We start from the raw sequence: 57,671 nt of genomic DNA on the forward strand, positions 1-57,671 counted from the left end.
GCATGCATGAGCGCCGCCAGGCCGAGCAAGCCGCCATCTGGGCGATCGCAGAGCCGGGCGCCGACAGCCCCGCCGTCGGCCTGATCGGCTGGCGCGAGCTGGAGCTGGCGGGCGGCAGCGCCGAGATCGTCTACTGGCTGCTGCCCGAGGCCCGCGGCCGTGGTGTCGCGCTGGCGGCGGTTCGGCGGCTCAGCCAGTGGGCGCTGGACGAGCTCGGCCTGCACCGGCTGGAGCTCTGCCACTCGACGGCGAACCCGGCCTCCTGCCGGGTGGCGGCCAAGGCCGGCTACGCCCTCGAAGGCACCATGCGCAGCGCCCTGCTGCACGCGGACGGCTGGCACGACCAGCACCTGCACGCCCGCATCAAGGGCGACGCCTGACCGCCGCAGACCCCGCAGACCCCGCAGGGTGCAGCAGGTGCCAGCAGGGCCGCTACCCTTCGCCGACCGCCGCCTCCCACGCGGCAAGGGTCATGCTGAACTCCATGAGCGGCATGCCGTACCAGCGCTCGGTGACACCGCTGTCGGCCATACCGAGGCGGCGGCAGACGGCCGCCGAGCGCTGGTTGTCGGGCCGGACCACGGCGCGGATCTCCGCGAGGCCGTCGGCGAAGCCCTTGGCGAGGGCGCCACGGGCGGCCTCCGTCGCGAAGCCGTGACCCCAGGAGTCGGGGTGCAGATGCCAGCCGACCTCCACCACATCGGTCGGTCCGTCGGCGTCCGTCATCGGCAGCAGCAGCACCGTCCCGGCGACCGCACCGGTGTCCAGCCGCTCCAGCGCCCACGCCCCGAACCGGGGATCCTCGGCGCCGCGCAGTCGGCAGCGCTCGATGAACACGGCTGCCTCGTCGGGCTTTTCGTAGGCGCGCGGGGTGCTGCCGAGCCACTGGGCCACCTCCCAGCGGGAGTAGAGGTCGAACGCCCGGTCCTGGTCGGCGGGGCTCCACTGACGCACCGTCAGACGATCGGTGGTGTAGACGGTTTCGGGTTGCGGCATGCGGGAGCTCCTGGAGAAGAGGTTGTCGAGTAGGAGTGCCGCTCAGGCCAGCAGGAATCCCGCCGCCTGCTCGGCGGACATGTCGTCCGGAATCGCGGCGAGCCGGTCCGAGATGCCGCGCTTGCCGGTGAACCGGCCGAGGTCCTTGACGCAGGCCTTCGCCTCGGCGTCCGAGCCGAAGTCCCAGACCAGCAGCCGGTGCACCATGGCGACCGCCTCGACCGGGCCGAGCCCGGCGCTGTCGGGGGTACCGGTGAGGTGGCGGAACGTCGGCACCAGGCGGGCCAGCGCGCAGCGGGCCTCGCCGAGCAGCGGATGGCCGGCCGGCAGGCTCTGCTGGATCCACGGGACCAGCGACTGCAGTTGCTGGACGGCGGGGAACACCTCGCCGGCCCGCGCCAGATTGGCGGCCATCCGAACCTGCACCGTCAACACCCGGGCGTCCTGGGCGCCGTGCGCCATGGCGAGGGCCGGAACCAGCTCCTGGAAGCGCTGGACGGCAGTGCGCGGGTCGCCGTTGTTGCCGATCGCGGTTGCTAGTTCGAGATGGGTCACCAGGGTGTCGGAGTCGGTCGGGCCGAGGTGCTGGGTCATCTCGGTGACCACCTGGGCGAGCAGGTGGACGGCCGCGCCCGGGTTGCCGGCCGCGTCGTGCTGGCAGGCGCGCTCCCGCCAGGTGACCAGCGCGTCACGGTCGAACCGGCCGAGCACCGCCGTCATCTCACGGGCCACCAGCTCCAGCAGATAGCCGGTCGCCTCGTCCGAGGGGGCGTCGGCGGCGGCCGCCCGCAGCCGCAGCAGCAGCGCACGCACGCCGCCGTCCTCCGTGGCGTCGGCGTCGGCATCGGCTCCCGCAGGGGCGGCGTCCTCGTCCGTGACGGGAACGGCGTCGGCCGGTATCAGCCGGGCGGCCGCGGCGTGGGCTGGGCCGAACGCGCCGGACGGTTCTACGGGGACGGACACGGGTGACCTCATCGGGTGCTGGGTGGATCGGCAGGGGCACGCGGGACGTGCGGGAACATTCTGTCGTGCGCCGGGCGGGCGCGGCCACCCGTCCGGCGATCACGCCCCAGCGGCTCAGCGGCCCAGCGGCCTGGCGGCCCCAGCGGCCTGGCGGCCCGTCAGGCGCTCGGATCCCGCAGCCCCACGCAGTCGAAGGCCCAGAACGGCTCCGAGTACACCAAGGTCCCGGTCATCCACGGCTGGTAGGCGGTGAGCTTGGCCACCTGGAATGCGGCGTCGGGGATCCGCAGCGAGGGCGAGCGGAAGCCGAGCGGACTCGCCGGCTCGAAGCCCCGGGAGCCGTAGTAGCGGGGCGAGCCCTCCAGGAACACCAGCGGCGCGCCGGTCTGGTCGGCGGCCGCGAGCGCGTGCCGGATGAGCCGGGTGCCGATCCCGCGGCCCTGCGCCTCGGGCAGCACGGACAGCGGGCTGAAGGACAGCACGTCCACCAGCCGGCGTGGGGCGTCCAGGCGGACCGCGCTCAGCATGACGTGGCCGACGATCCGCTCGTCGGCCACGGCCACGAAGGAGAGCGGCGCGAGTGCGGCCGGTGCCGTGCGCAGGGCCGCGACCAGCCCGGGGACCCGCTCGGGACCGTCGAAGGCGCGGGCCAGCAGCTCCTGCACGGCGGGCTGGTCGGCGGCGGTCTCCGGGCGGATCGTGAGCGGGCCGAGCGGTGACGGGTCAGCTGAGGTCATGCAGGCGAGGGTAGGCGGGGGCCGGTCGTACGGCGAGGCGTTTTTCGCCGATCGCGCTCACCGCCCGGCGGCCTCGACTTCCCCCACCCCGATGACCTCACCCCACCGGCCCGGCCGCCTGCGCCAGCAGCGCCGTGAACTTGCCCCGCAGGCTCGCCTCGGCGGCCCGCAGCCGACCCTCGGCCGCCTCCCGCCAGTTCACGTCCTCGACCAGCGCGCTGCGGGCGGCGACCAGCATCCGGTGCACCTCGGCCGGCTGCGGACCGCCGAGGCCGCGGTACCGGGAGATCATCGCGGCCGGGTCCAGCGCATCCCGGAACTGCGGCTCGGTCAGCGGGAGTTCGGCCGCGGCCTCGGAGAAGCCGGCGGCGGTCTCCCGATACAGCCGCCGCACATCCGCGAAGTCCAGCTGGTCGATGGTCAGTTGCCTGCCGCGCCCGTGGGTGACCAGCGCCGAGGCGAACTTGTGGCCGATGTGGAACGGCACATCGGCCTTCTGCTGCAACGCATTGGCCAGCTCGGACGTGGTGGACCAGTCGCCGCGCACCTCGTCGAGGGCGGCCTGCTCGTCGAGGCGCAGCGCGGCGGCGATCGCGTCGACCTCGGCCAGCAGCGCCAGCGCGCGCTCCAGGGTGCGGGCCGCCTCGGCGCGCTTGTAGTCGGTCAGCCCGGAGGCGACGTTGTGCGCCGCCATCGCGGTCGACACACCGTCGCCGACCACCTCGCTGGCCAGCAGGCGGGCCCGGTTGAGCGCCACCGGGTTGCGCTTCTGCGGCATCAGGGTGCTGGGGGCCAGCAGGCCGGTGTCGTCCAACACGATCCACGGGCGGGCGTGGTGGTACTGCGCATGGATGTCCTGCACCAGGGTGCCGATCGACAGGGCCAGCGCCATCGCGACCGAGGCGACCTCGAACCCGACGTCCACGGGCGAGAGTTGGGCCGCGTCGAAGGAGTTGTGCACGGTGTCGTCGAAGCCCAGCAGCTCGGCCAGCCGGGTGCGGTTGACCGGGAAGCTGGAGGTCGCCAGCGCGGCCACGCCCAACGGCGAGGAGTTGACCCTGGGATAGGCTTCGGCCAGCCGGGCGGCGGAGCGGCGCAGCGTGGCCTCGTAGCCGAGCAGCAGATGCCCGAAGGTGACGGGCTGGGCCTGAACTCCGTTGGTGTAGGCGGGAACGATGGCGCGCTGGTACCGATCGGCGCTGGCCAGCAGCCGGCCGCGCAGCTCGCCGAGCGCCCGGTGGACCAGCAGCAGCCGGTCGCGCAGCAGCAGCCGGTGCACGGTGGCGAGCATGTCCTGGCGACTGCGCCCGGAGTGGATCCGGGAGGCGTCCGGACCGACCAACTGACGTACCAGCGGTTCGACTTGGAGGTAGTCGGTGGGCCGGTCCGCGCCGGGTTCGGCGGCGTCGGCGATCACCCGGGCGATCGCCGCGGCGGTGCGGGCGCCGATCTCTGCCGGCACGATGCCCTGTTCGACGGTCATCACCGTCGAGGCCTGGTCCAGGGTGCAGAGCCAGAAGAAGGTGTCGCGGCTGCTGAGCAGGGCTGACGGGTTCGGGTCGGTCATCTGGACTCCTCGACGTGGCGGCGCCGGTCGGCGGTGGTCGACCAGCTCAGGCGGGCGATGACGATGGCGAGACCGGTGACGGTCGCCAGCAGGGCGGCGCAGGCGGTCCAGCCGCCGGCGGCGTAGACGGGGGCCGGGGCGACGGCGCCGACGCTGCCCCGGCGTAGTAGCCGGCCAGGTAGAGCCCGACCGCGCCGGAGCGGGCGGCCCGGCCGGCCGTCGCGGCGTAGCCGATCGCGCAGGCCTGACCGGCGAAGACCCCGGTGCAGGAGGCCGCCAGGCCGGCGATCACGGTGGGCGTGGTGGGGATCAGGGTGAGGCCGAGGCCGGTCAGCGAGACCAGCCCGGCCAGGGCGAAGGCCCGCAGCCGACCGAACCGGGTGATCAGCCGCCCGGCGAGCGGAGTGGCGACCACCGCGATCAGGAAGACCGCGAACACCGCGCCGCTCTGCAGGGTGCTCAGCCGGAACGGCGCCCCCTCCAGGTGCAGGCCCGCATAGGTGAACGCGCCGACCTGCAGGAACAGCAGCGCGGCACCGACCAGGCAGGTGCCCAGCAACCGCGGGTTGGCCAGGTGCCCGCCGATGCCGTGCAGGCCGGCCAGCAGCGAGCGGGAGCGCTCGAAGTGGCGCTCGGCCGGCAGCCACCGCCAGGCCGCCAGCAGGGTGACCAGCAGCACGGCGGCCAGCGGCAGGAACGAGGTGCGCCAGCCGGCGTGCGCGGCGGCCACCCCGGACAGGAACCGGCCCAGGAAGCCGCCGAACGCCGTGCCGGAGACGTAGAGCGCGTTGGCGGCCTGAGCGCGTGCACCGTCGTACTCCTCGGCGAGGTAGGCGACCGCCACCGCGAAGACGAACGGAATGAGCAGGCCCTGCGCGAGCCGCAGCACCAGCAGGGCGGTGAAGCTCCAGGCGGTGGCCAGCGCCAGGGTGGTGGCCAGCGAGGCGCCGATCGCCGCCAGGATCACCCGCCGCCGCCCCAGCCGGTCGGAGACCGAGCCGGCCAGCGGGGCCATCACGGCGACGCCGAGGGTGGTCGCGCTGATCGTCCAGGTGCTCTGGCCCAGTGGCACGTGCAGCTCCCGGGAGAGCACCGGCAGCAGCGGCTGGGTGGAGTAGATGTTGAGCAGCGCGCACACCCCGAGCAGGAAGACGGCGCACTTGGCCCGTGCCGTCAGCACCCGCTCCACGGCCCGCGGCGTGGGTGCGATCGCCGGCCCGGCGGTGTCGGCGACGGACTGCACTACGACCGGTCCAGCAGCCAGGTCAGATGGCGCCGCACGGCCGGCCACTCGCTGTCGATGATGCTGTAGTAGCAGGTGTCGCGCACCGTGCCGTCCGCCAGGATCAGGTGGTTGCGCCGGATCCCCTCGAACCGGGCGCCGAGCCGCTCGATCGCCCGCCGGCTGGGCGCGTTGAAGAACGCGGTCCTGAATCCCACGGCGATGCAGTCGGCCTGCTCGAAGGCGTGGCCCAGCAGCAGGAGCTTGGCCTCGGTGTTCAGCCCGGTGCGCTGCACGCTCGCGCGGTACCAGGTGTAGCCGATCTCCAGGCGGCGGTTGGGGGCGTCCACGTTCATGTAGCTGGTCATGCCGGCGATCCGGCCTTGGGCGTCGAGCACGGTGAACGGCACCATGGTGCCGGCGGCGGCCAGCTCGAGGCGGCGCTCGATCTCCTCGCGCATGCGGTCGGGGGAGGGCACGGCGGCGAACCAGGTGTCCCAGACCCGGCCGTCCTGGACGGCCTCGACCAGCCCCTGCTCGTGCTCGAACTCCAGTGGGACCAGCGAGACATGGCGGCCGGTGACGGTGAACGGGTCGATCCAGCGCAGGCGCTGCGGGGCGACGGTCACGGTGCGACTCCTTGGACGGGGAGGGGTTGGTGCGGTGCGCGACGGTGTGGCGCAGGTGCTCGGCCATGGCCCGCACCGCCGCCTCGGCGTCGGCGGTGACCCGGGAGTCGACGCCCGGGGCGGGCAGCATGTTGGTGAAGTAGTGGGCGCCCTCGGTGGGATGGCCCAGGGCGCAGAAGTTCGGGGTGATCGTGCCGTCCGCCCGGACCAGCCGGCCGACCTGGTCGATGTCGAAGCCGCCGGGCTGGAACCAGCCGTTGGCGAACGGCCGGGCGTGGCCCCCGGCGAGCAGCGACCGGGTCAGCGGTGCGGTGTCCCGCTCGGGCAGGAACGGGTCCACGCTGGCGCCCACCAGCACGTCGCAGTGCACCGGCGGTGACGACTGGACCGCGCCGGTGATGGCGAACTCGGCTCGCTCGGAGTCGAGTCGGAGCGAACCGCCGGGGCCGGCGCCGAGTTGCAGCACACCGGCGGCGAACAGCGCCCGCCACTCGCGGGACCGGTGTGCCGGGGGACCGGCGGCGACGGCGTTCAGCAGCGGGGCGTACACCTGGCAGAACCGCTCGTGGGAGCGCGGGGTCAGGCCGCGGTGCTCCACCGCATGGCGCAGCTCGGTGCGCAGGTCGCGGATCGCGTCGGTGGCGGCCTTCAGCGGGCTGGTCAGATTGCCTGCGGCGGCCTGGCGTTCGTCCGCTGTCAGGAAGTCCACCAGGTCCTGCTGGTGGGCGGCCACGGTGCGGGGGAACCGGTGCTCCCGGGGGCGCAGCAGCGCCGCCACATCCGGGAGCGGTCCGCCGGTCGCCTCGGCGGCTTCTCGAAGGTCGGCCGCCAGCAGCGGTAACAGATGCTGCTCGAAGTCGAGTTGGCCGACTTCGGCGCGCAGGGCGTCGATCGCCTTCAGGGTCAGGTGGGCGGCCTGGTGGACGTCGGTCGGCCGCTTCTGGTTGACCGCCCGGGGTGCGAAGATCCGGCCGCTGCGCGAGTACACCCGCAGCCGTGGCTCGGCCCCGCTGGGGCGGTAGACCAACTCGCCGTCCGGGCCCGGGAGGAAGCGTCCGCCGCGTCCCGCGGTCAGGGCCGCCACCGTGTCGATGGCCGACAGACTCATGCCGCGCACCGCCACCCGGCTGCCGGGCTCGATGGTGTCGAGCTGGTGCAGTGGGTAACAGCTGCGCAGGTAGCGCAGATCGGGGTTGGACCGGCGGTGGTCGGCGACGAACCGCTGGATCCGCTGGTCCTCCTCGGTGGGTTGGTTGGTGCCGTGGCCGGTGGTCAGGAAGACGAAGTCCACGGCGAGCAGCGAGCCGTCCGACAGGTGCAGCACCCAGGAGCCGTCGCGCAGGGTGCGCGCCTGCTGGGCGCCGGCCCGGTGCTCCTGGATCCGCACGTTGGACGGGGCCTGGCGGCGCAACCGCCGGTAGGCGAAGGCCAGATAGCGTCCCAGGGTGCCGCGTGGCAGGTAGCTGTCACCGGCGGCGCCCGCCCAGTCGGCGAGGCTGGGGCCGGCGACGGGTCGTCCGGTCGCGGACCGGTCGCCGGTGCGGAACATCGTGACCTGTCCCGCGATGGTGTTCATGAGCAGGTAGTTCGGTTGGTCGGGGAGATGGACGCCCGCCCCGGGCGGGTGCGGGTCGATCAGATGGACCGTCAGGGAGTCCCAGTCGTTGTGTGGTTGGCTGCAGATCCGTTCCAGGATGCTGAGACCGCGCGGACCGCCGCCGACGACGGCTACCGAGACGTGCATGGAAGCCACGCTCCAGAGTGATGACGTGGTGCGAGTGGGGTCGTGAATGCGCGGCAACGCGCATGACGGGCCTGAGGAAGGCGATCAGGGGGTGGTGGGAGTGGTGGTCACCCAGCGCTGATCGGGGCCTCACCATAGGCAGGCGCACGGACGGCGGACCAGCTGGGTTCCGGCCAAGCGGCCCGCCCGCTTTCGGCCATCTCGCGGCAATTCACGAGCTCCGACGGCTGTTTCACGGGCGCGGTACAGACCACGGCGAAGGCGACGTTCAAGTGCGGGGCTGGGCCCGCTGAGGGCGGTGGGGAGCGTGGTGGTGGTGTGACGATACCGGCCGGAGCCGAAAGCCGAACGCCCGCGGGGGAGTTCCGCGGGCGTTCGGCTTTCGTCAGGAGGCTCTCAGCCGGCCAGCTGGGCTTGGAAGACGGCCGGGTTGAAGTAGGCCTTGAGTTCGCGGATCAGCCCGTCGTCGTCCAGTTCGTAGATGTTGATGCCGGACCAGTTGACCGGGCTCCCGTCCTTGGCGACGGCGGCGCCGCGCCAGGAGACGGCGGTGTGGCGGCCCACGGTGTGGGCGGTCAGCGGGGTCAGGCCGAGGAACGGGTCGAAGTTCGGCAGGATCGAGCGGATGAACTCCTCGATCGCGGGGCGCCCTTCGAACGGCGGTTGCCCGACCGGGTCGTGGAAGACGCCGTCCTCGGCGAAGGCGGCGGCCCAGGCCGCCGCATCGCCCGACTGGGACTCGCGGAAGAACCGCAGGACGGCGGGCGGCATGGCGGGGAAGGTCATCGGGGTCTCCTCTTGCTGGCGAAGGTGGTGGATCGGGTTGCTGGTGAAGGTCGAGGGCCAGGTTGCTGGTGGAGGTGGAGGGTCGGGTTGCTGGTGAAAGTGAAGGGTCAGGTGTGAACTCGGCCGGGCCGCAACCGGATCGGGCGGGCGAGCCAGGCGTGCGCGCCCAGCGCGACGGCGGCGGCCAGGGCGATCAGGGCGCAGACGCCGCCCCAGCCGAACGCCGCCTGGGCGCGCACGCCGAGCGCCGATCCGGCGCTGCCGCCCAGGAACGAGCAGGTCATGTAGGCGGTGTTGAGGCGGGATCGGGCCTCGGGGCGCAGCGCCAGGATGCGGGCCTGGTTGGCCACTTGGTTGCCCTGGACGGCGATGTCGAGCAGCACCAGCCCGGCGGTCAGCGCGGCCAGCCCGGCGATCCCCCGAGGCCGCCCAGGCCGAGCACGGCGGCCGCGAGGAGGGCGCCGAGGATGCAGCCGAGGTTGACCCGGTCGGAGCCGTGCCGGTCCGCGAGCCGCCCGGCGGCCGGTGCGGTGAGCATGCTGGCGGCGCCGATCAGCGCGAGCAGGCCCACGGCCTGCGCGCCGAGGTGGTAGGTGGGGCCGGTGACCAGCAGGGCCAGCGCCGTCCAGGCCGCGCTGAACCCGGCGAACAGGGTGGCCTGGTAGAGCGCGGAGCGGCGCAGCGCGGGCTCGCTCGCCAGCAGGCGCACGGTCTGGGCGAGCAGGGCGGGGTAGCGCTCGGTACCGGCAGGGCTGGGCCCGGGCGGCAGGGCCTTGGTGAGGACGACGGTCAGCAGGGCGGTGAGCGCGGCCGCGACCAGATAGGGGGCGCGCCAGCCGAGCGCGCCGCCAAGGGTCGCCCCGAAAGTGCGGGCGAGCAGGATGCCGCCGATCAGTCCGCCCTGCAGGGTGCCGATCACCGCGCCGCGCCGCTCCGGGGCGACCAGGCCGGCGGCCAGCGGGATGAGCAGCTGCGGCACGACGGTGGCGGCGCCGACCACCGCGCCGGCGGCGAGCAGGAAGCCCAGCGAGGGGGCCAGGCCGGCCGCGAGCAGGGCCGCGGTGGTGGCGGCGAGCAGGGTGCCGATCAGCGGCCGCCGGGGCAGCCGGTCGCCGAGCGGCACCAGCAGGAAGATCCCGGCGGCGTACCCCAGCTGGGCCACGGTGGCGACCGTCGCGGCGGTGGTGGGGGAGACGGCGAAGCCGTGGGCGATCAGCGGGGTCAGGGCCTGCGGGAAGTAGACGTTGGCCACGGCGACGCCGCAGGCCAGAGCCATGATCAGCGGAAGCCGGGGGTGCGGGGATGCGGGCATGGCAGGGCGGGCCCTCCATCGAGCGAACTGGTTGGTTCGGAATAACATGAGGCTCACACGGTGGCGGGGTGGCTGTCAAACGAACTGGTTCGTTCGAATGGCAAGGCAGGCTCTGGGCCTTAAACGAACCAGTTCGTTGCCTGCTCGGCTAGCATGCATCCGTGGCATACGACTCCCAGGCGACCAAGGCCCGCATCCTCACCGCAGCCGCGGCCGAGTTCGCCGAGCACGGTGTGGCGGGGGCCCGGGTGGATCGGATCGCCGCCGCCGCCCAGGCCAACAAGCGCGCCATCTACGACTACTTCGGCGACAAGGACCGGCTCTTCGCGGCCGTGCTCGAGCAACTGCTGACCGAGCTGGCCGAGGCCGTTCCGCCGACCGGCGAGGACCTCGGGGAGTACGCCGGCCGCCTCTTCGACTACCACCTCGCGCACCCCCAGGCACTGCGACTGCTGCTCTGGGAGGCGCTGGAGCTGGGCGATCGGCCGGTGCCCGACGAGCCGGGGCGCACCCGCCACTACCAGGACAAGATCCGAGCAGCCGAGGGCGGCGGTGAGGGCGATCCGCGCACCCTGCTGTTCTTCACGCTCGGCCTGGTCGGCTGGACGCTGGCCATGCCGCAGCTGCGCCGGATGATCCTCGATGCGGGCACGGACACCACAGCCGCAGCCAGTACGGACCTGGCCCGGCTGCGCCCGGCCGTGGTCGCGGCCGTCCGAGCGCTCGCCGAGGCGGGGCAGCCGTCGACCTGACGCGCAGTCAGTGATCCTTAACCGTTGGTTCGATCGACTGCCGCGTCGTTACGATCATCGGATGACCAGCGACTACCTTCTGCACGGCGACCGCGTCGCCATCCGATCCCTGCGGCGCGACGACCGGGACGAGTTCACCCGACTGGCTCAGGAGAACGCCGAACGCCACCACCCCTGGCTGGCCCCGCCGCGCACCGACGCCGAGTTCGACGCCTACATGACGCGGCTGGAGGAGCCCGTCCGCGAGGGCTTCGCGATCTGCCTGCCGGACACCGGTGCGATGGTCGGCTACGTGACCATCAACAACATCGTGCAGGGCGCATTCCGCTGCGGGGCGATGGGATACGGCGCGTTCGCGCACGGGCGCGGGCTGGTCACCGAAGGCGTCGGGCTGGCGGTGCGGCACGCCTTCGGCCCGCTCGGTCTGCACCGGCTGGAGATCAACGCCCAGCCGGCCAACACCAAGTCGATCACCGTGGCCAAGCGGCTCGGCTTCCGCCTGGAGGGCCTGTCGCCCGACTTCCTCTTCATCGACGGCGCCTGGCGCGACCACGAGCGCTGGGCGATCACCGCCGAGATGCTCGACGCCGCCTGACGCGGCGTCAACTCACCGCGCTGACCTGGTCGGGCTCGACCCGGTCAGCGCGGTGCGCCGAGCCCGGCACGGCCGGCCCGGGACGGCAGCGGAGTGTGCAGGTCATCGACGGCGGTCGGTGACGACCCCACGCCGAGGGCGGCCAGCGCGAAGGCTGCGGTGAGAGCCGGACCACCGACCGAGGCCACCCAGCAGGACCCAGGCGGCGCAGCGCCCTATAGGGCATCCCGGTCGGCGACACGCCGCATTCCGTGCCCGTGCACCCGGACGGCCCACGCCGCCCGCGGCTGTTTTCGCGATGCTGCCCTGCTCCTGGTGACCTGGAGGGCGGCAGGGCGCCGATGCTGACGGGTCGGCGGATTCGGCACCGCCGTCGTGGGAGGCGCGAGGTGGATGAGCTCGATGCGGATCGGGCCGAGACCGGTGGCGTGACCATCCCGGCAGCGCGAGCCGCCACCGACGCGGCGGCGCCCAGTGAGGTGCCCAGGCACGCCACCGGTTGGCGCGGCCGGCTGCGCAGGCCGAGCGCGGCGGATGCGGCGGTGACCGCCGAGGCGACCGGCGATGCCACCCCCTGGCGCGGCCGGCTGGGCGGGCCGAGCGCGGTGGATGCGGCGGCCGGGTTGATCACTGCGCTGTTCAGCGTGCCGGAGGGGATGGCGTACGCGGCGATGGCGGGCTTCGACCCGGCGGCGGGGCTGTACACGGGGGTCTGGCCGGCGGTGGTGGGCTCGCTGCTCGCGCAGACACCGCTCATGGTGACCACCCTGACCAGCGCCATCGCCCTGACCTCGGGCGGGGCGCTGCGGCAGGCCCGGCTGGATCCGACCGTGCCGGGCAACGTCGCGGCGCTGACGTTGCTGGTCGCGCTGGCCATGGCGCTGTTCGCCCTGCTGCGCCTGGGCTCGCTGCTGCGGCTGGTGCCGGCCGGGCTATGACCGGGTTCTCGGTGGGCATCGCGCTGCAGATCATCACCGGGGCGCTGCACGACGCGACCGGGTTCCGGGCGCACCAGCACAACCGGCTGCTCCGCGTGCTGGCATGGGCGGCGCACCCGGGCGCGTGGTCCACCACGGTGACCGCCGTGGCGGTGCTGACCGTGCTGGTGTGGGCGCTGGCCCACGCACTGCCGGGTGCGCGGCCGCTCGCGGTGCTGATCGCGCTGGTGGTCACCGCCGCGCTGGTGCACGCCGCCGGGATCGCGGTGCCGCTGGCCGGCTCGCTCGGCCGGATCCCGGACGGTGTGCCGCCGTTGACGGTGCCCGCCTGGCAGGCGATGCCGCGTCTGGTCGGTGGGGCCGGCGCGGTGGCGCTGGTGGCGCTCGCCCAGGCTGCCGGGATCGCCCCGGCACGTCCGTCTGCGGTGGGCGGCGGGCCTGCGGCGGGCCGGGCGCGGGACATGCTGGCCCAGGCGGCGGCGAACGCGGTCGGCGCGTTCTGCCATGCACTGCCGGCCGGCGGCTCGCTCTCCCGCACCGCGGTGTCCGCCTGCGCGGGCGCTCGCACCCGCTGGGCCGGGGTGGCGTCCGGCTGTGTGCTGGCGCTGCTGCTGTGCGGCCTGGGGGCGGGGGTCGGGCTGATCCCGCTGCCGGTGATCGGGGCGCTGCTGATCGTCATCGGGGTCAAGCTGATCACTGGGCGGGCAGCCGAGATCCGCGCGGCCTGGTGCGGTGGCCCGGGCGAGCGGGCGACGATGGTCGCCACCTTCCTGGCGTCCACCCAACTGCCGTTGCAGTACGCGCTGTTGCCGGGCCTGCTGCCATGCCTGGCCCGGCTCGCCGCAAGCCGCCGCCGCGCCGCGCCCCACTGCGGCGACCCCGAGTCGACGTCGGCGGCCGCACCAGCGAACGGCGGCCGCACCAGCAAACAGTGACCGCACCAGCGAACGGTGACCGCACCAGCGAACGGCGGCCGCATCAGCGAACGGTGACCGCATCAGCGAACGGCGGCCGCATCAGCGAACGGTGACCGCACCAGCGAACGGTGACCGCACCAGCGAACGATGACCGGCCGGGTCGGCGCGGGCCTACGCTCCAGGAAGGACCCGCTCGCCGCCATGAGCCGGGGAGCGGCTGCCGGGAGTGGCTGCGGCCGCCCCTTTAGCGACCCCCGTGCGGCCGCCGACATAGGGCCGTATGGCCGAGCCCGAGTGCGCGGCGCCGCCAGCGGGCGCAGGCTCGATCGGGATGCCAAGTGGAGGTGCCCGTGAGACTGCTCCTGGTCCATCCGAGTGCGTTGATGTACTCCGAGATCTTCTTGAGGCTTGAGCCACTCGGTCTGGAGCGCGTCGCCGCGGCGGCCCGCGACGCCGGCCACCAGGTCCGCCTCGTCGACCTGCAAGTGACCCGGCGGTCCCGGCTGGACGCGGTGATCGACGAATTCGCGCCGGAAGCGGTCGGCGTGTCGCTGAACTACCTGGCGAACATCCCCGAGGCGATCGAGATCGCGCAGCGGGTGAAGCAGGGCCTGCCGGACTGCTTCGTCTTCTTCGGCGGCCACAGCGTCTCCTTCGTCGCCGACCACGTCCTGGAGCAGGCCGCCGGCGCGGTCGACGCCGTGGTCCGCGGCGAGGGCGAGCCCGCGATGCAGCCCCTGCTCGAAGCCGTGCGCGACGGCGGCCTGACCAGCGTGCCCGGCGTCGTCACCCGCGACGGGCGCGGGCCGATGCCCAGGATGATGCACGGCCTGGACGAACCCCGGCCGGCCCGTGACCTCACCGCCCACCGCCGCCGCTACTTCATCGGCGAACTCGAACCCTGCGCCTCCATCGAGTTCACCCGCGGCTGCCCGTGGGACTGCTCGTTCTGCTCCGCGTGGACGTTCTACGGGCGCAGCTACCGCAAGGCCACCTCCGAGGCCGCCGCCGACGAACTCGCCGCCATCCGCGAGCCGAACGTGTTCATCGTCGACGACGTCGCGTTCATCCGGCCCGAGCACGGCGACGCCATCGCCGCCGAACTCGAACGCCGCCGCATCCGCAAGCAGTACTACCTGGAGACCCGCTCCGACGTCCTGCTGCGCAATCAGGAGGTCTTCGAGCGCTGGGCCCGCCTGGGCCTGCGCTACATGTTCCTCGGCATGGAGGCGCTCGATGCCGAAGGCCTGGAGCTGTACCGCAAGCGCATCGATCCGGACGAGAACGTGCGCGCCCTCAAGGTCGCCCGCAACCTCGGCATCAACGTGGCCATCAACCTCATCGTCGACCCGGCCTGGGACGCCGAACGCTTCCGCATGGTACGGGAGTTCGCCCTCTCAGTGCCGGAGATCGTCCACCTCACCGTGATGACCCCGTATCCCGGCACCGAGATCTGGCACACCGAGTCCCGGCGCCTGACCACCCTCGACTACCGGCTCTTCGACATCCAGCACGCCGTGGTCCCCACCGGCCTGCCGCTGGCGGAGTTCTACCGCGAACTGGTGCGCACCCAGGCGGTGATCAACCGCAAGCACCTCGGTGTCAGCACCGCCCTGGGCGCGGCCCGCATCCTTGCGGGCAACCTGGCACGCGGGCAGACCAACTTCGCCCGCATGCTGTTCAAGTTCAACAGCGTCTACAACCCGGACCGGCAAGTCGCCGACCACCAGCGGCCGGTGCGCTACGAGCTGCCCCTGCCCGTCCGTGCCGCGCCCGGCGACCGGCGCCAGCTCTACGTCCACGCCACGCCCACCGCCCACCGCCGCCCCACCGCGCCGCCGGTGCCCGACTGAGTTCCGCCGGCGCCAACCCCGCCTTCTGCTCGGATGATCCGCACCATGGGAGAACTCATGCCTGACAACTGGCCGGTGGACGCGGCGGTGCAGCCCGACGGCCACCACCGCCCCGGCAGTTCCGGGAGCTCCGCCGACCTCAGGCGCGTCGGCATCAACCCCGACTACTGGTACCCGGTGGCCACTTCCCGCAGGGTGCGGAAAGGCAGGACGTTCGCCACCGCGTTCGCCGGGGAGCGGATCGCCCTGTACCGCGGCGAGAGCGGGACCGTCCACGCCCTGGAGGACCGCTGCGCCCACCGCCAAGTCCCGCTGAGCATGGGCGTGGTGGAGGGCGACACGCTCCGCTGCTGCTACCACGCCTGGCAGTACCGGGGCGACGGCCGCCTCTCGCAGATCCCGTACCTCTCCAAGGAGACCGAGCGGCCGCCGAAAGGCGTTCGCGCCTACCCCGTCCGCGAGGCGCACGGCCTGGTGTTCGTCTTCCCGGGGGACCCGGAGAAGGCGGCCACCGTGCCGTTTCCCGCATTCCCCGAGCTCGATCCCGCCAAGCACCGGACCATGATGTTCTCGCGGCTGGTGCGCTGCCACTACTCGTTCATGCACGAGAACCTACTCGACATGAACCACCAGTTCCTGCACCGCGGCATCCTCGGCAAGATCCACCCGGAGCTGCTGGAACGCCGCAAGAGCGCGCGGTCGGTTCAGGCCCGGTACCTCTTCACCCATGCCGGCGGGAAGAAGGACCGCGGAGCCGGGTTCCTCGCCAGCGAGGGCATCGGCGGCAAGGACTCGGCGGACCTCATGACGATCCGAACCGAATACCCCTACCAGACCCTCGAACTCCTCCCGGAGAACGCCGAACTGCCCTCGTTCTCGCTCTGGGCGGCCTATGTGCCGAAGGACGCCGAACAGCGCACCAGCAACACCTTCGGCCTGCTCACGATCGCGAAGCCGTCGATCCCGGGGGCGCTCCACCTCGCCTGGCCGCTCATCCGGCGCTTCACCGAGCGGGTGTTCGCCCAGGACCGGACGGCGGTCGAGGCCGAACAGCGGGCCTGGGAGGAGCAGGGCGAGGACTGGAACCACGAGGTCTTCCCGCTGATCCTCGAAGTCCGGGATCTCCTGCGCGCCAACGGAGTTCCGCTTCGGCCGGTCGTGCGGTGCGGCGAGTCCGCGGTGCCGTGCGCCGTCGCCGCACCGCAGGCCGAGCGCCACCCGGACGGCCCGGCCCTGCCGTAGCCGCGCCCAACTAGCCGGAGATCTCAGGAGTTCCGGGTGTGGTGGTCCAGCAGGCGGGTGAGCAGCTGCACGAACTGGTCGCGTTCGGCCGGGCTCAGCGGCGCGAGCAGTTCGTCGTGCAGGTCGTCCAGGACCTTGTCGAGGCGGCGCAGCCGGCGGCGGCCCTCGGTGGAGATCGTGATGACGTTGCGGCGCCGGTCGTCGGGGTCGGGCGCCCGCTCGACGAGGTCACGCTCGGCCAGTTCGTTGAGCACACCGACCATGTCGCTGCGGTAGATGCCGGAGCGCCTGCTCAACTCCGCCTGGCTGCCCGGCCCGTACTCCTGCAGTGAGGTGAGCACGGCGTAGTGCCACTTGCGGCTGTCGGCCTCGGCCAGTCCGTCGGTGATCAACCGGTCCGACCGCACGGTCAGTTGGGACAGCAGTCGGCTCGCCCGCCGGCGCAGCCTCTCGGGTGTCCGGAGCGTGCCGTCGTCGGGCGGGTCCGGGGCTTCGCCTCTGCTCATGGCGCCCATCCTACCGATTGCGTTAGTCCCACTAACGATGTACCGTCACTTCCGCCAAAACGTTAGTGCCACTAACGTTGTTTGAGTGGACTCCACGGAAGGAAGATCTTGCCGATCAAGAACGTGCGGATTCCCACCACGGACGGCACGGCCGACGGCTTCGCCGCTTTCCCCGACGGTGGCGGGCGGCACCCGGGGGTGCTGCTGTACCCGGACGCCTTCGGCGTGCGGCCCGTGCTGGAGGAGATGGCCCGCGAGCTGGCCGGACACGGCTACTACGTGCTGGTCCCCAACCTCTACTACCGGCACGGCCCGGCACCGGTGATCGAACTCCCGGCGTACATCGGGGAAGAGGAGCGGCCTGCGGTCTTCGCCCAGCTGATGCCCTTGATCCAGGCTCACGCCACCGAACGTGTCCTGCGCGACGCCGACGCCTACCTCCGGTTCCTCACCGGCCAGCCCGAGGTCAGCGCCGGACCGGTCGCCGCGATCGGCTACTGCATGGGTGCCATGCTGGCGCTGCGCACCGCGGCCGCCCACCCGGACCAGGTTGCCGCCGTCGCCGGATTCCACCCCGCTTTCCTGGTCACCGACGCGCCCGACAGCCCGCACCGCGTCTTCCCCGAGCTCAGCGCCCAGGTCCATCTCGGCCTGGCCGAAGGCGACATGACGCCCGAGTCCACCAGCAAGCTCAACCAGGCCCTGGACGCCGCTGGTGTCGACCACAGCTGCGAGATCTACCCCGACACCATCCACGGCTTCACCATGTCCGACACCTCGGCCTTCAACCCCGCCGGACTGCAGCACCATTGGGACCGCCTGCTCCCGCTCCTCGGCCGCACCCTGGCCGACAGCTGACGCTCCGCGCTTCGAGGGAGGCGGAACTCCCTTGAGCGGAACTTGAGTGGAACTCCGTTGAAGCACGCGGTGATCAGAGGACCTTGGCGAGGAAGGCACGGGTGCGCTCATGCTCGGGGTGGTCCAGCACCGCGCCGGGCGGGCCCTGTTCGACCACCACGCCGCCGTCCATGAAGACCACGGTGTCCGCCACCTCGCGGGCGAACCCGATCTCATGGGTGACGACGATCATGGTGGTGCCGCTCCGGGCCAGGTCCCTGATCACGTCGAGCACCTCGCCGACCAGCTCGGGGTCGAGCGCCGAGGTGGGCTCGTCGAAGAGCAGCACCTTGGGCTTGAGTGCGAGCGCCCGGGCGATGGCCACGCGCTGCTGCTGGCCGCCGGACAGCTGCCGGGGGTACGCGTCGGCCTTGCCGGCCAGGCCGACCCGGTCAAGCAGATCGAGGGCGGCGGCGCGCGCCTCGGCCCTGGGACGCTTCAAGGCACTGACGGGTGCTTCGACGAGGTTCTCCAGGACGGTCAGGTGCGGGAACAGGTTGAAGTTCTGGAAGACGAACCCGATGTGGGTGCGCTGGCGCAGGACTTCACGCTCGGGGCGCTCGTGCAGTCGCCCGCCCGAGTACCGGTACCCGATGAGTTCGCCGTCGATGGAGACATGGCCCCGGTCGAGCTTCTCCAGGTGGTTGACCGCCCGGAGCAGGGTGGACTTGCCGGAACCGGACGGGCCCAGGACGACCGTGACCGAGCCGGCCGCGACCTGGAGGTCGACGCCGCGCAGCACCTCCAGCCGGCCGAAGCTCTTGTGGACGCCCCGGATGTCGACCATCACGTCACTGCTCATCACAGGCTCCTCGCAGTCGGGTTCGGGGGCGCGGCGGTCATGCCGGTCGTCCTCAGGGGTGCTCGGGTGGGCTGATCCGGGACTCCTCGATGGCGGAGCCGGTGACGGCCCACTTCCGCAGGATCCGGTCGTAGGTGCCGTCCTTGATCAGCTGGTTGACGGCGGCCTGGAAGGCGGGGGTGAGCGGCGAGCCCTTCTTGAAGGCGAAGCCGACGTCGAGCCGGTGGAACTCGCTCAGGAACCTGGTACCGGCGGCGGGTTGGGCGGCCTGGTAGCGCAGGCCGTTGATGGTCGACATGACGACGTCCACCCGGCCCTGCTGCAGGCTGCTGAGGATGGCGGCGGTGTCGGAGTAGACCTTCACCTCGAAGGGCTTCTTGCCGGCGCCCGTGCAGACGTCCTTCTTGGCGTTCAGGGTGCTCTCGAAGGTGGTGCCCGCACCGGTGCCGATGGTCAGCCCGCAGAGCTGGGTCAGGTCGGTGACGGGCTGGACGGCGGTGTTGTCCTTGCGCACCGCGAAGCCCTGGCCGTCGTCGATGTAGGTGACGAAGTCGATGCTCTTCAAACGGGCGCTGGTGACACCGAAGTTGCCGGTGCCGACGTCGAACTTGCCGCTGCCGAGCGCCGGCAGGATGCTCTCGAAGGCCGCCTCCTGGCGCTCGACGCGGATGCCGAGGACCTTGGCGACGGCATCGGTGATGTCGATGTCGACGCCGGCCGGCTGCTTCGTCGCCGGGTCCGAGTAGAACGCGGACGGCGGGTAGCCGAAGGAACTGCCGACCTTGACGCTCCCGGCCCCGCGCACCTGCGCGGGCAGCAGCGCCGCGATGGCGTCCACCTGCTGCTCACCCGTGACCACGTCCTGGCTCGAAGTGCCGGCCGGCGCAGTGGCGTTGGAGGCGCAGCCGGCCAGCAGCACGGCAGCGGCGGCCACCGCGGCGGCGGCGAGTACGGCTCTGGTCATGCCTGGAACGCGATCAGCTGGTGGCGGTCCTGCTCGGCGCGGGCCGCCTTCGCCGCGTCCCGCCTGGCGACCTCCTCGCGGACGATCGGGATGACGTACCGGCCGAAGTCGATCGCGTCGTTCAGCAGGTCGTAGCCGCGCGCGGAGAGGATGTCGACGCCCAAGTCGTAGTAGTCCAGCAGCGCCTGGGCGACCGTCTCGGGAGTGCCGACCAGGGCGTTGGAGTTGCCCGCACCCCCGGTGGCGGCCGCGGTCGGTGTCCACAGGGCGCGGTCGTAGCGCTCGCCCGCCTTCGCGATCTCCAACAGGCGCTGCGAGCCGGTGTTCTCCGGCCGGTAGCTGCCGTCGGCCGCAGGCTGGTACCGGCGGCGGACCAGCTGATCGCCGTTCGCCTTGCGGGCGTTGATGGCGTCGACGGTCCGGTAGGCCTTCTCCCACGCCAGCTCCTCGGTCGGCGCGATGATCGGGCGGAAGGCCACCTGGATGCGCGGAACGTCCGTCCGACCCGCCGCGCGCCCCGCCGCCTTCACGGCCTCGATCTGCTCGGCTGTGCGATCCAGCGGCTCCCCCCACAGGCAGTAGATGTCCGCCTCGGCGCCGCCGGCCGCATAGGCGGCGGGGGAGGAGCCGCCGAACGAGACGTTCGGCCGGGGCTGCTGGACCGGGAAGACGTCGGAGACGAAGTCCTGGAAGCGGTAGTACTCGCCATCGTGGTCGAACGGCTCCCTGCTGGTCCAGATCTTCTTGACGATCCGGATGTACTCGCGGGTCCGGTCGTAGCGCTGGTCCTTCGTCAGGAAGTCGCCCTCGCGCTGCTGCTCGTGGTCATTGCCGCCGGTGATGAAGTGCACGGTCAGGCGACCGCCGCTGATCTGGTCGAGAGTGGCGAAGGTCTTGGCGGCGAAGGTGGGGTAGGAGACGTTGGGCCGGTGCGCGAGCAGGATCTGCAGCCGCTCCAGCCTGCCGGCGAGGTACGCGGCCGCCGGGGCGGGGTCCGGAGAGCCGGCGCCGTAGGCGAACAGGACGCGGTCCCAGCCGTTGTCCTCGTGGGCGCGGGCCAGCCGCAGGGTGTAGTCGCGGTCGAAGGCGGCGGTGGTGCGGGCGGTGGTCTCCGAGCCGTCGGCGGTGGCGGCGATTCCCAGGAACTCGACAGGCATGACGGTTGGGCCTTTCGGAGGGTGGGATGCTGAACTGGCCGACAACCAGGGGCCGTCGGCGTACGGCAGAGCGGAATCAGGTGCGTGTGATGGCCGGTCAGCTGGAGCGAGCGGCGAGGGGGAGGACGGCAGCGTGCGCCCGATGTCCGTCCGTGCGGTGACATCCGCGCACAGGGAGCGGATGGCTGGACGGGGTTCCCGGCCCGCGACGGGGCGACCGAGGGAGGTCTCCGAAGGAGACAGCGACCCGGGGCGGCTCCAGCACTCGCTGGCGCCCGCCGGTCGCTGGTGGGCCGGTCAGACGGCCCGCTGCCGGGTCAGCCGCGACACGCCGCGGACCACACCCGACCGAAGTCGATGTGGTCGCGGGTGACCAGGGGCTGGGCGGCGTTCATGGCGTAAGTTGAGCAGTGAAGCGGGAGTTCGTCAACCACCGTCCGACCACCGGGACTCCCGCCGGTTCCTTGACAGGGCAAGTCGGCTGCCCCGTACGATCGTAGGCGGAGCGAGTGAGCAACGGGCCCAGTGCCCGGCCGCGTTGAGGGACGCGGTTGTGCGTGATGGCAGCCCGTGATCCACTCTGCCGCTCTGGAGTCCGCCCTCATGGCCATGCCGCAGGACATCCTGCCCGCCACCAACGCCGCACCGGCCGAACCGGCCCCCGACCCCGCCGCCGCGATCGTCGTGCGCCGACGCCCCGGCCGGCTCCTCGCGGGTGCGCTCGTAGCGCTGCTCGTGCTGGCGGTACTGGACTCGCTGGTCCGCAACGCCGCCTTCCAATGGGCCGTGGTCGGCCACTACTTCACCTCCGCCGCGATCCTGGACGGCCTGCTGCTCACGCTCTGGCTGACCGCCGTGACGCTGGCCCTGGGCTTCCTCCTCGGCACCGGCCTGGCGGTGCTCCGGATGTCCGACAACCCAGTGCTGCGGCGGGTGAGTTGGGCCTACATCTGGGTCTTCCGCTCGACACCGCCGCTGGTGCAGCTGCTGTTCTTCTTCAACATCGGCGCGCTCTATCCGACGCTGAGCCTGCGCATCCCGTTCGGCGGGCCGGAGTTGGCCCACGTCAGGACGGTCAACCTGCTCGGTCCGACGGTGACCGCCGTGGTCGGACTCACACTGCTGGAGGCCGCGTTCGCCGCCGAGGTGGTGCGCGGCGGGATCCTGTCGGTGGAGCGCGGGCAACTGGAGGCCGCTCAGTCGCTGGGGCTCGGTCGGCTGCGCGTGCTGCGCCGGATCGTCCTGCCGCAGGCGATGCGCTCGATCGTGCCCGCGGCCGGCAACATGCTGATCGGCGCACTCAAGGGAACCAGCATCGTGAGCGTGCTGGCGGTGCACGACCTGCTCTACTCCGTCCAGTTGGTCTACAACCAGACCTACCAGATCATCCCGCTGCTGACGGTCGCGACCCTCTGGTACCTCGCGGTCACCAGTGTGCTCGCCGTCGGCCAGCACTACCTGGAGCGGTACTACGCCCGCGGCCACCGGCCGGGCGGTGCGGCATGAGCACCTTGGTGATCGTGGGCGCGGGACCGCGCGCAACCGGCCTGCTGGAACGGATCGTCGCCAACGCGCCGGAACTCCTCCCGGCGGACCGGCGCCTGCACATCCACCTGGTCGACCCGCACCCGCCGGGCGCCGGCCGGATCTGGCGCCACGCGCAGTCGCCGCTGCTGCGGATGAACTCGATGGCCGAAGACGTCACGATGTTCACCGACCCGAGCTCCACCATCGAAGGACCAGTGCGCCCAGGCCCGTCACTCGCCGAATGGGCGCAGCGGATCCGCGAGTCCGAGCCGTACGAGCTGCCGGCGGATCCCGGGGTGGCCGCCGAGCTGGCCGCCCTGTCGCCCACCGACTTCCCGACCCGGCGGGCCCAAGGCGCCTATCTGCACTGGGTGTTCCGGCGCACGCTCGCCGACCGCCCCGAGCACATCACCGTCACCGTCCACCAGGCGAGTGTGGTCTCGCTCGCCGGGCCGACCGACGGGCCGCAGGAGGTGCGGCTGACCAACACCACCCTGCTGGCGGACCAAGTCGTCCTGACCCTCGGCCATCTGGGCTCGGCACCCGACTCCCGGCACCAGGAGATGGCGGACTTCGCGGCCCGGCACGGCCTGTTCCACCTCCCGCCCGCCTTCTCCTCGGACGTCGACCTGTCCGGCCTCGCCCCAGGCGAACCGGTGATCGTGCGCGGCTTCGGCCTGGCCTTCATCGACCTGATGGTGCTGCTCACCGAGGGCCGCGGCGGCCGGTTCGAGCAGGCCGGGACCGAGCTGGTCTACCGCCCGTCCGGGCAGGAACCGGTGATCCACGTGGGCTCGCGCCGAGGCGTCCCGTACCACTCCAAGACCGCCTACCGGCTGCAGGCCCACCGGCAACGCTGCCGCGGTACTTCGGCGCCACCGTGGTGGACGAGCTGCTCGATCGGCCGCACCGACTGGAATTCCGGCGCGACATATGGCCGTTGATGGCCAAGGAGATCGGCTTCGGCTACTACCACGAGCTGTTCCACGCCCACCCCGAACGCACCGCCCTGCCCTGGGCGGACTTCCTGGCCGCCTACGACCGGCTCGACTGGTACTCCCCGACGCTGGCCCAGCTGATCGGCGTCGCGGTCCCCGAGCCCGCCGACCGGCTGGACTTCGAGGCACTGGACCGGCCGCTCGCCCAGCTGGAGTTCGACACCGCCGAGCAGTTGCAGAAGCAGCTGCGGGACCACATCGCCGACGACGCGGACCGGCGGTCCGACCCGGCGTACAGCGCCGACCTGGGAGCGTTCCTCGCCCTGCTCTCGCTCTTCGGCCAGCTGCCCCGGGTGGTCTCCTCGGGGCGGCTCACCGCCCGCTCGATCGCCGAGGAGCTGGACGGCTGGTGGAGCGGGTTCTTCAACTTCCTCGCCTCCGGGCCGCCCGGCTTCCGGCTGCGCCAACTGCTCGCGCTGTCCGAGGCGGGCGTGGTGCGCTTCCTCGGCGCGGACATCCGGGTGAGCGCGGACGAGGCGGCGGGCAGCTTCCTCGCGACCAGCCCGACCGTGCCCGGGCGGGTGGTGCGGGCCGACGCGCTGATCGAGGGGTACCTGCCGAAGCACACGCCGGCCCGCACGGACGATCCGCTGCTGCGCGAACTGCACCGGGTGGGCGAGATCGCCGAGGAGGTGGTCGCGGACGACACCGGCACCCACCGCTCCGGCCTGGTGGCGGTCTCACCGCCCGACGGCCGGATGCTCGACCCCACCCTGGGCGGCGCCCCGCACCCCCGGCGCCGCGCCCTCGGCCCGCACACCAACGGCCGGGCCTACGCGGCCTTCGCCCGGCCCGGCACCAATGCGCCGGCCTTCCGGCAGAACGACGCCGCGGCGCGGGCGATCCTGCGCAGCCTGGCCGAGGAGGCATGTCTCCCTGTGCCGGGGCGGTGAGTGTCGGCCCCACCGCCCCTCGGCACGGCTCAGCGGGCGCGGGTCAGACCGGTCCTGATGGTGAGCGCGTCGACGAAGCCGTCGAGGGCGTCCAGCAGCCGGAGTTCGGCCTCGGGGCGGATCCGGGCCGCACCGCCGGCCAGCCGCTCGACGTCCTTGTCGAGCAGGAAGCAACCGGCGACCACATGCCGCGCACCCAGGGCCGACAGCACCGGCCGCAGGGCGTAGTCGATCGCCAGCAGATGGGCGAGGCTCCCGCCGGTGGCCACCGGCAGCACGGCCTTCCCGGCCAGACCCGACTGCGGCAGCAGGTCGAGGAAGGACTTGAGCAGGCCCGTGTAGGACGCCTTGTAGACGGGTGTGGCGACGATGACCCCCTCGGCCGTGGCGAGCGCGTCCGCCGCGGCACGGATGGCCGGACTGTCCGACCGCCCCGCGAGCAACTCGGTTGCGGGCAGCTCGCGCACAGCGAGCTGCCGTGCCGCGATGCCTCTCGCGGCGAGCTGGTTCACCAGGTGTCCGGTGACCAGAGCGGTACGGGAATCGACGGACGGGCTTCCGGATATGGCGAGGACAGAGGTCATCTGCTGCTCCAGGCTCGGGAACTGGCCGCAGGCACGTGCGCGCGGTGGAGAATTCGCATGGCGATACCGGGAGTCGGACTCGACGGTTCATCGCGCGGCGAGACGATTCCGCTCCCGGACCTGAAACCGAACGGATCATCCGGGGCGGGCAACGGTGGAACGAGCTCAGGCGGGGATCAGCGACCGACCGGACAGAGGGCGCTCGCGTGCCGTCGCAGATCGACGTGCAGGCGCGCCACAAGGCTCTGAGCTTGACTCACAGCAGGAGCATGCAGGACATCCCGCCGCTTCGTCAACGATGGACCGTTCTCATCGCCCCGTGGTGATCGCCCTGGTGGAGCGGATGGCTCTCGCAGTGGCTCAGGGAGATCACTGCACAAGGGGGCTGCTGCGAGCCGCCGGTCAAGTGGCGGCGATATGGCGGGTCCTTGGCGTGGTGCGCTGACCGGCCAGAACGCCAGCCTGATCACCGGCAACCGCAACCGCAATCGGCGGTACACCTCTCGGTGCTGACGGATAACGAGTCGGCCGCCTTATGCTGACGAACGTTCGTGCTGTAAAGCTCGAACGACTGCGGCGGAGGGGCGTGGTCCAGCGTGCGACGGCCCCGCCGGCCGGCGCACCAGACCTGGACACGGGGGAGGAGAACGAGTGCAGTACGGGATTCTGGGGTTGTTCGAGGTCCGGTTCGACGGCGCTTCGGTGGAGGTCCCCAGACCTCGCCAACGCGCCGGGCTGGCTCTGCTACTGGCCAACACCAACCGTCCGGTGAGCATCGACCGGATGGTGGACGCGCTGTGGGGTGAGGCCCCGCCGCAGACCGCCCGCGCCCAAGTGCACAAGGTGGTCTCCGCCCGCCGGCAGGTGCTCCCGCCGGCGGGCTCGCGCCTGCCCACCTTCGAACCGGCGGGCTACCGGCTCGCGGTCGACGAGGCGGACCTGGACGCGACGGCGTTCGCCGCGGCACTGGCCCGGCCGCTGCCGCGGGCCCTGGAGTCCGTCCACCTGATCGAGTAGTCGGCCCCCGGTGGACGCTACCGGCTGCCACCGTCTCTTGCCCCCGTGCCCCGCCGACCCGGCGGCTATGAAGGGTACTTGGGGCGCTCGAGCTGTTTGCCGTCGACGAACAGGTCGACGCGCTCGTTGTAGAAGGCGATCAGGCCGGCGATCGGCTGTACCTCGCGGGTGGGGAAGTCGTAGCACCAGGCGAGGTCGGGGTGCAGGCGGTCGCCGATCCTGGCGGACCAGTAGCCGCTGGTGGTGCCCTTGTAGGGGCAGCGGGTGACGGTGTCGCTGGGCTCCAGTCTGCTGAAGTCGACATCGGTGCGATTGAGGTAGTACCGGGTCGGAAGCAGGGTCTCGAAGACCAGCACCGGCGACGAGGACTCGGCCAGCACCACTCCGTTGCGCTCCACCCGTACGGTCCGGGTGGAACGCAACGCGTCCACTCGCACATACGGGTTGCGCGGGTGCACGAAGACCTGCTCGTCCTCCTCGTACCAGGCGTCCAGCGCGGCCCAGGTGAACCGCACGGTGCCACTGAGCCCCGGGACCGGCGACTCGCCCATCACCCGCGCGGCCCGCGGCCGCAGCACCTCACCCACCCGCAGCCCGAACCACTGCGCCGTCCCGCGCGAACTCTCATCCGAGCCGGCCTCCTCGTCCGGCACCAGCAGTTCCGCCCGCACATCGGCCAACGGGATGTAGAACTGCGGAAAGTACGGCTTCTCCCAGACGTAGCGCGCCTGCGCGGTGTCGAAGACCGTCTCGCCACCCAGTACCGCGCGGACCCGCCGGGGCACCGGCTCCACATGGTTGACCGGCATGGTCACCGGCGGCAGCTTCAGCTGATCGTCCATCAGAGTCCCGCCTCCTCATCGGCAGGCGCGGCCCGGACGCCTGCGCCCCAGTCGACAGTCAACCACGACACCGCAGTCCCATGCCGTTGTGCTGGTGCCTACCTGTCGGCGCGTCGTCGGCCGTCCGGTCGCTCCGCGGAGGCGTATCGAATCCCTCGGGAAGGAGTCTTCGCCGAAGCCAGCGCCGCGCTCCGCGAGCCGGTCGAGGACAGCCGCCGCGTCGAGAGGCCGGCGGCAGCACACGTGGTACTGATGGTCAGGGTGCTGGTACACGTGGGCGAGAGCGTGGGCCGTCAACCGCTCGGCGGCCCCGTAGACCGCATGGACGCCGACGAGTTCGCCGTGCCGGTCGTACCGCAGGTCGAAGGTGGTGGAAGGGCCATCGGCCGTGTCGTGCCCCGACCGGTCGATCCCGTCCAATCCCCGCGCCTGCGGTAGCGAGAGGCCACGGATCACCAAGTGACCGGCAACGCCTGCAGGCCGCGGAAGACCAGTTCCGGCACGTAGGTGAGCTCGGACTCGTCAACGGCGAGGCGCAGTCCCGGATACCGATTCACCACGGACCCGATCGCCACCCGCATCTCCCGGCGGGCCAATATCGCGCCGAGGCAGAAGTGCGGTCCGTGCCCGAAGGCGAGGTGCGCTGCCGGTCCTTCGCGCGTGATGTCGAACCGGCCGGGATCCGGGTACACACCGGGGTCGCGGTTGGCCGCGACGATGACCGGCAACACCGGTTCGCCCGCCCCCAGTTCGACGCCCTCCAGATCGACGGGATCGGTCGTGACCCGGACCTCGGCCGAGGTGAAAAGCCTGCTGTAGCGCAGTAGTTCGTCGACCGCCGGTCCGATCAGGTCCGGTGACGACCGCAGCAGCGCGAGTTGGTCCGGGTGGCGCAGCAGGGTCAGCAACGAGTTGCCCAGCTGGTTGACGGTCGTCTCGTGGCCGGCGATCAGCAGGCCCTCGAGGTTGGCCAGCAGCTCGGGTTCGGTGAGGTGGTCGCCCTCGTCGTTGGCGGCGACCATCGCCGAGATCAACCCGTTGTCCGGCTGCGCCCGCTTCTGACGCACCAGATCGGCGAGCCAGTCCTGCATCTCGCTCTGTGCGGCCCGCAGTTCGTCCGAAGTGATGTCCGTGACGAACAGCCGCCTGGTCCACCTACGGATGGCCTCCGCCTCGGAGTAGGGCACGCCGAGCAGCTCGCAGATGACCATCAACGGCAGTGGAGCGCAGAGACCTGCCACAAGATCCGCGGTTGGATCGAGGGAGTCGAGCAAGGAGTCCACGATGGACTGCACGCGTGGCTCGAGCTGATCGACCATGCGTGGGCTGAACGCCTGCGACATCAGCTTGCGCAGGCGGGCGTGGCGCTCGCCGTCCAGGCTGGTGACCAGTAACGGGTCGGCGGCGACGGACAGTTTCAGCGGGCTGCCCGGAAGTGTGGCCGCCTCCCGGCTGAACCGGCTGTCGCTCAGAACCTGGCGCACCGCCTTGTAGGAAAGGGCGAGCCAGACGTCTGCCGTACCCATCGTCGCGAGGACGACCGGAGCCTGCGCGAGCAGAGCCTCGGCTTCGGGCTCGTTGTCGAGGTGGTGTGGTGTGGTGAGGGGGAACGTGGGTCGCATCGCTGCCTCCTGACTGGATGTCACCAGGCCCGGGCACCGGGTGCCGGGCGCGAACGGCCGGGACCGATGCACGGATCGGTGACAGCTGGGTTGGGTGCCGCCGGGGGCGGTGGCGCTTCGCGATCGTCTCGAAGTCGATGGGGGTCGAATGGTTCAGCCGGAGCTGTCGGCGGCACCGGTGGTCGGTTCGCTCGATCCGGGTAGTGATCGCCGCGCGGAGGTTTCCCGGGTGGCCGGATGACGGTCGAGGACGTTCTTCTGCGCGAGTGCGAATGGGATTCTAGGGCGTTGTCACCGGCGGCGTCGACGGTGCCCATGAACCCGGCCCGGTCGCGGTACTACAGGACGTGGACGAACTACGGTGACCGCACCGGCAGGTTCACCGGCAGATTCGCCAGCAGGTCCGCCGGCGGACACTGCGACGGGCCGTCCGTAAGCAACGACGCGTTTCATGGGGCACGGGACGGATCTCGCCAAGGTGCCTTGGTCATGCAGGCATATGACGTTGTGTGCCTCGTCTGAGACAGCCTTCGCCTGGCCTATGGCGATGGCGTGATGTTGCTGCAAAGATCCTTCACGCGGTGGGACGATCACCGCCTCGGCCCCTACGCACAGCTCACCAGCGCATCTTCCTCAAAGAGCGTCGCCAACGCTGTCGCTTTCGAGGACCGCTCCACTGATCCAGGCGCCCGAAGTTCGGTCGAGTCCGGGGTCGGATACCACCGGGGCGCCGGGCTGCCCGCGCGCTCGATGATCCGGCCGCTTGCGCGGCCGGATCCGCACCATTGGGACTCCTACGGAAACACCCCGCCTTCCTTCATTCCCCGGCTCATGAGGTGTCGATGTGATGCGCTTCCCCCTGGATTCGGACGCTGATCGTGTCGCTGTCATCGGAATGGCGGGCAGGTTGCCGAAAGCCCCGGATCCGGAGGCGTTCTGGCGACTGCTGTGCGACGGGGCCGACGCGATCACCGCGCCGCCCGTGGGCCGGCAGGGCGTACGGCACGGCGGCTACCTGGACCGGGTGGACGGCTTCGACGCGGCGTTCTTCGGTGTGTCCCCCCGTGAGGCCGCCGGCATGGACCCGCAGCAGCGGCTCATGCTCGAACTCGCCTGGGAGGCCCTGGAGGACGCCCGGACCGTGCCGAGCACGCTGACGGGCGGCCCGACGGGGGTGTTCGTCGGCTCGATGTGGGAGGACTACACGTCCCTGGCCTACCCCAGTCACATCACGCCGCACACGCTGACCGGCACCAACCGGGGCGTCATCGCCAACCGCGTCTCGCACTTCCTCGGTGTGCGCGGACCGAGCATGACGGTCGACACAGCGCAGTCGTCGGCGCTGGTCGCGGTGCATCTGGCGGTCGAGAGCCTGCGCCGCGGCGAGTCGGCGCTCGCCCTGGCCGGCGGGGTGAACCTCAACCTGACCGCCGCCCGCGAGGAGGGAGCGGCGGAGTTCGGCGGCCTGTCCCCGGACGACCGCTGCTTCACCTTCGACGCCCGGGCCAACGGCTTCGTCCGCGGCGAGGGCGGCGCCTTCCTCGTCCTGAAACCGCTGGACCGGGCCCTGGCCGACGGGGACCGCGTCTACGGTGTCATCCGGGGCAGCGCGGTCAACAACGACGGCGCCACACAGAGCCTGACCGTGCCCAGCGCGCAGGCCCAGGAACAGGTCATCCGCGAGGCACTGGCCCGCGCCGGCGTGCGTCCCGCGGATGTGCAGTACGTGGAGCTGCACGGCACCGGCACCGCTGTCGGCGACCCCATCGAGGCCGCCGCCCTCGCGGCGGCCTACCGCGACCCGGCCGGGTCCGGCGACGCCGACAGCGCCCTGCGGGTCGGATCCGCCAAGACGAACGTCGGCCACCTGGAAGGCGCCGCGGGCATCGTCGGTCTGCTCAAGGCCGTCCTCAGCGTGTACCACCGCGCACTGCCGCCGAGCCTGAACTACGAAACCCCCAACCCCGGCATCCCTCTCAACGCACTGGCGCTGCGGGTCCAGACCGCTCTGACCCCCTGGCCGCGGCCCGACGCGCCCCTGCTCGCCGGCGTGTCGTCGTTCGGCATGGGCGGCACCAACGCGCACGTGATCGTCGAGCAGGCGCCCGATGCGGCCGCGCCGCCGGCCCGGCGGCCCGCCCCTGAGGCCCGGCCGGCGCCGTGGATCGTCACGGCGCGGACCAAGCAGGCGCTACGAGCGCAGATCGAGCGCCTGCGCGAACACGCGCGCAGCCACCCGGACCTGACCGGCGCCGAGGTCGCGCACGCGCTGGCCACCACCAGAACCCGCTTCGCGCACCGCGCGGTCCTGCTCGACTCCGCCCAGGTCGCCGCCGGCCGGGCCGGCACCCCGGGCCGTACCGTCTTCGTGTTCCCCGGCCAGGGCGCGCAGTGGGTCGGCATGGGCCGGGAGCTGTACGCCGCGTACCCCGCCTTCCGGGCCGCCATGGACGAGTGCGCCCAGGCCCTGGCCCCGTACACCGACTGGTCCCTGGCCGATGTCCTGGACGGCGCCCCGCTCGACCGCGTGGACATCGTGCAGCCCGCCCTGTTCGCGGTGATGGTGTCCCTGGCGGCACTGTGGCGCTCCTTCGGTGTCGAGCCCGACGCGGTGGTCGGGCACTCGCAGGGCGAGATCGCCGCGGCATACGTCGCGGGCGCGCTGTCGCTGTCCGACGCGGCCCGGACCGTGGCACTGCGCAGCCGCGCGCTGGTGGCGCTGACCGGCCGGGGCGGCATGGTGTCCGTGGCCCTGTCCGCCGAGCGGGCCGAGGACCACGTGTCGCGCTGGGGCGGCGCGCTGACGGTCGCCGTGGTCAACGCCACCGGCTCGGTCGTGGTGTCCGGCGACACGCAGGCCCTGTCCGAACTGGTCGAGTCCTGCGCGGCGGACGGTGTCCGCACACGCGTCGTCCCGGTGGACTACGCCTCCCATTCCGCGCACGTCGAGGCGATCCGCGAGCGGCTGCACACCGAACTGGACGGTGTGCGGCCGCGGCAGGGCACCATCCCGTACTACTCCGCGGTCACCGGCGGCCTCCTCGACGACACCACGGGGCTCGACGCCGGCTACTGGTACCGCAACTTGCGCGAGCCGGTCCGCTTCGACCTGGCCACCGCCGCACTGCTGGCGGACGGGCACGACGTCGTGGTCGAGGTCAGCCCGCACCCGGTGCTGCTGCCCGCCCTCGAACAGATCCTGGAACAGGCACGCGAGCGGACCGGAGTGCCCGGCGTCGCCACCGGCACGCTGGGCCGTGACCGGGGCGGGCCGGACGCCTTCCTGACCGCGCTGTCCCGGCTGTTCGTGGCCGGCGTGCCGGTCGACTGGTCCCCGGCCGTCGCCGAGGCCGCGCCGGTCGACCTGCCCACGTACGCCTTCCAACGTCGTTCGTACTGGCTGCCCGAAGCGACAGCCGGGCAGAGCGGACGGACCCCGGCCGGCCCGGGGACGCACGCAGCGGAGACCGCCGCGCCCGCCCGGCCGGACGGCGGCCCGGAGACCTGCGACACCGGGGCGGGCGGCACGGACACGGGCGACCTCGAGTCGGGCAACACGGTCGACGCGGCAGCCGTGGTCACCGCGCAGATCGCGCTCGTGCTGGGCCACGAGAACCCCGCGGACATCGATCCCGCGCTCACCTTCAAGGACCTCGGCTTTGACTCGGTCACCGGGCTCGAACTGCGCAACCGCCTGGCCGGCGCCCTGGATCGGCAACTCCCCTCCGGTCTCGTCTTCGACCACCCGACGCCCGCGGAGCTGATCGACTGGCTGCGCACCGGCCCCGGCGACCGGCCGGCCCCCGCCGCCCCGGCCGCCCACGACGACCCGGTCGTCATCGTGGGGATGGGCTGCCGCTTCCCCGGCGGGGTGGCCTCGCCGGACGACCTGTGGCGGCTCGTCGCGGAGGGCGTGGACGCGATCGGCGACTTCCCGGACGACCGCGGCTGGGACCTGGGCGGCCTGTACGACCCGGAACTGCGCGGCGCGGGCACCACGTACGTCACCCGGGGCGGGTTCCTGGAGGCGGTGGCCGGCTTCGACGCTCCGTTCTTCGGCATCTCGCCCCGCGAGGCGCTCGCCATGGACCCGCAGCAGCGGCTCGTGCTGGAGACGGCCTGGGAGACGTTCGAGCACGCCGGGATCGACCCGGCCTCGCTGCGCGGCAGCCACACCGGGGTGTTCACCGGCGTCTGGTCGTCCGGCTACGCGACCGGGCCCGGCCTGCCAGAGGACCTGGAGGGTTACCTGTTCACCGGCGTCGCGACCAGCGTCACGTCCGGCCGGGTCGCCTACCACCTCGGGCTGCGCGGTCCGGCGCTGTCCGTGGACACCGCCTGCTCGTCGTCCCTGGTCGCCGTCCACCTGGCCGCCCAGGCCCTGCGCGCGGGCGAGTGCTCGCTGGCGCTCGCCGGCGGCGTCACGATCATGGCGACACCGCTGGGCTTCACCGAGTTCTCCCGCCAGCACGGCCTCGCGGCGGACGGCCGCAGCAAGCCCTTCGCCGCCGCGGCCGACGGCACCAGCTGGGCCGAGGGCGCCGGCTTGGTGCTGCTGGAACGACTGTCGGACGCCCGCCGCAACGGCCACCGTGTGCTGGCGGTCGTCGCGGGAAGCGCGGTCAACCAGGACGGGGCGTCCAATGGGTTGACCGCGCCGAATGGCCCGTCGCAGGAGCGGGTGATCCGTCAGGCGTTGGCGAATGCCGGGTTGGAGCCGTCCGAGGTGGACGCGGTGGAGGCCCACGGCACCGGCACCACCCTCGGCGACCCCATCGAGGCCCACGCCCTGCTGGCCGCCTACGGTCAGGACCGGGAGGAGCCGTTGTGGCTGGGGTCGGTGAAGTCCAACATCGGCCACACCCAGGCCGCCGCCGGCGTCGCGGGCCTGATCAAGATGGTCATGGCGATGCGGCACGGCGAACTGCCGCGAACCCTGCACATAGACGCCCCCTCCCCGCACGTCGACTGGGCCTCCGGCGGCGTCCGGCTGCTTGCCGAGGCCCGGCCGTGGCCGGAGCACGAGCACCTGCGCCGCGCCGGCATCTCGGCCTTCGGCATCAGCGGCACCAACGCCCACCTGATCATCGAGCAGTCCTCCGACCCGGACCCCGGCCACCTTCCCGAACCCGCCGGCCGGGCCGCCCCCACCGCCTGGCTGCTGTCCGCGAAGACCGACGCCGCGCTGCGCGCCCAGGCCGAGCGGCTGCACGCGTACGCGACCGCCCACCCCGACGTCCCGGCCGCCGCGATCAGCCGCGCACTGGCCGCCCGCACCCGGTTCGAGCACCGGGCCGCGGTGGTCGGCGCCGACCGGGACGACCTGCTGTCCGGCCTGGCCGCGCTCCCGCCGGGCCTGCCGGGCCTGCCGGCCCGTACCGGCGGGACCGTGTTCGTCTTCCCCGGACAGGGGGCGCAGTGGGCGGGCATGGGCCGTGACCTGTATGAGCAGTCCGAGGTCTTCCGCGCCGGCATCGACGCCTGCGCCGCCGCCCTGGCCCCGTACACCGACTGGTCGCTGGTCGACGAACTGTGCCACGGCTCGCTGGACCGCGTCGACGTGGTGCAGCCGGCCCTGTTCGCCGTCATGGTGGCGCTGGCCGACCTGTGGCGGTCCTACGGCGTGCAGCCGGACGCCGTGGTCGGCCACTCCCAGGCGGAGATCGCCGCCGCGTACGTCGCCGGCGCGCTGTCGCTGCGGGACGCCGCCAAGGTCGTGGCGTCACGGTCCAGGGCACTGGCCGTCATCGCCGACCGGGGCGGTATGGTGTCCCTCGCGCTGTCCGTCGAACAGGCTGCCGGCTACCTGGCCCGTTGGGGCGAGCGGCTGACCACCGCCGTGGTGAACGGACCCGCGGCGGTAGTGGTGTCCGGTGGCCTCGACGTGCTGGACGAACTGCTGGCCGCCTGCGAGGCCGACGGCATCCGCGCCCGCCGCCTGCCCGTCAACTACGCCGCCCACTCCGCGCAGGTCGAGGCGATCCGCGAGCAACTGCTCACCGAACTGGCCGACATCACGCCCCACTCGGCGCCGATCCCGTTCTACTCCACGGTCACCGGCGAGCCGGTCGACACCTCCGCCCTCGACGCCGGCTACTGGTACCGCAACCTCCGCGAACCCGTTCGGTTCGACCTGGCCACCGCCCGGCTCACCGCCGACGGCCACGACCTGTTCCTGGAGGTCAGCCCGCACCCGGTGCTGGTGCCCGCGCTGGATGTCGCCGCCACCGGAACACTGCGCCGCGATCACGGCGGCCTCACCGAGTTCCTCGCCGCGGCGGGACGCCTCTACGCCGCCGGAGCCGACGTCGACTGGATTCCGGTCCTGCCCCGCACCGCACCCAGGGCGGACCTGCCCACGTACGCCTTCCAGCGCGAGCCCTACTGGGTGACCGCGACCCCGCCGGTGCCCCGTGACGACTGGCGGTACGAGGTGGCATGGGCGCCGATGAGCGGTACCGCGGCCCCGGTGGACCCGGATCGCTGGCTCGTCCTGGCCACGACCGGGCACCCGTGGGCCGAGGCCCTGCGCGAACGGGGCTTCGCGGTGGCCGACACCTGGGACGTGGCCGACACCGGGGACGCCCGGCCCGGGCCGGACGGTGTGCTGTCGCTGCTGGCGCTGGACGAGGAGCCGCACCCCGACCACCCGGTGCTCCCGGCGGGCCTGGTCCGCACCCTGGATCTGGTCCGCACCCTGGACCCGGTGCGCAGCCTGGACCCGGTGAGGACAGCGGCCGTCCCGCTGTGGTGCGCGACCAGCGGCGCCGTGAGCACCTCTGGCACCGACCCGGTCACCAGCCCGGCCCAGGCCCTGGCGTGGGGCACCGGCGCGTCCGCGGCGCTGGAGTTCCCGCACGGCTGGGGCGGCCTGGTCGACCTTCCCGCCGTGCCCGACGAGGAGAGCGTGAACGCGCTGCTCGTCGTGCTCGCCGGCACGGGCGAGGACCAGGTGGCGATCCGCGGCACCCGGCGCTTCGCCAAGCGGCTGCGCCGCAAGGCCTCATCGGGCCCGGCCGCGCGGCCCTGGCGGCCGCGGGGCACGGTGCTGGTCACCGGCGGCACCGGCGCGCTCGGCGGACATGTGGCCCGCCGCCTCGCGCGGCAGGGCGCGGAGCACATCGTGCTGGCCTCCCGCCGCGGCCCCGACGCACCCGGCGCGGCCGGCCTGCGCGACGAACTGGCGGCAGCCGGGGCGCGGGTGACTGTGGCGGCGTGCGACGTGGCCGACCGGGACGCCTTGCGGGACCTCGTCGAGCGCGTCGGCGACATCCGCGCGATCTTCCACACCGCCGGCGTGATCAGGGCGACCAGGCTGGCCGACACGACACCGGCGGAGTTCGCCGAGGTCATCATGGCCAAGGTCGCCGGGGCGGCGAACCTGGCGGAACTCCTGCCGGACCTGGACGCCTTCGTCCTGTTCTCTTCCACCGCGGGCGTGTGGGGCGACGGCCACGGCGCGGCCTACGCCGCCGGCAACGCCTTCCTCGACGCCCTGGCCGCACAGCACCGCGCCCAGGGCCGCGCCACGACCTCCGTCGCGTGGGGCATCTGGGCCGAAGGCGGCATGGCGGCCCTGGAGCCCGTGCAGCGCCAGCGCGCCCTGCTCGGCCTCGGCGAACTGGACCCGGGCCGGGCACTCGACGCGCTGCAGGACGTCCTCGACCACGACGAGGCCCTCGCGGTCGTCACCGAGGCCGACTGGGCACAGTTCGCCCGCGCCTACACCCACGCGCGGCCGAGCCGGCTGCTGCGGGACCTGCCCGAGGCCCACAGCCGGCCGCAGGTCCCCCGACCCGCGCCCTGTGCCGGCGGCACCGACCTGCTGGAGTTGATCACCACCCACGTCGCCGGGGTGCTGGGACACGCCACCCCCGAGCGGCTCGACCCCCGGCAGGCGTTCAAGGACCTGGGCTTCGACTCACTGACCGCGGTGGAACTGCGCAACCGCCTGACCGCCGCGCTCGGGGTGAAACTGCCCGCCACCCTCGTCTTCGACCACCCCACCCCGGCACGGCTGGCCGCCCACCTGTCCGGCGAGTCCGGCGAGCAGGACGCGCCGCAGTCCCCGGCCCCGGCCGCGACGGACGAGCCGATCGCGGTCATCGGCATGGGCTGCCGCTACCCCGGAGGCGTCGGCACCCCCGAGGACCTGTGGCGGCTGGTCGCGGACGGCGTGGACGCGGTCGGCGACTTCCCGGCCGACCGGGGATGGGACATCGACCGCCTGTACGACCCGACGGGAAGCCGCCCCCGCACGTCGAGCACGTCCCAGGGCGGCTTCCTCGACGCCGCCGGCGACTTCGACGCGGCGTTCTTCGGGATATCGCCCCGCGAGGCGCTCGCCATGGACCCGCAGCAGCGCATCCTGCTGGAGACCGCGTGGGAGACCATCGAGTACGCCGGTATCGACCCGACCACGCTGGAGGGCACACCCACCGGCGTGTTCACCGGCATGTGGTCCACCGGCTACGCCGCCGGGCCGGTCCCCGACGACCTGGAGGGCTACCAGGTCACCGGCACCGCGTCGAGCGTGGGCTCCGGCCGGCTGGCGTACCAGCTGGGCCTGCTCGGCCCGGCACTGTCCCTGGACACCGGCTGCTCGTCGTCCCTGGTGGCCCTGCACCTGGCCGCTCAGGCGCTGCGCTCGGGAGAATGCTCCTTCGCCCTGGCCGGCGGCGTCACCGTCAACGCGGCACCCACGCTGTTCACCGAGATGTCCCGGCAAGGGGCGAGCGCGCCCGACGGCCGCAGCAAGTCCTTCGCCGCCGCGGCCGACGGGGCGGGCTGGGCCGAGGGCGCCGGCCTGCTGCTGCTGGAACGCCTGTCCGACGCCCGCCGCAACGGCCACGAGGTGCTGGCGGTCGTCCGAGGCTCTGCCACCAACCAGGACGGCGCCTCCAACGGCCTGACCGCGCCCAACGGCCCCTCCCAGGAGCGGGTGATCCGTCAGGCCCTCGCCAATGCCGGGTTGGAGCCGTCCGAGGTGGACGCGGTGGAAGCCCACGGCACCGGCACCACCCTCGGCGATCCCATCGAAGCCCAGGCACTCCTGGCGACCTACGGCCGGGACCGGGTGGAGCCGTTGTGGCTGGGGTCGGTGAAGTCGAACATCGGCCACACCCAGGCAGCGGCCGGCGCGGCCGGCCTGATCAAGATGGTCATGGCGATGCGGCACGCCGAACTGCCGCGGACCCTCCACGTGGACGCGCCCACCCCGCACGTCGACTGGGCCTCCGGCGCGGTCCGCCTCCTCACCGAACCGGTCGCCTGGCCCGGGACCGGGCGGCCACGGCGGGCCGCCGTCTCCGCCTTCGGCATCAGCGGCACCAACGCCCACGTCATTATCGAGCAGAGCATCCTCGAACAGCCTGCCGAGGCCGACTCCGCCGCACCCTCTCCCCGGGGCCGCGCGGACGACCAGGTCCTCTGGCCGCTGTCGGCCAGGTCCGAGGTGGCGTTGCGGGAGCAGGCGCGCCGGCTGGGCGCCTTCACCGCCGTACATCCCGAGGTGAGCCCGGCGGCGGTCGGGGGCGCTCTGGCTGCCCGCACCGTGTTCGAGCACCGGGCCGTGGTGGTGGGCACCGCCGGGGCCCTGGAGGCCCTGGCCGTGGGCGGTACGGCGCCGGGTCTGGTCACCGGGACCGTCCGCCCGCTGGGTCGGTCGGTGTTCGTGTTTCCGGGGCAGGGTGCGCAGTGGGTGGGTATGGGCGGGGAGTTGTACGGCTCGGAGTCGGTGTTCCGGGAGGCGATCGATGCGTGTGACGCGGCGTTGGCGCCGTACACCGACTGGTCGTTGGTGGAGGTGCTGATCGGTGGTGGCTCGCTGGAGCGGGTGGATGTGGTGCAGCCCGCCTTGTTCGCGGTGATGGTGGCGCTGGCGGAGTTGTGGCGTGCCCATGGTGTGGTGCCTGATGCCGTGGTCGGGCATTCGCAGGGGGAGATCGCGGCGGCGTACGTGGCGGGGGCGTTGTCGTTGGAGGACGCCGCCAAGGTGGTCGCCCTGCGCAGCAAGGCCCTGGTCGCCCTGGCCGGACACGGCGGCATGGTCTCGGTCGCGCTGTCCGCGGACGACGCCGCCGGCTACCTCAGCCCCTGGGGCGACCGGATCACCGTCGCGGTGGTCAACTCCGCCTCGACCGTCGTCGTGTCCGGCGAACCCGGGGCCCTGGACGAACTGCTGGCAGCCTGCGCCAGGGACGGCATACGCGCCCGCGCCATCCCCGTCGACTACGCGGCGCACTCGGCGCAGGTCGAGGCGATCCGCGAGCAGCTTCTGACCGACCTCGCGGACATCCGGCCCAGGCCTGCGGCGATTCCCTTCTACTCCACGGTCACCGCGGAACCCGTCGGCACCTCCGCCCTCGACGCCGGCTACTGGTACCGCAACCTGCGCGAACCCGTTCGGTTCGACCTGGCCACCGCCCGGCTCACCGCCGACGGCCACGAGGTGTTCGTGGAAGTCAGCCCGCACCCGGTGCTGGTGCAGGACCTGGACGGCGTGGCGACCGGCACCCTGCGCCGCGACCACGGCGCCATCGGGGAATTCCACACCGCCCTGGCCCGCCTCCACGTCCAGGGCGTCGCCGTGACCTGGCCGCACGACCGCCCGCACGGCGTCAGGCTGCCGCGCTACGCGTTCCAGCGCAGCACCTACTGGCTCACCCCCGCGGCCGGCGACCACGGCACCGGGCACCCGCTGGCGGGCACCACGGTCGAACTGCCCGACGGGAGCACCGTCCACAGTGGCCGCGTCTCCACCCGCACCCACCCCTGGCTGGCCGACCACGCCGTTGACGGCACGGTCCTGCTGCCGGGCACCGCCTTCCTCGAACTCGCCACCCTGGCCGGCGGGACCCTTGACGACCTCGTCCTGCACCTGCCCCTCGCGCTCTCGGACACACCCACGGACATCCAGGTCTCGGTCGGCGCCCCGGACGACGCCGGCCGCAGCCCGGTCACCGTGCACTCCAAGGGCGGCGACGGCTGGGTCCGCCATGCGTCCGGAACTCTCGGCGGCCAGGTGACGGCCGGTCGCCTCGACTGGCCCGCGAGGAACGCCGAACCCGTGGACCCTGAAGGGTTCTACGCCTTCCTCGCCGGACTCGGATACCAGTACGGACCCGCGTTCCGGGGCGTGCGGAAGTTGTGGCGGGGCGAGGACGAACTGTACGCCGAGGTGTCCGTCCCGACGGCGCCCGCTTCGGCATCCACCCCGCGCTCCTGGACGCCGCACTCCAGCCGCTGATCCTGCTCAGCCCCGACACCCGGGTCCGGCTGCCGTTCTCCTTCTCCGGCGTCGCCGTGCACACCACCGGTGTGTCGTCCGCCCGGGTCCACCTGGTCCGCACGGGCACCGGCACCTACCGCGCGACACTGACCGACCTGTCCGGCAACCCGGTCGCGGACATCACCGCGCTGACCGTCCGTCCGGCCGCCGAGGCCCGGGCCGCGGTGCTGCACACCCAGTGGGTGCCCCTCACCGCGAGCACACCGACCGAGGTGGTGCCGAGCCCGGTACTCACCGCGGAAGCCGACGCGGACTCCGTGCACGCCCTCGTCCAGCGGGCCCGCGCGCTCGTCCAGGACTTCCTGGCCGAGCAGCCGGAGCGGGCGGCCGCACGCCTGGCCGTCCTGACCCGCGGCGTGGCCGGCGCGGCCGTACGCGGCCTGGTCCGCAGCGCCGCCGCCGAGCACCCCGGCCGGTTCGTCCTGGTCGACATGGGCGACGCGTCCGAGGAGGACGCGGTCCGGGCCGCCATGACAGCCGGCGACGAACCCGAACTGGCCCTGCGCCAGGAAGGCGTCCTCGTGCCGCGGCAGGCCAGGTACGCGCCGGAACTGACCGCCCCCGACGGCGCGTACCGGCTGAGCGAGTCCGGCACCGGGCAACTGGACGACCTGGCCCTGCTGCCCTGGCAAGAGGCCGCGCTGGAACCCGGACAGGTACGGGTCGCCGTACGCGCGGCCGGCCTGAACTTCCGCGACGTGCTCATCACCCTCGGCATGTACCCGGACCGGCCCCCGTTGGGCGGCGAAGGGGCCGGCACCGTCCTCGAGGTCGGCCCCGGCGTCACGGCCTGGCGGCCCGGCGACCGCGTCATGGGGATGATGCCCGGCGCCTTCGGGCCGCGCGCGGTCGCCGACCACCGGCTCCTGACGGCGATCCCGACGGCTGGAGCTTCACCGAGGCGGCGTCGGTGCCTATCGCGTTCACCACCGCCTGGTACGGGCTGTTCGACCTCGGCGAACTGCGCCCCGGCGACCGGGTCCTGGTCCACTCCGGCGCGGGCGGTGTGGGCATGGCCGCCATCCAGTTGGCCCTGAACAGCGGTGCGGAGGTCTTCGCCACCGCGAGCCCCGCCAAGTGGGACACCCTGCGGCGCCTCGGACTGGCGGACGACCACATCGGTTCGTCCCGCGACACTCGGTTCGCCGACCGGTTCCCGGCCATGGACGTCGTCCTCAACTCGCTCGCGGGAGAACTCACCGACGCCTCCCTGCGGCTGCTCGCCGACGGCGGACGGTTCGTCGAGCTGGGCAAGACGGACGTCCGCTCACCCGAGGGCCTGATCTACCGGGCCTTCGACCTCAACGACGTCGACCCCGCGCGGCAGGGCGACATCCTCTCCAGGGTCGTGGCGATGGTCGCCGACGGGACGCTGGAGCTGCTGCCGGTCACCGCCGCGGACCTCCGCCAGGCCGTCGCCTCCTTCCGGCTGATGAGCCAGGCCCGCCACATCGGCAAGATCGTCCTCACCGTCCCCCAGCCGATCGACCCCGACGGCACCGTGCTGATCACCGGAGGCACCGGCACCCTCGGCCAGGCCGTCGCCCGGCACCTGGTGTCCCGCCACGGGGTACGGCACCTGCTGCTCGTGAGCCGCGGCGGCGGCGCCGTGCCGCACCTGGAGCCGCAAGGGGACGTCGACGTGCGGGTCGTGGCCTGTGACGTCGCGGATCGGGACGCGCTGGCGGCCGTACTGGACTCGATCCCGGCCGAGCATCCGCTCACCGCCGTCGTCCACGCGGCCGGCGTGCTCGACGACACCGTCATGGAACGGCTGACCGCAGAGCAGCTCGACCGGGTGCTGCGTCCCAAGGTCGACGGCGCCTGGCACCTGCACGAGCTGATCCGCGAGGACCACCTCGCCGCCTTCGTGCTGTTCTCCGCGGCCGCGGGTGTACTCGGCAACGCCGGCCAGGCCGGCTACGCAGCCGCGAACTCCTACCTCGACGCGTTCGCCGCACACCGGCAGACCCTCGGACTGCCCGCCGTGTCGATGGCCTGGGGCTACTGGGAGCAGGAGAGCGGCATGACCGCCACCTCACCGCGGCCGACCGCCAACGCCTCGCCCGCAAGGGCATCCGCCCCATCAGCATCGAACGCGCCCTGGCCATGTTCGACACCGCGCTGGCTGCCGGACGTCCCGCGCTGACCACGGCCGACCTCTCGATGCCGCAGACCCTGCCGACGCCAAAGGCCCCCGCGTCGGACCTGCTGTCCCTGGTCGCCGCCCACACCGCCACCGTCCTCGGCCACTCCGACGCCGCCGCGATCACCCCCGGACTCGCCTTCTGCGACCTCGGCTTCGATTCCCTGACCTCCGTCGAACTGCGCAACCGCCTCGCCGGCGCCACCGGCCTGCGGCTGCCCGCGACCCTCGTCTTCGACCACCCCACTCCCGCCGACCTCGCCGACCACCTCACAGCCGAACTCTCCGGTGCGGGTGGGGGTGTGGTGTCGGTGGTGCCGGTGGGTGGGGTGGGTGGTGGGGCTGATCCGGTGGTGATTGTGGGCATGGGGTGCCGGTTGCCGGGTGGGGTGGGGTCGCCGGAGGAGCTGTGGGGTTTGGTGTCGGGTGGGGTGGATGCGATCGGGGAGTTTCCGGGTGATCGCGGGTGGGACGTTGAGGGGTTGTTCCATCCGGATGCGGATCATCCCGGGACGTCGTATACGCGGTCGGGTGGTTTTCTCGCGGATGCGGCGGGGTTCGATGCCGATTTCTTCGGGATTTCGCCGCGTGAGGCGTTGGCGATGGATCCGCAGCAGCGGGTGTTGCTGGAGACCGCGTGGGAGACGTTCGAGGATGCGGGGATCGATCCGACGTCGTTGCGGGGCAGCCAGACGGGCGTGTTCACCGGCATCTGGTCCTCCGGCTACGTCGGCAGCCCCGACCAGGCACCGCCCGACACCGAGGGCTACCTCGCTACCGGCATCTCGCCGAGCATCACCTCCGGCCGGGTCTCCTACCTGCTGGGCCTCCAGGGCCAGGCCGTGTCCGTCGACTCCGCCTGCTCCTCGTCACTGATGGCGATCCACCTCGCCGCGCAGGCGCTGCGCTCGGGGGAGTGCACACTCGCCCTGGCCGGCGGGGTGACCGTGAGCGTGACCCCCCTGCAGTTCACGGAGTTCTCCCGCCAGCGTGCCCTGGCCCCTGACGGCCGGTGCAAGCCCTTCTCGTCGACGGCTGATGGTACGGCGTGGGGTGAGGGTGCGGGGTTGGTGCTGCTGGAGCGGTTGTCGGACGCCCGTCGCAACGGTCACCGGGTGCTGGCGGTGGTGCGGGGTTCGGCGGTCAATCAGGACGGGGCGTCCAATGGGTTGACCGCGCCCAACGGCCCCTCCCAGGAACGCGTCATCCGCCAGGCGCTGGCGAACGCCGGGTTGGAGCCGTCCGAGGTGGACGCGGTGGAGGCGCACGGTACGGGGACGACGCTCGGCGATCCCATCGAGGCGCAGGCGCTGCTGGCGACGTACGGCCGGGACCGGGTGGAGCCGTTGTGGCTGGGGTCGGTGAAGTCGAACATCGGCCACACCCAGGCGGCGGCCGGTGTGGCTGGTGTGATCAAGATGGTCATGGCGATGCGGCACGGCGAACTGCCGCCGACACTGCGCGTCCAGGAGCCCACGCCGCATGTCGAGTGGGACGCCGGTGGCATTCGGCTGCTGACCGAGGCCCGGCCGTGGCCGGAGACGGGGCGTCCCCGCCGCGCGGGCATCTCGGCCTTCGGGGCCAGCGGCACCAACGCCCACGTCGTCATCGAACAGTTCCCGGAAGACACCCCCGAACAAGAAGGGCCCGAACAACCCGCCGCGGACGACTCCGCGGAGCCCACCGTGTGGCTGCTGTCCGGCAAGACGGACGACGCCCTCCGCGCCCAGGCCCGACGGCTCGCGGACCACATCACCGCCCACCCCGGACTCCGGTCGGCCGCGATCGGCCGGGCCCTCGCCACCACCCGCACCATGCTCGCCCACCGGGCGGCCCTGGTGGGCAGTACCCGGACCGACCTCATGGCGGAACTGGCCGACCTCGCCGACGGAGACCCCCGCGTCATCACGGGTGTGGCCGGTTCGCTGGGTCGGTCGGTGTTCGTGTTTCCGGGCAGGGTGCGCAGTGGGTGGGGATGGGTGGGGAGTTGTACGGCTCGGAGTCGGTGTTCCGGGAGGCGATCGATGCGTGTGACGCGGCGTTGGCGCCGTACACCGACTGGTCGTTGGTGGAGGTGCTGATCGGTGGTGGCTCGCTGGAGCGGGTGGATGTGGTGCAGCCTGCTCTGTTCGCGGTGATGGTGGCGCTGGCGGAGTTGTGGCGTGCCCATGGTGTGGTGCCTGATGCCGTGGTCGGGCATTCGCAGGGGGAGATCGCGGCGGCGTACGTGGCGGGGGCGTTGTCGTTGGAGGACGCCGCCAAGGTGGTCGCCCTGCGCAGCAAGGCTCTGGTCGCTCTGGCGGACCGGGGCGGGATGGTGTCGGTCGGCCTCGGGCATGAGCAGGCCGCCGAGTTCGTGGCCCGCTGGGACGGCCGGCTGACGGTGGCGGTGGTCAATGCCGCCGGTTCGGTCGTCGTGTCGGGCGACCTGGACGCGCTGGACGAACTGCTGACGGCCTGTGAGGCCGACGGTATCCGCGCCCGCCGACTGCCCGTCAACTACGCCGCTCACTCCGTCCAGGTCGAGGCGATCCGGGAGCAACTGCTCACCGACCTCGCCGGCATCACGCCGCACCCGGCGGTGATCCCGTTCTACTCGACGGTGACCGGCGAGGAGATCGACACCTCCGCCCTCGACGCCGGCTACTGGTACCGCAACCTCCGCGAACCCGTACGCTTCGACCTCGCCGTCGAGGCCCTTACACAGGACCGGCACGGCGTGTTCGTGGAGGTCAGCCCGCACCCCGTACTGGTGCCGGTGATGGACGGCGTCGTGACCGGCACGCTGCGCCGCGGCAGCGGCAGGCAGGAATTCCACCTCGCCCTGGCGCGCCTGCACACGCAAGGCGTGGCCGTCGACTGGACGCCAGTCTTCCCCGGCGAGCCCCACCACGTCCCGCTGCCGACGTACGCCTTCCAACACCGGCCGTACTGGTTGAACCCCGCCGCCGCGAAGGGCGACGTGTCGGCGGCGGGACTGGACTCGGCCGGGCACCCGCTGCTCGGGGCCGTCGTCGAACTGGCCGGGGACCAGAGCGTCCTGCTCACGGGGCGACTCTCGACGGCTACCCGGCCATGGCTGGCCGACCACGTCGTCCTGGGCTCCGTGCTGCTGCCCGGCACCGTGTTCGTCGAACTCGCCATGCACGCCGGACGGCAGACCGGCTGCGACGTCCTGGACGAACTGGTGCTGGAAGCCCCCATGATCCTGCCGGACGACGGTTCCGTGCCGGTCCAGGTCGTCGTCGGCGCACCGGACGGGACGGGCCGACGCCCCGTCACCGTGCACTCCCGGACGGGCGGCACCTGGCTGCGGCACGCCACCGGCATGCTGGCGACCGGCGGCCGCCCCCACCCGTACGACACCGGCGAGCCCTGGCAGCCGGCCGGTGAGCCCGTCGACCTGACCGACTTCTACGACACCCTCGCCGCCCAGGGCTACGAGTACGGGCCGGTGTTCGCGGGCGTACGCGAGATCCGGCGGCAGGGCGACGAGCTCTATGCCGAGGTGGCGCTGCCCGCCGACACCCGCGACCGCTTCGGTCTCCACCCCGCGCTGCTCGACGCCGCACTCCAGCCGCTGACCCTGCTGGCGGCCGGCCGCCTGCCGTTCTCCTTCGCCGGGGTGTCGATGCGGAAAGCCGGCTCCACGGCCCGGGTCCGCCTAACACCCACCGGCCCCGACACCTTCCGGGTCGCGCTCGCCGACGAATCCGGGCCGCTGGCGGTGATCGACGCGCTGACCGTGCGCCACCGGCCGCCGGGCCTGGCCGCCGTCGGGACCAACCAGCTCTTCCGCCTCGACTGGGTGCCCGTCGAGAGCACCGGCGAAGCCCCGACCGTCCACCACGTCACGCCCCCGGCGGGGGATCCCGTTGCGGCCGCGCACATCGTCGCCGCCGAGACGCTGGGCGTGCTCCAGGACTTCCTGCGCGAGAGGGACGGCCGGCTGGCCGTCGTGACCCGTGGCGCGGTCGGGCCGGACCCCGTCGACCTGCCGTCCAGCGTCGTCTGGGGCCTGGTCCGCGCGGCCCAGGCGGAACACCCCGACCGGTTCGTGCTCGTCGACACCGACGACCGCGTCCTCGTCGCGGGGGACGAACCGCAGCTCGTCGTCCGCGACGGCGCCGCCCGCGCCGCCCGCCTGGTACGGGCCGAAGCCGCCCCGGCACCCGGCCCGCTCGACCCGAACGGCACCGTGCTGATCACCGGAGGCACCGGAACACTAGGCCGCCTCGTCGCCCGGCACCTGCGCGACCAGCACGGCATCCGGCACCTGCTCCTGCTCAGCAGGAACGCGGCGGAGGTGGACTTCGACGCCGAGGTGGTGGCCTGCGACGTGGCCGACCGGGACGCGCTGGCGGCCGTACTGGACTCGATCCCGGCCGCGCACCCGCTGACCGCGGTCGTGCACGCGGCCGGCGTGCTCGACGACGGAGTCGTCGAATCCCTCACGCCCGGCCGGATCGACCAGGTGCTGCGGCCCAAGGCCGACGCCGCCTGGCACCTGCACGAGCTGACGAAAGACCTCGGCCTGAGTGCATTCGTGCTCTTCTCGTCCGCCGCCGGTGTGCTGGGCGGCCCGGGCCAGGCGAACTATGCCGCCGCGAACGCCTTCCTGGACGCCCTCGCCGTGCACCGGCGTGCCCTGGGTCTGCCGGGCGTGTCGCTGGCCTGGGGACAATGGGCCGAGGCCAGCGGGTTGACCGAACACCTCACCGACACCGACCGCAAGCGCCTCGCCCGCGCCGGCGTGCTGCCGATGCCCACGAACCAGGCGCTGGCACTGTTCGACCTGGCCCTGGGCGCCGCCGATCCCGCGCTGGTCCCCGCACACCTCGACCTGTCGGCGGCGTCCACCCGTCCCCTGCTCAGCCGCCTCACCCGTACCAGGCCCTCCCGGCGCACGGACCGGCCGGGCCTGGGCAGGGAACTGGCGGCCCTGCCCGAGACCGAGCAGCACAGCCGTGTCCTGGAACTGGTCACCGGCCAGACGGCCGCGGTCCTCGGCCACACCGACACCGCGGCCGTCAGCGCCGAGCGGGCCTTCAAGGACCTGGGCTTCGATTCGCTCACCGCAGTGGAACTGCGCAACCGCCTGTCCGCGGTCGCCGGGGTACCGCTGCCCGCGACGCTGACCTTCGACTACCCGACCCCCGACGCGCTGGCCGGCCACCTGCGGGGCCTCCTGGTCGGCGCCCGGCGCCAGGCCCCTGCCTCACGTGTGCCGGTTGGGGTTCCGGTGTCGGGTGATCCGGTGGTGGTGGTGGGGTTGGGAGCCCGGTATCCGGGTGGGGTGGGGTCGGCGCAGGAGCTGTGGGGTCTGGTGGCGGGTGAGGTGGATGCGGTCGGGGAGTTCCCGCCGGACCGTGGATGGGACGTGGGTCGTCTTTACGATCCGGCGGGTGGTCCGGGGAGGTCGTACACGCGATGGGGCGGCTTCCTCGACGCCGCAGGCGACTTCGATGCCGCGTTCTTCGGGATTTCGCCGCGTGAGGCGTTGGCGATGGATCCGCAGCAGCGGGTGTTGCTGGAGACGGTGTGGGAGACGTTCGAGGATGCGGGGATCGATCCGACGTCGTTGCGGGGCAGCCAGACGGGCGTGTTCACCGGCATCTGGTCCTCGGGCTATGGCGCCGGGGCACAGTCGCCCGACCTGGAGGGCTACCTCTCGACGGGCACGGCGACGAGTGTGACCTCCGGGCGGGTGTCGTACCTGCTCGGGTTGGAGGGTCCGGCGGTGTCGGTGGACACGGCCTGCTCGTCGTCGCTGGTGGCGATTCACCTGGCGGCGCAGGCGCTGCGGGCGGGGGAGTGTTCGCTGGCGTTGGCCGGTGGTGTGACGGTGATGGCGACGCCGGCGGGGTTCGTCGAGTTCTCCCGCCAGCGGGGGCTTGCGGCGGATGGCCGGGTGAAGGCGTTCGCCGAGGCGGCTGACGGTACGGCGTGGGGTGAGGGTGCGGGTGTCGTGCTGCTGGAGCGGTTGTCGGATGCGCGGCGCAACGGTCACCGGGTGCTGGCGGTGGTGCGGGGTTCGGCGGTGAATCAGGACGGGGCGTCCAATGGGTTGACCGCGCCGAATGGTCCGTCGCAGGAGCGGGTGATTCGTCAGGCATTGGCGAGTGCCGGGTTGGAGCCGTCCGAGGTGGACGCGGTGGAGGCGCACGGTACCGGCACCACTCTCGGTGACCCTATTGAGGCGCAGGCGCTGTTGGCGACGTACGGCCGGGACCGGGTGGAGCCGTTGTGGTTGGGGTCGGTGAAGTCGAACATCGGGCACACGCAGGCGGCGGCGGGTGTGGCGGGTGTGATCAAGATGGTCATGGCGATGCGGTACGGGCAACTGCCGCCGACGCTGCATGTCGACGCGCCGACCTCGCATGTCGACTGGTCGGCGGGCCGTGTCTCGCTGCTGACCGAGGCTCGGCCGTGGCCGGAGACGGGGCGTCCCCGCCGGGCCGGCGTGTCGGCGTTCGGTATCAGCGGTACGAACGCGCACGTGATCCTGGAGGCGCCGGCCCCGGACCCGGCCGAGGAGTCGTCGTCCGAGTCCCCTGCCTACGATCCCGCTTCCGATCCCGAGTCCCCTGCCGCTTCCACGCCCGCGCCCGCAGCCGTCGTGCCGGTGCCGTGGCTGCTGTCGGCGAAGTCGGACGCGGCCCTGCGCGACCAGGCCCGCAGGCTGCGCGGGTTCCTCACCGAGCACCCCGAGGTCGCACCGGCCGAGGTGGCCGCGGACCTGGCCGCGCGGGCTCGGTTTCCGCACCGTGCTGTGCTGACGGACCCGGCCGGCCTGGACGCGCTGATCGGCGGAAAACCCGGAATTGTCACGGGCACTGCCTCCCCGGGTAGGTCGGCGTTTGTGTTTTCTGGTCAGGGTGGTCAGTGGGTGGGGATGGGGCGGGGTCTGTATCGGGTCTTCCCGGTGTTCGCGCGGGTGTTGGACGAGGTCTGCGGTTTGTTGGGGTTGCCGGTTGGGGTGTTGTTCGAGGACGCGGAAGGGGTGTTGGGGGAGACGGAGTTCACGCAGGGCGGCGTGTTCGCGTTGCAGGTGGCGTTGTTCCGGTTGGTGGAGTGGTTGGGGGTTCGGCCGGATTTCGTGGTGGGGCATTCGGTGGGTGAGGTGGCGGCGGCTCATGTGGCGGGGGTTTTGGGGTTGGAGGACGCCTGTCGGCTGGTGGGGGCGCGGGGTCGGTTGATGCAGGGGTTGCCTGTGGGTGGGGCGATGGTGTCGGTGCAGGCGTCGGTGGAGGAGGTGGTGGGGTCGCTGGTGCCGGGTGCCGAGGTGGCGGCGGTGAACGGGCCAGATGCGGTCGTGCTGTCGGGGGACGAGGCTGCGGTCGAGTCGGTGGGTGAGGTGTGGCTTGGTCGTGGGCGTCGGGTACGGCGGTTGACGGTCAGTCATGCGTTCCATTCGGCGCGGATGGATCCGGTGCTGGAGGAACTTGGCGAGGTGGCTACAGGTTTGACGTTCCGTCAGCCGAGGATCCCGGTGGTCTCCACCGTGACCGGACATCCGGTCGACATGGGGGAACCCGCGTACTGGGTGCGGCAGGTGCGGGAGCCGGTGCGGTTCGCCGATGCCTTGGAGTGGCTGGCGGGTCAGGGTGTTGCGGGGTTGGTGGAGGTGGGTCCGCATCCGCTGTTGCTGGCCCACGGGTTGATGCGGCGTCATGGTGATTCGGTGGAGTCGTTGTTCGCGGGGCTGGGGCGGTTGTGGGCGGACGGCGCGGTGGGCTGGACACCGCCCGTGACCACGCCGGCGCGGGTGTTGGGCGGGCGGGTGCCCTCGTACGCGTTCCAGCACCAGCACTACTGGCTCCAGCCCACTACCCCGGCACCGACCGGTGACGGCCGGATCGACCACCCGCTGCTGCGGGACGCCATGGAACTCCCCGACGACAACGGCGTGGTGCTGACGGGACGACTCGCCACCGCCGCGCAGCCGTGGCTCACCGAACACGTCATCTCGGGCTCGCCCCTGCTGCCCGCCGCGGCGTTCGTGGACCTGGCGCTCCGGGCCGGCGAACACGTCGGCTGCCCGGCGGTCGAGGACCTGACGCTGGAGACACCGCTGGTGGTCGCGGACGGCGTGCAGGTGTCCGTTACCGTCGGCCCCGACCGGGCGGGCCGGCGCAGCATCTCGATCCACTCGCGCGCAGACGGCGAGTGGGTACGGCACGCCACCGGGACCCTGGGCACCGTACCCGTCGCACCACGGGAGCCCTGGGCACGGCAGTGGCCGCCGCACGCCGAAGCCGTCGACCTCGACGCCTTCTACGACAACCTGGCCGACGCCGGATTTGCCTACGGCACGGCCTTCCAAGGTCTGCGAGCGGCCTGGCGCGACGGCGACACCCTCTATGCGGAGGTGACCGTACCCCCCGGCGACACCCGGTTCGCCCTGCACCCCGCCCTGCTCGACGCCGCGATCCAGATCGTGACCGTCGCCGACGACCGGGCGAAGATGCCGTTCTCCTTCGCCGGGATCTCCTGGTGGCGCGGCGCCGAGCACGCCAGGGTCCGGCTGACCGTGACCGGCCAGGACACCTGCGCGATCGGCCTCGCCGACCAGTCGGGCGCGCCGGTCGCCGAGATAGCCTCGTTGACCCTGCGCCGGCCGGCCGGGGCCACCACGCAGGACGTGCCGTACCAGGTGGCGTGGCCGGTCCTGGAAGCGGCGACCATCGAACCGGACATCCCGGTCCACCACGCCACATCGCCCGTCGAGACCCTGCGGGTGATCCAGGACTTCCTCACCACGGACACCCCGCGCATGGTGGTCGCCACGCGCAACGCCGTGCCGGTTCGGCCGGGCGAGGACGTCGACCCGCAGGCCGCCGCCGTCTGGGGCCTGGTCCGGTCGGCCGCCACCGAGCACCCCGGCCGGTTCGTGCTGGTCGACGGTGACGACGGCGACGAGGTCCGGCTGGCCGGCGACGAACCCCAGCTCGCGATCCGCGTCGGCGCCGTTCACGTCCCCCGCCTCGAACGGGCGCGGACCGAACCGCTGCCCTCGCCGCTCAGCCCCGAGGGCACGGTGCTCGTCACCGGCGGCACCGGCACCCTGGGCGGCACGATCGCCCGCCACCTCGCCGTACGGCACGGCGTGCGGCACCTGCTGCTGGTCAGCCGGAGCGGCCCGGACGCCCCCGGCGCCGCCGCGCTGACCGCCGACCTGGCCGCGCTGGGCGCGACCGCCGACATCGTGGCGTGCGACGTGTCCGACCGCGAGGCGGTGGCGCGGCTGCTCGCCGAACACCCGGTCACCTCGGTGATCCACGCCGCGGGCACGCTGGCCGACACCGTCGTGGAATCCCTCACCCCGCAGCAGTTCGCGCGCGTGTGGGAGCCGAAGGCCCTCGCGGCGCGGCACCTCCACGAACTGACCTCGGACCTGGAGGCGTTCGTGCTGTTCTCGTCGGCGGCCGGTGTGCTGGGCGGCGCGGGCCAGGCGAACTACGCGGCGGCGAACGCGTACCTCGACGGCCTCGCCGCACACCGGCACGCCCAGGGACAGCCAGCCGTGTCGCTCGCCTGGGGCTACTGGGCGGAGGCCAGCGGCATGACCGGAGGTCTGACCGCCACCGACCGGCACCGCCTGGCCAGGGCCGGCGTAAGGCCGCTGCCGACGACGGACGCGCTGGCCCTGTTCGACGCCGCGCTGACCGCGGGCACCCCCACCCTCGCCCCCGTCAGGTTCGACCTGCCGGCGCTGCGCCGCGCCGGCGACCCGCCCGCCCTGCTGCGGGAGCTGGTACGGCCCCGGCGCAGGAAGGCCGCCGACCGCGCGTGGACGCAGGCCGACGTGCTGCAACTCGTCGTGGGCCAGGTCGCCCTCGTCCTGGGGCACTCGTCACCGGAGGCGGTCAACCCCGACCAGGCGTTCACCGACATCGGGTTCGACTCGCTCACCGCCGTGGAACTGCGCAACCAGCTCGACGCGGACACCGGCCTGCGCCTGCCAGCCACGCTCGTCTTCGACCACCCGACACCGGCCCGCCTCGCCGCCTTCGTGCACACACGGCTGCACGGCACCGAACCCGACCCCCTGCTCGCCGAACTCGACCAGCTCAAGTCCACCCTGGACGCGGCAGCCGCCGACGCCGACTACGAGACCGTCGCGACCCGCCTCGAAGCACTTCTCGCGGCCTGGACCGCCAAACGTACCGGCTCCGCGGCCGGTGTCGACGAGGTCAGCGACGACGAACTGTTCAGCCTTTTGGACCATGCGCACCGCAGGACCGAGGTCATCCGCTCGGGCGAGTCCCGAAACGCTGAGGAGTAGCGATGTCCGACGAAGAGAAGCTCCGCACTTACCTCAAGCGGGCCACGGCCGACCTGGGAGTGCTCAGCAAGCGCCTCTCCGACATGGAGGAGGCCGCGCGCGAGCCGATCGCGATCATCGGCATGGGCTGCCGCTACCCGGGCGGAGTGGAGTCCCCGGACGGCCTGTGGCGGCTTGTCTCGGACGGTGCCGACGCGATCACCGAATTCCCGCCGGACCGTGGATGGGACGTCGTCTACGACCCTGACCCGGACCGGCCGGGCACGACCTACAGCCGATCGGGCGGCTTCCTCGCCGACGGCGCCGGCTTCGACGCCGGGTTCTTCGGTATCTCGCCGCGCGAGGCACTGGCGATGGACCCGCAGCAGCGGGTGCTGCTGGAAACCGCCTGGGAGACCTTCGAGTACGCCGGCATCGACCCGACCACACTCGGCGGCAGCCGCACAGCCGTGTTCACCGGCCTGTGGTCCTCCGGCTACGGCAACCAGCCGCCGCCGGACCTCGAAGGTTTTCTCGCCACCGGAACAGCCACCAGCGCCACGTCCGGGCGGGTGTCGTATCTGCTGGGGCTGGAGGGTCCGGCGGTGTCGGTGGACACGGCGTGTTCGTCGTCGCTGGTGGCGATCCATCTGGCGGCGCAGGCATTGCGGGCGGGGGAGTGTTCGCTGGCGTTGGCCGGTGGTGTGACGGTGATGGCGACGCCGGCGGGGTTTGTCGAGTTCTCGCGGCAGCGAGGCCTTGCGGCCGATGGCCGGGTGAAGGCGTTTGCCGAGGCGGCCGATGGTACGGCCTGGGGTGAGGGCGCCGGCTTGGTGCTGCTGGAACGCCTGTCCGACGCCCGCCGTAACGGCCACCGGGTGCTGGCGGTCGTCCGGGGCTCGGCGGTGAACCAGGACGGCGCGTCGAACGGGCTTGCGGCGCCGAATGGTCCGTCCCAAGAACGCGTCATCCGGCAGGCGTTGGCGAATGCCGGACTGTCGACGGCGGACGTGGACGCGGCGGAGGCCCACGGCACCGGGACCACCCTTGGCGACCCCATCGAGGCTCAGGCACTGCTGGCGACCTACGGTCAGGGGCGGGACGAGCCGTTGTGGCTGGGGTCGGTGAAGTCGAACATCGGGCACACGCAAGCCGCCGCCGGCGTGGCGGGTGTGATCAAGATGGTCATGGCGATGCGCCACGGTGAACTGCCGCGGACCCTCCACGTGGACGCGCCGACCTCCCACGTCGACTGGTCGGCGGGCCATGTCTCACTGCTCACCGAGGCCCGGCCGTGGCCGGAGACGGGGCGTCCCCGCCGTGCCGGCGTGTCGGCGTTCGGCATCAGCGGCACCAACGCGCACGTGGTGATCGAGGCGGCCGCTGAAGAGTCGGTCGGGGTTTCGACGGGGTCCGCAGGCGGGGTGGTGCCGTGGGTGTTGTCGGGGAAGTCGGATGTGGCGTTGCGGGAGCAGGCGCGTCGGCTGGGGGCGTTCCTGGCCGGGCATCCGGGGGTTGGCGCGGTTGCGGTGGGCCGGGCGTTGGCGGGGCGGTCGCGTTTCGATCACCGTGCGGTGCTGAGCGGTGTGGAGGCGTTGGAGGCGCTGGCCGTGGGCGGTACGGCGCCGGGTCTGGTCACCGGGACCGTCCATCCGCTGGGTCGGTCGGTGTTCGTGTTTCCGGGGCAGGGTGCGCAGTGGGTGGGGATGGGTGGGGAGTTGTACGGCTCGGAGTCGGTGTTCCGGGAGGCGATCGATGCGTGTGACGCGGCGTTGGCGCCGTACACCGACTGGTCGTTGGTGGAGGTGCTGATCGGTGGTGGCTCGCTGGAGCGGGTGGATGTGGTGCAGCCCGCCCTGTTCGCGGTGATGGTGGCGCTGGCGGAGTTGTGGCGTGCCCATGGTGTGGTGCCTGATGCCGTCGTCGGGCATTCGCAGGGGGAGATCGCGGCGGCGTATGTGGCGGGGGCGTTGTCCCTGGACGACGCCACCAAGGTGGTGGCGTTACGGAGCAGGGCGCTGGCGGTGTTGGCCGACCAGGGCGGCATGGTTTCCATAGGGCTCGGGCATGAGCAGGCCGCCGAGTTCGTGGCTCGCTGGGACGGCCGGCTGACCGTGGCGGTGGTCAATTCGGCGGACAGCGTGGTGGTATCGGGTGATCTGGACGCGCTGGACGAACTGCTGGCGGCCTGTGAGGCCGACGGCATCCGCGCCCGCCGCCTGCCCGTCGACTACGCCGCCCACTCCGTCCAGGTCGAGGCGATCCGCGAGCAGTTGCTGACCGACCTGGCCGGCATCACACCGCGCCCGGCGGCGATCCCGTTCTACTCCACGGTCACCGCGGAACCGGTCGACACCTCCGCCCTCGACGTCGACTACTGGTACCGCAACCTCCGCGAACCCGTGCTGTTCGACCAGACCACCCGTGCGCTGCTCGACCACGGCCACACCGTCTTCGTCGAGGTCAGCCCGCACCCGGTCCTGGTCTCCGCCGTCGAGGAGACCGGTCACCACCACGGCTCCGACCTCCTCGTCACCGGCACGCTCCGGCGCGACCAGGACGACTTCCTCACCTCGCTCGGCCGCCTGCACGTCCATGGTGTCCCGGTCGACTGGCGGTTCCCGGACGACACCGAGCCCGTCAGCCTGCCGACGTACGCCTTCCAGCGCCAGCCGTACTGGCTGCGGCCCGTCCCGACGGAGTCGGGCGACCACCCTCTGCTCAGCACGTTCGTGGAACTGCCCGACGGCGCGGTGCTCAGCGGACGGATCTCGCTCGCCACCCACCCGTGGCTGGCCGACCACGCCGTGCTGGGCTCCGTCCTCCTGCCCGGCACCGCGTTCGCGGAGATGGCAGCCTACGCGGCCGGCCGGCTCGGCCACGCGGTCGAGGAGCTGGTGCTCGAAACGCCGCTCGTCCTCGACGACACCCCGGTGCACCTCCAGGTCGTCGTGGGCCCCGAGGACGACGGCCGCAACCCGCTCACGGTGTACTCGCGTGACGGCGACGAGTGGGTGCGGCACGCCACCGGGACCCTGGGCGAGGAGCCGGTGCTGAGCGCCTGGGACTGGCCGTCGGCCGGTGAGCCCCTCGACGTCGACGGGCTCTACGACTCGCTGTCCGTGCTCGGCTATGAGTACGGGCCGGCGTTCCAGGGCGTCACGGCGGCCTGGCGGGTCGGCGACACCGTCTACGCCGAGGTGGAGCTTCCCGCCGAGGAACCGTTTGCCCTGCACCCCGCGCTGCTCGACGCCGCACTGCACCCCATGGCGTTCCTCACCGACCGCACCAGCCTGCCGTTCGCGTTCACCGGAGTGGCGATACGGCCCGCGGGCCGCCGGACGCTGCGCGTACGCCTGTCCGCCACCGGGCCGGACACGTACACCGTGGCCGTGGCCGATCCGGACGGCACCCCGGTCGCGGTCGTCACGTCGCTGACCGTCAGGGACGCCACCGCCGTCCCGGACAGCCTGTACGCACTCGACTGGGTCCCCTTCGAAGCGGCATCGACGGGCGGCGACCCCGCGGACCTGGTCGTCTACGAGGTGCCCGGGCCGGAGCCCGAGGCGGACACCGTCGAGGCGGCGTACGAGAGCGCGCAGAGCGTACTCGCCGTGATCCGGGACCACTTGGCGGGCGAGCGGACGCGGCTGGCGGTCGTCACCCGCAACGCCGTCGCCGCCGCGCCCGGTGACGTGGTCGGCCTCCACCACTCGATGGTCTGGGGCCTGGTCCGCGGCGCGCGGGCCGAGCACCCCGACCGGTTCGTCCTGGTCGACGCCGACCCGACCTGGGACCCCGCGCTGATCGCCGGCATTGACGAGCCGGAACTGGCGGTACGCCAAGGGGCGCTGCGCGTCCCCCGCCTGGTCCGCGTCGGCGCGAGCCTCACCCCGCCAGACGGGACCTGGCGGCTGGAGGACACGGGCACCGGCAGCATCGACGACCTGGCGCTGGTGCCCCGTCCGGAGCTCATGGAGCCGCTGGGGCCCGGGCAGGTCCGGATCGCCATGCGGGCGGCCGGACTCAACTTCCGGGACGTGCTGATCGCCCTCGGCGTCTACCCCGGCGAGGCCCTGATGGGCGGCGAAGGCGCGGGCGTCGTCCTCGAAACCGGCCCGGACACCCGGTTCCGGCCCGGCGACCGCGTCATGGGCCTGGTCCCCGGCGCCTTCGGCCCGGTCACCGTCGCCGACCAGCGGCTGCTGGTCCGGATGCCCGACGACTGGCCGTTCGCCAGGGCCGCGTCAGTGCCCGTGGCGTTCCTGACCGCCTGGTACGGCCTGCGCGACCTGGGCGGGCTGAAGGCCGGTGACCGGGTCCTGATCCACGCCGGCACCGGCGGCGTCGGCATGGCGGCGATCCAACTGGCCCGGCGGCTCGGGGCGGAGGTGTTCGCCACCGCCGGCTCGGCCAAATGGCACATCCTGCGCGCCCTGGGACTGGACGAGGACCACACCGCCTCGTCGCGCACCCTGGAGTTCGAGCAGAAGTTCCCGCCCATGGACGTGGTTCTGGACTCGCTGTCCGGCGAGTTCGTCGATGCCTCCCTGCGGCTGCTCGGGCCCGGCGGCCGGTTCGTGGAGATGGGCAAGACCGACATCCGCGACGCAGCCGACCATCCCGACATCGTCTACCGGGCGTTCGACATCGCCGACGCGGGGCCGGAACGGCTCGGCGAGATCCTGGACGCCGTCGTACGGGCCTTCACGGACGGCGGGTTCGCACCGCTGCCGTTGGACGTACGCGAGGTCCGGGACGCGGTCGACGTGTTCCGGTTCATGAGCCAGGCCGCTCACATCGGGAAGATCGTCCTCACTGTTCCTGCGGATCTCGATGCGGTCGGTACGGTGCTGATCACCGGTGGTACGGGGACGCTGGGGGGCCATGTGGCCCGGCATCTGGTGACCGAGCGGGGTGTGCGGCATTTGTTGCTGGTCAGCCGCAGTGGTGGCGGGGCGGCGCTGCGCGAGGAGCTGGCCGGGCTGGGCGCGGAGGTGACCGTGGTCGCCTGCGACGTGGCCGACCGGGACGCGCTGGCGGCCGTACTGGACTCGATCCCGGCCGCACACCCGCTGACCGCGGTCGTCCACGCCGCCGGCGTGCTCGACGACGCCGTGGTCGAGTCCCTGACCCCCGAATGCCTCCGACAGGTCGCCGACCCCAAGGCACGGGCGGCGTGGAACCTGCACGAACTCACCCGGGGACGGGACATGACGGCGTTCGTCCTCTTCTCCTCGGCGGCCGGGACGCTCGGCAGCCCCGGGCAGGCCAACTACGCCGCGGCCAACACCTTCCTCGACGCCCTCGCCGTGCACCGGCGCGCCCTCGGACTGCCGGCGACCTCGCTGGCCTGGGGCTACTGGGCCGAGCCGAGCGGCATGACCGGGCACCTGACCGGTGCCGACCAGAACCGGCTGATGCGAGCCGGGGTCGTGCCGCTGGCCACCGACCACGCCCTGTCGCTGTTCGACGCGGCCCTGGCCGCGGACCGGGCCGCGCTGGTGCCGGTGCGCCTCGACCTGTCCGTGATGGCGGGCGCCCCGGCGGCCCCGGCGGCCCTCAAGGGCCTCGTCTCCCGCAAGGCGGCCCGGCGCCCGGCACGGCACGGTGCGATCGCCGACCGCCTGCGGTCACTGCCGGAGGCCGAACGGCTGCGAGCCGCACTCGACCTGGTCACCGCCAACACCGCCGCCGTGCTCGGTCACCGCGAACCGGGGGCCGCATGGGACCGGCAGCCGTTCAAGGAGCTCGGCTTCGATTCCCTGACCTCCGTCGAACTGCGCAACCGGCTCAACATCGCCACCGGCCTGCGCCTGCCCGCCACCGTCACCTTCGACCACCCCACCCCGCGGCAACTCGCCGAGCACCTGCTGAGCGGGATCCTCGGTGGGGGTGTGGTGTCG

The 57,671-nt window shown here is 72.6% G+C and carries 28 protein-coding genes and 7 pseudogenes (2 of these 35 running past the window's edge); 17 read left to right on the forward strand and 18 right to left on the reverse strand.

From position 1 onward, the window contains the following. Nucleotides 1-380, forward strand: the 3' portion of a protein-coding gene (locus E6W39_RS37955) for a GNAT family N-acetyltransferase (protein ID WP_141637331.1). It extends 214 nt beyond the left edge of the window; 380 of the gene's 594 nt are visible here — the last part of the coding sequence; the start codon falls outside the window, past its left edge; the stop codon is at nt 378-380. Nucleotides 381-432: 52 nt separating this feature from the next. On the opposite strand, the gene E6W39_RS37960 is transcribed toward E6W39_RS37955, so the two are convergent. The 10 genes and pseudogenes from E6W39_RS37960 to E6W39_RS38000 form a co-directional block, all read right to left on the reverse strand. Then, nucleotides 433-996, reverse strand: a complete 564-nt coding sequence (locus tag E6W39_RS37960; RefSeq protein ID WP_141637332.1) for a GNAT family N-acetyltransferase — start codon at nt 994-996, stop codon at nt 433-435. Nucleotides 997-1,038: 42 nt separating this feature from the next. Continuing rightward, nucleotides 1,039-1,959: a hypothetical protein gene (locus tag E6W39_RS37965; protein ID WP_141637333.1), complete on the reverse strand. Its 921-nt coding sequence runs from the start codon at nt 1,957-1,959 to the stop codon at nt 1,039-1,041. Between the two features lie 158 nt (nt 1,960-2,117). Further along, on the reverse strand, nt 2,118-2,696 hold the full coding sequence (locus tag E6W39_RS37970; protein WP_141637334.1) for a GNAT family N-acetyltransferase: 579 nt from the start codon (nt 2,694-2,696) through the stop codon (nt 2,118-2,120). A 97-nt stretch (nt 2,697-2,793) separates the two neighbouring features. Further along, nucleotides 2,794-4,263: a lyase family protein gene (locus tag E6W39_RS37975; protein WP_141637335.1), complete on the reverse strand. Its 1,470-nt coding sequence runs from the start codon at nt 4,261-4,263 to the stop codon at nt 2,794-2,796. A 46-nt stretch (nt 4,264-4,309) separates the two neighbouring features. Further along, nucleotides 4,310-5,554, reverse strand: a complete 1,245-nt coding sequence (locus E6W39_RS44410; RefSeq protein ID WP_407658650.1) for an MFS transporter — start codon at nt 5,552-5,554, stop codon at nt 4,310-4,312. Beyond that, nucleotides 5,506-6,114 carry a GNAT family N-acetyltransferase gene (locus E6W39_RS44415; protein WP_407658651.1) on the reverse strand — a complete coding sequence of 203 codons (609 nt, stop codon included), beginning with the start codon at nt 6,112-6,114 and terminating at the stop codon, nt 5,506-5,508. Before E6W39_RS44415 ends, E6W39_RS44410 begins: the two co-directional genes overlap by 49 nt. A gap of 1,273 nt (nt 6,115-7,387) precedes the next feature. Beyond that, nucleotides 7,388-7,858, reverse strand: a pseudogene (locus E6W39_RS44420) (FAD/NAD(P)-binding protein); the annotation flags it as partial. 396 nt (nt 7,859-8,254) lie between these two features. Next, nucleotides 8,255-8,644, reverse strand: a complete 390-nt coding sequence (locus tag E6W39_RS37995) for a nuclear transport factor 2 family protein (protein ID WP_141637336.1) — start codon at nt 8,642-8,644, stop codon at nt 8,255-8,257. 107 nt (nt 8,645-8,751) lie between these two features. Beyond that, a complete protein-coding gene (locus tag E6W39_RS43825; RefSeq protein WP_323809138.1) occupies nt 8,752-9,027 on the reverse strand; it encodes a hypothetical protein in 276 nt (91 codons plus the stop codon). Nucleotides 9,028-9,038: 11 nt separating this feature from the next. Then, the gene (locus tag E6W39_RS38000) at nt 9,039-9,956 is read right to left on the reverse strand and encodes an MFS transporter (RefSeq protein WP_323809139.1); all 918 of its coding nucleotides are present in this window, start codon (nt 9,954-9,956) and stop codon (nt 9,039-9,041) included. 161 nt (nt 9,957-10,117) lie between these two features. Here E6W39_RS38000 and E6W39_RS38005 point away from each other — a divergent pair, with 161 nt between their 5' ends. Continuing rightward, nucleotides 10,118-10,708 (forward strand): TetR family transcriptional regulator, encoded by a 591-nt coding sequence (locus E6W39_RS38005; protein WP_141637337.1) that lies wholly within the window; start codon nt 10,118-10,120, stop codon nt 10,706-10,708. 61 nt (nt 10,709-10,769) lie between these two features. Then, complete coding sequence (locus E6W39_RS38010) at nt 10,770-11,303, forward strand: GNAT family N-acetyltransferase (protein WP_141637338.1); 534 nt, start codon at nt 10,770-10,772, stop codon at nt 11,301-11,303. A 44-nt stretch (nt 11,304-11,347) separates the two neighbouring features. On the opposite strand, the gene E6W39_RS40095 is transcribed toward E6W39_RS38010, so the two are convergent. Then, nucleotides 11,348-11,491 carry a hypothetical protein gene (locus tag E6W39_RS40095; RefSeq protein ID WP_181799643.1) on the reverse strand — a complete coding sequence of 48 codons (144 nt, stop codon included), beginning with the start codon at nt 11,489-11,491 and terminating at the stop codon, nt 11,348-11,350. A gap of 201 nt (nt 11,492-11,692) precedes the next feature. Here E6W39_RS40095 and E6W39_RS43280 point away from each other — a divergent pair, with 201 nt between their 5' ends. From E6W39_RS43280 to E6W39_RS38030, 4 genes are all read left to right on the forward strand, one after another. After that, a complete protein-coding gene (locus tag E6W39_RS43280; protein WP_181799644.1) occupies nt 11,693-12,241 on the forward strand; it encodes a SulP family inorganic anion transporter in 549 nt (182 codons plus the stop codon). Next, entirely contained in the window at nt 12,238-13,176 is a 939-nt protein-coding gene (locus tag E6W39_RS43285; RefSeq protein ID WP_141637340.1) for a SulP family inorganic anion transporter, read from the forward strand. Before E6W39_RS43280 ends, E6W39_RS43285 begins: the two co-directional genes overlap by 4 nt. A 332-nt stretch (nt 13,177-13,508) precedes the next feature. Further along, a complete protein-coding gene (gene hpnR, locus E6W39_RS38025) occupies nt 13,509-15,011 on the forward strand; it encodes a hopanoid C-3 methylase HpnR (protein WP_141637341.1) in 1,503 nt (500 codons plus the stop codon). Nucleotides 15,012-15,068: 57 nt separating this feature from the next. Next, a complete protein-coding gene (locus E6W39_RS38030; protein ID WP_141637342.1) occupies nt 15,069-16,253 on the forward strand; it encodes an aromatic ring-hydroxylating oxygenase subunit alpha in 1,185 nt (394 codons plus the stop codon). 23 nt (nt 16,254-16,276) lie between these two features. Here the strand turns inward: E6W39_RS38030 and E6W39_RS38035 are convergent, their stop codons facing one another. Continuing rightward, complete coding sequence (locus E6W39_RS38035; protein WP_141637343.1) at nt 16,277-16,759, reverse strand: MarR family winged helix-turn-helix transcriptional regulator; 483 nt, start codon at nt 16,757-16,759, stop codon at nt 16,277-16,279. Nucleotides 16,760-16,867: 108 nt separating this feature from the next. Between E6W39_RS38035 and E6W39_RS38040 the strand changes: the two genes are divergently transcribed. Further along, nucleotides 16,868-17,617 carry a dienelactone hydrolase family protein gene (locus E6W39_RS38040; protein WP_141637344.1) on the forward strand — a complete coding sequence of 250 codons (750 nt, stop codon included), beginning with the start codon at nt 16,868-16,870 and terminating at the stop codon, nt 17,615-17,617. 73 nt (nt 17,618-17,690) lie between these two features. Here the strand turns inward: E6W39_RS38040 and E6W39_RS38045 are convergent, their stop codons facing one another. The 3 genes from E6W39_RS38045 to E6W39_RS38055 are packed head-to-tail and all read right to left on the reverse strand — an operon-like array spanning nt 17,691 to nt 20,579. Continuing rightward, entirely contained in the window at nt 17,691-18,458 is a 768-nt protein-coding gene (locus E6W39_RS38045) for an amino acid ABC transporter ATP-binding protein (RefSeq protein WP_323809140.1), read from the reverse strand. 52 nt (nt 18,459-18,510) lie between these two features. Further along, complete coding sequence (locus E6W39_RS38050; protein ID WP_141637345.1) at nt 18,511-19,422, reverse strand: ABC transporter substrate-binding protein; 912 nt, start codon at nt 19,420-19,422, stop codon at nt 18,511-18,513. After that, entirely contained in the window at nt 19,419-20,579 is a 1,161-nt protein-coding gene (locus E6W39_RS38055) for an LLM class flavin-dependent oxidoreductase (RefSeq protein ID WP_141637346.1), read from the reverse strand. Before E6W39_RS38055 ends, E6W39_RS38050 begins: the two co-directional genes overlap by 4 nt. A gap of 603 nt (nt 20,580-21,182) precedes the next feature. Between E6W39_RS38055 and E6W39_RS38060 the strand changes: the two genes are divergently transcribed. Continuing rightward, nucleotides 21,183-22,085, forward strand: coding sequence for an amino acid ABC transporter permease (locus tag E6W39_RS38060; protein ID WP_141637347.1), 903 nt, complete (start codon nt 21,183-21,185; stop codon nt 22,083-22,085). Further along, a pseudogene (locus E6W39_RS38065) lies at nt 22,082-23,997 on the forward strand (FAD/NAD(P)-binding protein). The gene E6W39_RS38060 and the pseudogene E6W39_RS38065 overlap by 4 nt, the downstream one beginning before the upstream one ends. Before the next feature lie 29 nt (nt 23,998-24,026). Here E6W39_RS38065 and ssuE read toward each other — a convergent pair. Then, entirely contained in the window at nt 24,027-24,581 is a 555-nt protein-coding gene (ssuE, locus tag E6W39_RS38070; RefSeq protein WP_141637348.1) for an NADPH-dependent FMN reductase, read from the reverse strand. A gap of 651 nt (nt 24,582-25,232) precedes the next feature. Between ssuE and E6W39_RS38075 the strand changes: the two genes are divergently transcribed. Further along, on the forward strand, nt 25,233-25,598 hold the full coding sequence (locus E6W39_RS38075; protein WP_181799645.1) for an AfsR/SARP family transcriptional regulator: 366 nt from the start codon (nt 25,233-25,235) through the stop codon (nt 25,596-25,598). A gap of 65 nt (nt 25,599-25,663) precedes the next feature. On the opposite strand, the gene E6W39_RS38080 is transcribed toward E6W39_RS38075, so the two are convergent. Together E6W39_RS38080 and E6W39_RS38090 are read right to left on the reverse strand one after the other, a co-directional pair. Then, entirely contained in the window at nt 25,664-26,440 is a 777-nt protein-coding gene (locus tag E6W39_RS38080) for a DUF427 domain-containing protein (protein WP_141637350.1), read from the reverse strand. Nucleotides 26,441-26,892: 452 nt separating this feature from the next. Then, on the reverse strand, nt 26,893-28,062 hold the full coding sequence (locus E6W39_RS38090) for a cytochrome P450 family protein (RefSeq protein ID WP_141637351.1): 1,170 nt from the start codon (nt 28,060-28,062) through the stop codon (nt 26,893-26,895). Nucleotides 28,063-28,909: 847 nt separating this feature from the next. Here E6W39_RS38090 and E6W39_RS38095 point away from each other — a divergent pair. The 6 genes and pseudogenes from E6W39_RS38095 to E6W39_RS42420 all read left to right on the forward strand — a co-directional run. Further along, nucleotides 28,910-39,037 (forward strand): annotated as a pseudogene (locus E6W39_RS38095) (SDR family NAD(P)-dependent oxidoreductase); the annotation flags it as partial. Between the two features lie 126 nt (nt 39,038-39,163). Beyond that, nucleotides 39,164-39,447, forward strand: a pseudogene (locus tag E6W39_RS44550) (polyketide synthase dehydratase domain-containing protein); the annotation flags it as partial. Nucleotides 39,448-39,705: 258 nt separating this feature from the next. Next, nucleotides 39,706-49,644, forward strand: a pseudogene (locus E6W39_RS44555) (SDR family NAD(P)-dependent oxidoreductase); the annotation flags it as partial. A gap of 87 nt (nt 49,645-49,731) precedes the next feature. Next, nucleotides 49,732-50,106 (forward strand): annotated as a pseudogene (locus E6W39_RS44560) (polyketide synthase dehydratase domain-containing protein); the annotation flags it as partial. Between the two features lie 156 nt (nt 50,107-50,262). Then, a pseudogene (locus E6W39_RS44565) lies at nt 50,263-51,786 on the forward strand (type I polyketide synthase); the annotation flags it as partial. Nucleotides 51,787-51,788: 2 nt separating this feature from the next. After that, nucleotides 51,789-57,671, forward strand: the 5' portion of a protein-coding gene (locus E6W39_RS42420; RefSeq protein WP_267286725.1) for a type I polyketide synthase. It continues 2,967 nt past the right edge of the window; 5,883 of the gene's 8,850 nt are visible here — the first part of the coding sequence; its start codon is at nt 51,789-51,791; its stop codon lies off the right edge, out of view.

The organism is Kitasatospora acidiphila, from assembly GCF_006636205.1.
GTDB lineage: Bacteria > Actinomycetota > Actinomycetes > Streptomycetales > Streptomycetaceae > Kitasatospora > Kitasatospora acidiphila.

Excerpts from the sequence above, each read along its gene's own strand:
- E6W39_RS37960 (WP_141637332.1), bottom strand. The coding sequence starts at position 996 with ATGCCGCAACCCGAAACCGTCTACACCACCGATCGTCTGACGGTGCGT.
- E6W39_RS37970 (WP_141637334.1), bottom strand. The coding sequence starts at position 2,696 with ATGACCTCAGCTGACCCGTCACCGCTCGGCCCGCTCACGATCCGCCCG.
- E6W39_RS37975 (WP_141637335.1), bottom strand. The coding sequence starts at position 4,263 with ATGACCGACCCGAACCCGTCAGCCCTGCTCAGCAGCCGCGACACCTTC.
- E6W39_RS37995 (WP_141637336.1), bottom strand. The coding sequence starts at position 8,644 with ATGACCTTCCCCGCCATGCCGCCCGCCGTCCTGCGGTTCTTCCGCGAG.
- E6W39_RS38000 (WP_323809139.1), bottom strand. The coding sequence starts at position 9,956 with ATGCCCGCATCCCCGCACCCCCGGCTTCCGCTGATCATGGCTCTGGCC.
- E6W39_RS38010 (WP_141637338.1), top strand. The coding sequence starts at position 10,770 with ATGACCAGCGACTACCTTCTGCACGGCGACCGCGTCGCCATCCGATCC.
- E6W39_RS43285 (WP_141637340.1), top strand. The coding sequence starts at position 12,238 with ATGACCGGGTTCTCGGTGGGCATCGCGCTGCAGATCATCACCGGGGCG.
- E6W39_RS38030 (WP_141637342.1), top strand. The coding sequence starts at position 15,069 with ATGCCTGACAACTGGCCGGTGGACGCGGCGGTGCAGCCCGACGGCCAC.
- E6W39_RS38035 (WP_141637343.1), bottom strand. The coding sequence starts at position 16,759 with ATGAGCAGAGGCGAAGCCCCGGACCCGCCCGACGACGGCACGCTCCGG.
- E6W39_RS38045 (WP_323809140.1), bottom strand. The coding sequence starts at position 18,458 with ATGAGCAGTGACGTGATGGTCGACATCCGGGGCGTCCACAAGAGCTTC.
- E6W39_RS38050 (WP_141637345.1), bottom strand. The coding sequence starts at position 19,422 with ATGACCAGAGCCGTACTCGCCGCCGCCGCGGTGGCCGCCGCTGCCGTG.
- E6W39_RS38055 (WP_141637346.1), bottom strand. The coding sequence starts at position 20,579 with ATGCCTGTCGAGTTCCTGGGAATCGCCGCCACCGCCGACGGCTCGGAG.
- E6W39_RS38060 (WP_141637347.1), top strand. The coding sequence starts at position 21,183 with ATGGCCATGCCGCAGGACATCCTGCCCGCCACCAACGCCGCACCGGCC.
- ssuE (WP_141637348.1), bottom strand. The coding sequence starts at position 24,581 with ATGACCTCTGTCCTCGCCATATCCGGAAGCCCGTCCGTCGATTCCCGT.
- E6W39_RS38080 (WP_141637350.1), bottom strand. The coding sequence starts at position 26,440 with ATGGACGATCAGCTGAAGCTGCCGCCGGTGACCATGCCGGTCAACCAT.
- E6W39_RS38090 (WP_141637351.1), bottom strand. The coding sequence starts at position 28,062 with ATGCGACCCACGTTCCCCCTCACCACACCACACCACCTCGACAACGAG.